We start from the raw sequence: 57671 nt of genomic DNA, 5'->3' as shown, positions 1-57671 counted from the left end.
CGCTTCGCCATATTCATAGGCGCCTACTTTATGACGCGGCGATTGCCTGGGCAAACAGGCGCGCTGGGGAAAGCTGCGGCGATTATCGCTCCATGACGTCGTTACGCACGATCGTCTGGTCGCGGCCCGGGCCGACGCCGATGTAGCTCATCGGCGCGCCGGACAGCTCCTCAAGGCGCAGCACGTAGTCCTTCGCCTTCTGCGGCAGCTCGTCAAATGTGGTGCAACCGGTGATGTCCTCGTCCCAAGCGGGCATCGTTTCAAAGATCGGCTCCGCGTGGTGGAACTGGGATTGGGTCAGCGGCATCTCGTCGAAACGCTCGCCGTCCACGTCGTAGGCCACGCAGATCGGGATCTCGCCGATGCCGGTGAGCACGTCCAGCTTGGTCAGGAAGAAGTCCGTGAAGCCGTTGACGCGGGCAGCATAGCGGGCCACCACCGAGTCGTACCAGCCGCAGCGACGCTTGCGGCCGGTGTTCACGCCGACCTCACCGCCGACTTCCTGCAGGTAGTCGCCCCACTTGTCAAACAGCTCCGTGGGGAACGGGCCCGCACCCACGCGGGTGGTGTACGCCTTCACAATGCCCAGCGACGCCGTGATCTTGGTCGGGCCAATGCCCGCACCCACACATGCGCCGCCCGCGGTGGGGTTGGACGAGGTCACGAACGGGTAGGTGCCGTGGTCCACATCCAGCATGGTGGCCTGGCCGCCCTCCATGAGCACGTGCTTGCCCTCGTCCAGTGCCTTGTTCAGGGTGTACTCGGCGTCAATCACCATCGGCTTAAGGCGCTCGGCGTAGGACATGAAGTACTCGAAGATTTCGTCCGCCTCGATGGCCTTGCGGTTGTACATCTTCACCAGCATCTGGTTCTTCACGTCCAACGCGGACTCGATCTTCTGGCGCAGGATCGACTCGTCAAAGATGTCCTGCACGCGCAATCCCACGCGCGCCACCTTGTCGGCATAGGTGGGGCCGATGCCGCGGCCGGTGGTGCCGATCGCGCGCTTGCCCAAGAAGCGCTCCTGCACGCGGTCCAGAGTCTGGTGGTACGGCGCGACCATGTGGGCGTTGCCGGAGATGCGGAGGCGCGAGGCGTTGGCTCCGCGAGCCTCCAGCCCGTCGATCTCCTCAAACAGCGCCTGGAGGTTGACCACCACGCCGTTGCCCAGGATCGGGGTGGCGTTCTCGCTCAGCACGCCGGCCGGCAGCAGCTTCAACTCGTACTTCTCGCCGCCGACGACGACGGTGTGCCCGGCGTTGTTGCCGCCGTTCGGCTTGACCACGTAGTCAACCTTGCCGCCGAGGATGTCGGTGGCCTTCCCCTTGCCCTCGTCGCCCCACTGGGCGCCCACAATGACGATGGCGGACATTTTCACTCCTTATATAGGCAGTAATCCGCGCTTATTGTAGCGTGACCCCTATGCGGCTGATCCATTGCGCGTGCGCAAACACCACTTCAATCCCCGGTGCCGAGCACCACCAGCTCCCCGAGGTGCCGACGCGCAAGGACCTGCGCTTCCTCGACGCCGCGGCCAAGGAGGTCCTGCCGGAAGACCCCACTCCGTCGCTCGCGGAGATCCAGGCCTCCCCCAACGTCGCGCACCTTGGCCAGCCGGCGCCTGCGCCGCAGCAGCCCGACGAGCGCTTGCGCATCGTCGTCTCCGGCACCGACAAGGCGCTCGCCGCCGTCCTCACCCGGATGATGCGTGGCGACTACCTATGGGCGGAGATCGCTTACCTCCCCGTCGACCCCTCCTCGCCCGCAGCGGTGGCGTGGGGATTGAGCGGGCTCGACCGCGACTCCCTCATTTCCCTTGCCACCTCTGGGCCCGTCGTGCCGTCGCCGTGCGTGCGCACCGACACCGGCGAAGTGGTCGCGGGGGCAGCCGCGATCTACCACGACGACGGCGCAAGCGAGTACGTCGGCGAGATCGTCGTCGACTCGGAGCGGCTCCTCTACCGCAGCGGCTCCGAGCCCTCCGCGCGCTTCCACGGGCAGTTCGGCGCACGCCTGGTACCTACCCCCGGCACCCCGGGAATTGCGTCCTCCGCCCTGACGACTCCGCTGGTGCCCACCGGGCCTGTCTCCAGGCGCTCACCGGCGCAACTAGAGCGGTTGCACCGCCTCCCCCTCCTCCGCGGACTCACCCGCAACGCGGGCGTTGCGCCCGGTCAGACGGATTCCTCGCGCGTCCTCACCGGCCGCGCGCTGCAGTCCGGTGGCGACGCCATCACCGTCGAGCTCGACGGGGTGGTACGCCCCCGAACGGTGGAGCGGGTGACCTTTTATCGGCACCTCCGCGACATCCAGAGCGTCAAAATGGGGGCAAATTCTGGGATGTGACACATCTCACATAGACGATTTCTTTACGCCCATACTGAGGTGGCCGTTATCACTTCGAGACGTTTACCCAGCGCGCACACAGCACCTCAAGTCATCCAAACGTCACGTTCTTGCAGGTCACCGTTAGTGGCGCGGGGATTGTACCGACGGTCCGCAAATCCGTCATTCGTTCATATGTTCCACTTGCCCCGAACGGGCCGACCTGAGACGGCCGTTCAAGCGAGAATCTCAAATCCGCTCTACATTCGTTCTTGTTCGCAACGCAGCGAAGCGCGAGCCAAGTGCTCGCAGGCTTCGTCGCTAAGCGAGACAGTCCGCACAATGGGCTGAGTTAGATAGACCCCTGAACGAACTCGAATCACGAAGGAGCTTTTCAGCACCATGGCTAACACCAACCGCATCGAAGATCTGGCAAACGCCACCGCATACGACGTTGACGGCGACAAGATCGGCGGCGTCAAGGACGTCTACGTCAACGACACCTCCGGCCAGCCGGACTTCGTGTCCGTGAACCACGGCCTGTTCGGCGCCGGTACCTCCATCGTTCCGCTGCGCGGCCACACCCTGCGTGACGGCGAGCTGCACCTCGCATTCCCGAAGGGCCGCATCGAGGACGCTCCGGATCTGGACGAGAACGGCCACCTCACCACCGAGGACCAGGATGCGTTCTACCGCCACTACGGCCTGACCGACACCAAGGACGTCACCACCTACGACACCGGCCGCCACGCTGCTGCTGGCACCGGCGCCGCTGCTGGTGCTGCAGGCGTCGCAGGTGCCGGCGCTGCCGCTGGTGAGCGCGAGGTGACCACCGACGAGACCGCTCGCGCAAACGCTGCTGCCGGCACCCGCGAGAACGTCGCTGACACCGACAAGGACGCGATCATCCGCTCCGAGGAGCAGCTGAACGTGCAGAAGGACCGCGTTGAGTCCGGCCAGGTTCGCCTGCGCAAGTACGTCGTGAACGAGACCGAGACCGTCGAGGTCCCGGTTGAGCGCGAAGAGGTTCGCGTTGTCCGCGAGCCGATCACCGACGCTGACCGCGCCAACTACGACGGCAAGATCGGCGAGCAGGAAGCTTCCGTCACCCTGCACGAGGAGCGCGTCAACGTCTCCAAGGAGTCCGTCCCGGTGGAGAAGGTTGCCCTGGAGAAGGACACCGTTCAGGACACCGAGCGCGTCTCCGAGGAGCTGCGCAAGGAGCGCTTCGACACCGATGGTGTCGAGGGCGTCGTCGACGGCAAGGACACCAAGAAGTAAGCCCCTCCGCCGGTAGGTAACCGGCACACCCTTTCACGAGAGCCCGGTGGGTACCACTCCCCACCGGGCTCTCGCACGTCTTCGGGTGGGCGCTATTCGTCGTAAAGCTCGGGCGGGTACTTCGGCGAAGACGACGTCGGCGCGAGCACCGATGCCGCGGACTCGTGGGACATGCCGCTGACTTCGAGCAGATCGACGATGAGCGAGCGCGTCTGCGCCAGGATGGCGTACGCCGAGAGCACCGCATCCTCCGGCACTGCGTCCATCGACGCGCGCTGGCCCGCCACGCGCAGCTCGTTGACGATGCGGGGGATGGCAATCGCCTGCGCGCGGCGCGAATCAACCCCGTACACCTCGGAGAACTCCAGGCAGACGTGCGACAGCGTATCGATAAGCTCCACCTGCTGCTCCGTCACCGCATCCCCGTCCTCGCACAGCACGTGCGCGCGGCGCGCCAGCACGCGGGTCGTGCGGACCGCGTTATCCACCGGCGGGATGACCAGCGAGAGCGAATTGATGTAACGGCGCACGCTCCACAGGAACGGGGAAATGCGGATCGACTCCTTGCCGGACTTCACCGCCGACGCCATCTGGTCAATATCCGTCTGCGAGCTACGGATGGCCTCGAAGGCTTCGTCGATGATCTCGGGATCGCGCTCGCGCAGCCCGTTCGCAACGTCGTTAAGCACCGAGCACAAAATGCCCATCACCTTCGAGATCTCCGACCTCGCGCTCTGCATCGGCGCCTGCGGAAGCAGCGCGAGCGTCACCATCGAGACCACGACGCCGACGATCGCGTCGAGCGTCCTATCAATGCCGGTGACCTCCGCGCCCGGCGGCATGATCGTGGCAATGAGGACCGAACCGATCGCCACCTGGTTAATCGCCAGCTGCGACTTGGTAAAAAACGACGCGATCGCGAGCGATCCGGAGACGATCAGCGCGATCTGCCAACCGCCCTCGCCCAGCCGGTAGAAAAGAAGGTCCCCCACCAGCACACCAATCGTGCCGCCGATAGCCAGGTCCCACGCCTTGGAGAGGCGCTCGCCGCCCGTCATGCCGATCATGATGATCACGGAGATCGGGGCGAAGAACGGGCGCTGGTGGCCGAGCAGATCCTTGGCAATCCAGTACGCGAGGCCCGACGCGATGCCGATCTGCAGGATGGGCAGCAAGCGCTTCCGCACGCGCAGCAGGCGCGACTGCACCGACTGGTCGACCTGTTTCAGCCGTTCTTTCGTAGTCAGCCGGTGCTTCGCGCTCCCGGCGTCCTTCTGTTCCTCCATGGTGCCTACATTAGCCACCGGGCGGGCGCGCGCACGAGAAAACGCCGCCCCACCGCGACGAATCAGCGGGGGACGGCGCTACTGGCCTGCGAAAGCCTTACTTGGACACGGTGTGGCCCACGGAGCGCAGGTCCTGGCAAGACTCGATGACGCGCTGGGTCATCGCAGCCTCTGCCTTCTTCATGTAGGAGCGCGGGTCGTAGACCTTCTTGTTACCCACCTCGCCGTCGATCTTCAGGACGCCGTCGTAGTTCTCAAACATGTGCGACGCGACCGGGCGGGTGAACGCGTACTGGGTGTCGGTGTCAACGTTCATCTTCACAACGCCGTAGCCCAGCGCCTGCTCGATCTTCTCCTTCTCGGAGCCGGAGCCACCGTGGAAGACGAAGTCGAACGGCTTGGAGCCAGCGTCCTGGCCCAGCCTCTTCGCGGCAACCTTCTGGCCCTCGTCCAGGACCTCGGGGCGCAGCTCGACGTTGCCCGGCTTGTACACGCCGTGGACGTTGCCAAAGGTAGCGGCCAGCAGGTAGCGGCCCTTCTCGCCGGTGCCCAGGGCATCGATGGTCTTCTCAAAGTCCTCCGGGGAGGTGTAGAGGTTTGCGCCGTGCTTTGCCTGCACGCCGTCCTCCTCGCCGCCGACGACGCCGATCTCCACCTCGAGGATGATGTTGGCGTTGTGTGCCTTCTCCAGCAGCTCCTGCGCGATCTCCAGGTTCTCATCGATCGGGATGGCGGAGCCGTCCCACATGTGGGACTGGAACAGCGGCAGCTCGCCGCGGTCGACGCGCTCCTGCGAGATGGCAATCAGCGGACGGACGTACTCGTCCAGCACTTCCTTCTGGCAGTGGTCAGTGTGCAGCGCGATGTTCACGTCGTAGTGCTTCGCAATCTCGTGTGCGAATGCTGCCAGCGCCTGCGCACCCGCGACCTTGTTCTTCACGCCCAGACCGGAGCCGAACTCAGCACCGCCGGTGGAGAACTGGATGATGCCGTCGGACTCAGCCTCGGCAAAACCCTTGATGGCTGCGTTGATGGTCTCGGAGGAGGTGCAGTTAATGGCCGGGAATGCGTACCCGCCCTTCTTGGCACCGTCCAGCATCTGGTTGTAGATCTCGGGGGTTGCGATTGGCATGGGGAATGTCCTCCCTTGTTGCTCTTGGTAGTACGTAGCCCAGTATGCACCTTTTACAGTCCGGTTGCACGAGAAATTCTCGCGGCCGCCTCGAGCAGCATCCATCCCGACAGTTGCACGGAGAGATCGCGCTCGTCGATACGCACTAAGCCCACGGCCTCGCTTATCGACGCCGGCCCAAACCCATAGTTATGCGGCAGCAGCGCATCCTCCGTCCACTCCGCGGCAAACACGGGCAGGCCATCGACTTCCAGCCGGTGCTGCCACAGCGATTCCGCCGAAGCGCGGACCAGCCGCGCGGCGATCTTCCTCGTCGCAATGTTCTCCCGGCTGTCCCGCGGCAGGCGCACCGCCACCTCCGCCAGGTAGCGGGCGAGGATCCCCTTGAACAGGCCGCCGTCGCCGTCGCCCGACTCGTACTTCGGGCTGATGATCACGCCCTGCGGGGTGGCCAGGTGCAGGGCGATGGCCTGCACGATCGCGCGGATGTGCGTGATGTAGAACACGGAGGCGTCGGCACGCTCCGAGTTGGCAAAGGAGTCGATCGGTTCGTCGTGGTCCAGCCCCGCATCGTCGCGAAGCGCAAGGGCGACCTCAAGGCTGGCGCCGAGCACCGTGCCCTGGTTGTAGGTGTAGATTTTCTCCACGACCTCGGGGCCGTGCATGCGCATACGGATCCCGTCCTCAAGCAGGCCGTTCTCGCGCACCAAGTTGTCAAAGATCCAGTCCAGGATCTCCCGCGACTTGTCCAGCCGGCCGGTGCGCGCGAACAGGATCGCTGCCGGGCCGTTGGACGGCACGTTGTAGAAGGTTTCGGCGCGGCGCCACGGCAGGACACCCGTGACGGGGTCGATGCCCTCGAGCAGGTCGAACTCGAGATTGTCCAGCGCCTTCGACCGGTGAATGCCGTCGAGCTGGAGCGCGCGATTCCAGGCGAGGGCCAGCCACGCCTTGTCGTCGTAGTACTTGTTGGCGGTGAGCCGCCACACCGAGCGCACGCCCATCGCGCGCAGCGTGTCCTGCAGGCGGTGGCGGCGCTCCAGCGACGGCTGGCGCAGCGCCGCATCAACCTGGCAGTCGATGTAGTGTGCCTGCCACCAGAAGTGCCAGTGCCAGTACAGGCGGTCCTTCACTCCCGGCGGCCAGGTCACGACGGCGAGGTTGGTGCCGGGCATGCCCCACAGCTTCTGCGAGTGGCGCCTGTGAATGGCCTGCTCCGCCAGGTCGGCCCGATGCGGCCACACTGACCCGGATTCTGACACCTACTGCTCCCATCACACGCGACTAGCTCGTACTCCCTATATATTGCCAGAGCACCCAGAAGCGTTTCAGAAGAATCGGAGAATACCTACCACGCCTGGCTCAGGTCCGCGTGCTGCCGCACCCACGCGTGCATCGCGATCCCCGCGGCCACGCCCGCGTTGATGGAGCGCGTCGAGCCAAACTGCGCAATCGAGCAGGTCATGCTGGCCGCGTGCGCCGTCTCCTCCGTAATGCCGGGGCCTTCCTGCCCGAAGACGAGGACGCAGCGCTCGGGCAGCTCCGCCGTCTCCAGCGGGACGCATCCGGGGGTGTTGTCGATGGCCACGACCGGGATGTCCTCCGCGCGCGCCCACGCGGCAAAGTCCTCCACCGTCGCATGGTGGTGGATGTGCTGGTAGCGGTCCGTCACCATCGCGCCGCGGCGGTTCCAGCGCTTGCGGCCAATGATGTGCACCTCCTTAGCCAGGAAGGCGTTCGCGGTGCGCACCACGGTGCCGATGTTCATGTCGTTTTCGAAGTTCTCGATCGCCACGTGGAACGGGTGCCGCTTGCGGTCGAGGTCCGCGACGATCGCCTCCATGGACCAGTAGCGGTAGGCGTCGACCACGTTGCGGCGGTCACCATTGGCCAGGAACTCTGGGTCCAGGCGGGCGTCGTCAGGCACGGGCCCCTCCCACGGCCCGACGCCGTGGCGGCCCTCACTCCACTCGGTGGGCCCCTTCGCGGGCCCCCTCGCGGGCTCCGTGTCCGCGGGCTCAGGCAAGGCCGAGGTCCTCGAGGCCGAGGAGGAAGCGGTACTCAAGGCCGGCTTCCTTGAGCACGGCGTCCGCGCCCGTCGCGCGGTCCACCACGGTGGCGACAGCGACGACCTCGGCGCCCTCCTCGCGGCAGGCCTGCACCGCGGTGAGCGGGGAATTGCCAGTGGTGGTCGTGTCCTCGACCACAAGCACCTTCTTGCCCACGATGCTCGGGCCCTCAATGCGGCGCTGCATACCGTGCTTCTTCGCCTCCTTGCGCACCACGAAGGCGTCGATGTCGCGCCCGTCCGCGTGCATGATGGCGGTGGCGACCGGGTCCGCGCCCAGGGTGAGGCCACCGACGGCGTCGAACTCCAGGTCCTTGGTCAGCTCGCGCAGCTGCGCGCCGATGAGGCGGGACGCCTCGTGGTGCAGGGTCGCGCGGCGCAGGTCCACGTAGTAGTCGGCCTCCTTGCCGGAGGACAGCGTCACCTTACCGTGGACGACGGCCAGTTCCTTGACCAGTTCTGCCAGCCTTGCTTTATCACTCATCAGTGTTCCTTTCCATGTGCTGTTCAGGGTCTGTGCCAGGGCGCGAGTCGTCGAAGATGGACGGCGGCCGCTGCTCGCGACGCACCCGAGTGAGGTCCGCCGGCGCGTCACCGTCGGCAGGGTGGCCGTCCGCGATGGGCGCAACCTCGTCGCCGCCCAGGTCGCTGTAGTCGATGTCGCCGCGGCGCGCCCCGGTGATGCGGGTGGGCATCTCCAGCGGCTCGTCCGGCCGCTGCACGGTCTCCGCGCTTGGCGAAGCCTCCTCCACCAGCGCCGGTGCGGGAGCCGGCATGTCGCGGGTGGGGTAGCCGAAGCTGAGGGGTTCTGCGGATTCGGGTGGGAGGGTGCGGGCGGCGTCGGCAAGCAGCGCGAGCGGAGCGAGCGTCTCGTCCCACTCGTCGGCCGCGGAGGCGCGATCCATCTCCGCGAGCACCCAATCCGACTCGAACCAGGCGGCGGTGACGCTCTGCGGCAGCTTGGACAGCGCCGTGCGCACGCGGACGTCCATGAATCGCTCGACCGGGCCCGCGTGGGTGCCCAGCACCGTAAAGCCCTCGGCGTGCGTCACTTCCACCAGGTCAGCGGAGGAATCCGCGTGGAAGCCTTCGCGGCGCATGTCCACTACGACGTCGCTGACGCGGCCGGTGTCCATCGCGATAACGGTCACGCCGCCCAGGTCCATGACGTGCACGGTGTGGCCGTAGATCGCGCCAGAGGCGATGTCCTTGGGCACCGCGCCTGCCGACGCCGCACCACGCTGCCACTCCCCCGCCAGCTCTTCGGAATGCTTGGCAAAGTCGAAGCCGTGCCCCTCGGCCCACGCGCGGCGCTCGCGCCTCGACGCCCCGGGGAACTGCAGGCCAGACTTCCGGTGCGCCCGGCGCGCGGGCTGCGGTGCGGGTTCTGGTTCAGGCGCTGGTTCTGGTTCTGGTTCGGGCTCGGGCTCGGGCTCGGGCTCCGATTCCGGTGCGGGTTCTGGCTCTGGCGCCGGCTTGGGCTCCGGCGCGGGCTCGGGTTCCTCGCGCGATTCTTCCTCGTGGAGCGGAACCCAGCGCTCCGAGGCGGGCTCGGCCGGCTCCGCTGGCTCGGCCGGTTCAGCGGGTTCCGCCGGTTCGGGGCGCTCGTGCGCGGGAGCGGGGGCGGGTGCTGCGGCGCTTCCGCGATCGCTGGAATCGCGGGAGTCGGCGAACATGAGGTAGCCGCCGGCTGCGAGCGCGATCAACGCGAGAACAAAAAGTAAAGGTGCCATCGCGTCACGATATTACTGCGTCGGCCCAACATCCGGGCGGTTGAGGGGACGGCGCGGCCTACAGGTCCGTGGCCACCGGATTGGTCTTGTTAGCGCTCCACTGCGACCAGCCGCCGACGTAGTGGGTGACCACCGGCAGACCCACGTGCTCCATCACGGCGAGCAGGAGGGCCGAGTGGTTGCCGGAACCGGAGTAGGCGATGACCTGCGCAGGGTCCGTGTTCTGGGTCAGGCCCACCTGCGCGAAACGATCGCGGATCTGGTCCTCCGGCAGCAGCGTCTGCGACTCCTTGTCAAAGAGTTCGTAGACGGGCAGATTGATGGCACCCGGGATGTGGCCGGCGCGGAGGTCCAGGATCTCCCTGCGGCCGTCGAAGCGGTCGGCCCCGCGGGCGTCGATAAGCATGCCCTCGAAATCGCGGACTTCCTGCATGGAGGCGGTGGGGAGGTTGCCCGGCTGGACTGCCTTACTGCGCTTGACCACGGGGCTGCCCGGGCCGGCGAGCGAGTCGAAGCCGTTGCGGTCCCAGGCAGCGAACCCACCGTCGACGATATGGACGTCCTCGACGCCCATCCAGCGCAGGATCCACCAGGCGCGGGCTGCGTAGAGGCCAATGCCCTGGTCGTAGATGAAGACGGGGCGGCCGTCCTCGATGCCCCAGCTGTGGATCGCGTGCTCCGCCACTTCCGGCTTGGGCAGTGGGTTGCGGCCGACGCGGCTGCCCGGCATGCCTGCGAGCTGCGCAGCCGGATCGCAGAACTGCGAGGTCGGGATATGCTCGGAGAAGTACTTCGACAGCGCCTTCCCCTCCTGCGGTTCCCACAAAGACGCCAAGATGGTGTACTTCCTGCCGGTCTGGATTCGTCGCCGAAGGTCGTCGGCGGAGACAAATACGCTCATGGGCGCCAGTGTAGCGCCGGGACGCGAGGCACACAGCGCGTAAGCGCGTTAGGCCATGTAGCCCGGCGCTTGTTGGATCGCACCCTCCGCCTCGAGCCCGTCGAGCCACTCGCGGATCCCCTCGCGCGGGCAGTCCGGGCCGATGCTCGCGGCGAGCATGCCGCCGGGGCCAAGCTCGACGCGGCACCCAAACGCGAGCAGCGTCTCCGCAATCTCGTGCGGCTGCTGGGTCTCGGGCAGGATGCGCATTGTCGACGCCCCACCCCTGACCACCACGGTATCCACATGCCAGTTGCCGCCAACGCGCACGCACTCGACGATGTCGCCGACCGCCAGGGACGTATCCACAAACGGCACACTCGCCACAACGAAGTGGTTCCCGCCCAAACTGTGCGCGGCCAACTGCTCGTTTTCCACACCCGGCATGGCAACGCGGGCGAGGATCTTCGTTGGATACTGCATATCTCGGAGCCTACCGCCCGCGTCAAATGCGTGAGTGCGTTTTGGGACGAGCGGGTGCCGGGGGCACCTCGTTACCCCTGGCACATATTCAGCCGTACAATGGTTCGCGTCACATCCATTCCCCGATCTTGAGGAGGCAGACCCTCATGACAACCGCTACTTCCATGCGCGCCGCCGTGGTCAAGGAATTTGGCTCCAAGTTGCACGTAGAAGACATCGACCTACCCACTCCGGGCCCCTTCCAGGCGCTGGTGAAGCTGCACGCCTCTGGCATCTGTCACACCGACCTGCACGCAGCGGAAGGCGACTGGCCGGTGAAAGCCGCGCCGCCGTTCGTCCCCGGACACGAAGGCGTCGGCGAAGTCGTCGAACTCGGCCCCGGCGAGCATCCCGTCCAGGTCGGCGACATGGTCGGCAACGCCTGGCTGTGGTCGTCCTGTGGCGAGTGCGAATTCTGCCGCACCGGGCGCGAAACCTACTGCGCCAAAGCCGAATACGGCGGCTACACCGTCGACGGCTCCTTCGGCCAGTACATGCTGGTAGACACCCGCTACGCACCACGCATCCCCGAAGGCGCAGACCCGGTCGAAGTCGCGCCAATCCTGTGCGCGGGTGTGACCGTCTACAAGGCGCTCAAGGTCACTGAGACCAAGCCCGGCCAGTTCGTGGTGATCTCCGGCATCGGCGGACTCGGCCACGTTGCAGTGCAGTACGCCGCCGCGATGGGCATGCGCGTGATCGCTGTCGACATTGCCGACGACAAGCTGGAGCTGGCAAAGGAGCTGGGCGCAGAGTTTGCGGTCAACGCGAAGGAGCAAGACCCCGCCGAAGCGGTGCAGGCATACACCGAAGGTGGCGCGCACGGGATCGTGGTCACCGCCGTCCACCCGGACGCGTTCGGCCAGGCCATCGGTATGTGCCGCTCCGACGGCACCATCGTCTTCAACGGCCTGCCGCCGGGAGATTTCCCCGCCCCCATCTTCGACATCGTGCTGCGCGGCATCACCATCCACGGCTCCCTCGTGGGCACCCGCCAGGACATGGCGGAGGCGCTGGACTTCTACGCGCGCGGCAAGGTGGCGCCGCATGTGACCGCCTGCGAGCTTGACGACGTCAACGATGTCTTCGAGCGCATGCGCCAGGGCAAGATCGACGGGCGCATGGCGATTAAGTACTAGGTGCGCCGCTGGCTAAGGCCCTTCGGGGCTTCAGCCGGAACTAAGCGTCACCCAAAATAGACTCGAGCCCGTGACTGATTATCTTGCTCCAACGAAAAAGGTCCGGGTCGCCGACCTTGCGCAGAAGAAGGCGTCCGGTGAGAAGTAGGCGATGCTCACCGCCTACGACTACTCCACCGCCCGCGCGTTCGTCGACGCAGGCGCCGACCTCGCCGTCTTCGAAATGGTTCCCGCGGCGCTCGCCGCGAACATCACGCGCGAGTGTCCGATCCCCACCGTCGGCATCGGGGCCGGCCCGGACACGGATGCGCAGGTTCTGGTCTGGCACGACATGGCTGATCTGCCCGCAGGCGATCACCGGGCGCGCTTCGTCCGCCGCTTCGGCACGATCGGCGCCGACCTCACGGCTGCTGCCGCCAACTACAAGCGCGCGGTACACACCGGCGAGTTCCCCGCCGAGGAGCACACCTTTTCGTAGCCGTTAGCTAATCTGGATCGGCGCGTTGTCGAGCAGGCGCGTCGAGCCGACCTTAGCGGCCACCAGCAGGCGGGCCTCGCCGGTAAAGCCGGCCGGGAGCTCGGCGAGGTCTGGTCTGGTGGCGACGAGGTAATCGAGGTGGAGGTCGGGCGTGGCGTCGAGAAGCGAGCGAGCGGCATCGACGCTGCCGGTAGCGATTGCCCTGGGGATGGTGAGGGCGACCTCACGCTCGGCGGCACTGAGGTAGCGGTTGCGCGACGACAGGGCGAGACCATCGGCGTCGCGCACAATCGGGCACCCGTGGACGCGGACCGGGAGATGCAGGTCCTCCACCATCTGGCGGATCAGCGCGAGCTGCTGGTAATCCTTCTCACCGAAGAACGCGTCGCGAGCTCCTGTGAGCGCGAACAGCTTCGCCACCACCGTGAGCACGCCCGCGAAATGTGTCGGGCGGGTCGCGCCCTCCAGCACCTGACCCAACGGGCCCGGCTGGATCGTCGTGCGCGGGCCGTGCGGGTACATCGTCTCCGGTCTCGGCGCGAACACAGCCTCGACGCCCTCCGCTTCCAGCTTCTCTACGTCCTCGGCGAGCGTACGCGGGTAGGCGTCCAGGTCCTCGCCCGGCGCGAACTGCAGCGGGTTGACGAAGATGCTCACCACCACCGGGTTGCCCAGAGACTTTGCCTGCTTGACCAGAGCGAGGTGGCCCTCATGCAGCGCCCCCATCGTCGGCACCAGGGAAACAGGGCCGTGGCCGATGGCGTCGGTGAGGGACTCAGGGGTGTGGACCAGATGTGTCATGTAGATGATTATGGAACGTGCCAAGCAATTACGGGGATTTCTGCAGGTGCAAGGTGACGCCCGTCTCGCGCATCATCTCAAATGTGTCTGTTGTATCCACACCCATAGCCAAACAGGCATCCGGAATAAGAATCCTTTTCCGTGAGTGCGGTTGTGAGCGCTCATGGGTTACGACCGTATGTTGATGCTCACGAGCGTAAGCAACGAGAAGATAATCGGCGTGATTTCCTACAAAAGCGTTGATGGCTTCCTCCCGGTACGCTCCTGAAACAGCCCACTGAGAAAGCGGCTGGAAGTGCTTCGTCGTTGGCTGATCAATCGCCCTGAACAAACCAGGATTTGCACGCGTCCACTCAGCGAGCCCATCATTGCCCTGTAGGAGTTCATCCCGGACGGCTTCGATACTGCACACCAAATCTTGCCGATACGCGCCTTCGAGCCAATCCCAGAATCCCGGCGCGAGGTCGAAAGCGTAATACCGGTTCTTCGCCTCAATGAGGATGTTGGCGTCGATCAGGAACATCAGGCAACCCCCAATTCTTCCGCAAGATTCTCAAACGTTGCATGTTTTTTCGCACCAAGCAACTGGTACGCGTCCCGGTACGCAGTGGAGCCTTCCAAAGCGCTCGCGATCACCGCTCGAGAGAAACTGCGACTGAGGCGCAGTGGCTGGGTGTAGTAATAGTTGCCGCCGCCATCGCTGCGTCGCGCATCAAAAAAAGACATGACACGCCGCTTCTCTACTTCATACGCCTTGGTGTATTCATTCCAAGGAAGCACCTTGGCATCATAAAGACGTTTAAGGATCACCAGCGTACTGACGCGATAGGTCCTAGCAAGGCGTTCCAACTCCTCTACGTTCACGACGCCCTGAAATTCCTCAATCAAAGCATGCATCGGCACAAGCACCTCTGCAGCGACTTGGTTGCACCAGAGCTCAGCCTTAGGACCATCCTTAGCTGTCATGGCGGCTTCCGAGAGTGCGCTGCCACCTAACCAAATGTGTGCCAGCTCGTGAATCAGCGTAAAGATTTGGGCTGCTTTGGTGTCCGCTCCGTTGACAAAGATCAGTGGGGCGAGGGAGTCCGCTAAAGCAAATCCTCGGAACTCACTAGGATCCAGTCTCCGGTGCGGATCGGAACCAACGACACCACTTACCATGACCAAGACGCCGACTCCCTCGATCCGGTCAATCAACTGACGCAAAGCCTGTTCCCAATTGGGGAAGGTGGCGCGTGCATCAAGACCAAAATCTAACGCGTTCCGAATCTGGCTCGCGACTTTTTCAACTGGCGAATTCAACGTGGCAGCACCAACAAAGGAGACTTCGTCGAAATCGTTCATCAAGGCATGTTCGCGATACCAGTCTTGACGCTGCTGACACTGGTAGATCGTGTCAAGGAGATCTGCCGAGGGTTGCTGAACCCCAAAGTTGCCCAACGTCCTCATATCCGGGATTGGAATCGCCTCTACCGGCGGTTCCGGAAGAAAAAGCAAACCCAAAGGCGTATGCGTAGCGTTTGCAAACTTCTTTAATTGTTTGAGTGTGGGGCGTTCTTCTTGAGAGAGCCATAAGTCAAGCTTCGGAGCACGACGAACAGTAGTGTCCTCATCCCAACCACTCCGCCGAACAGCCCAACGAAGAACCTCTGGGGCAACATCCACCCTCACTACCATTCCACTCACCTCCACCGACTTTGTGGATCGACTACGTAGGCATCATCATACGTTTCTTTGACGCCCGCACAGGGGCCGCAGGCTCCTAAATGGAGCTAGCTCCATTTGGCCGACCAGCCAAACCGCGACCTGCGGTTTTGCACTGGCGCAGCATGCAAATGGAGCTAGCTCCTTATAGACGACTGCGGGACTACGGCCCGGAGGCCTGCTCGGCCCCGCCGCCTACGCCGCTTACGCAGCGTCCACGGTGAGGTGCTCCCCACCCTCTGCGACGTCCACGTTGACGGTGTCGCCGTCGCGGACGTAGCCGGCGAGCAGTGCCTTCGCCAGGCGGTCGCCGATGGCCTGCTGGATCAGGCGGCGCAGCGGGCGGGCACCGTAGGCCGGGTCGTAGCCGCGCTCGGCGAGCCATGCCTTCGCGGCGTCGGAGACGTTGAGCGTGAGGCGCCTGGAAGCGAGACGCTCCGCCAGCGAGCCGAGCTGGATGTCCACGATGCCGACGAGCTGCTCGGACGACAGAGCGTCGAAGACGACAACGTCGTCGAGACGGTTGATGAACTCGGGCTTGAAGTGGTGCTTCACCGCGTCCATGATCTGATCGTGGCTGCCGCCCGCGCCCAGGTTGGAGGTGAGGATGACCACCGTGTTGCGGAAGTCCACCGTGCGCCCCTGGCCGTCGGTGAGGCGGCCCTCGTCGAGGACCTGCAGGAGGATGTCAAAGACGTCCTGGTGGGCCTTCTCCACCTCGTCGAAAAGCACGAGCGAGTACGGGCGGCGACGAACAGCCTCGGTGAGCTGGCCGCCAGCGTCGTAGCCGACATACCCCGGAGGGGCGCCGACCAGGCGGGAGACGGAGTGCTTCTCGCCGTACTCGGACATGTCGATGCGGACCATCGCGGAATCGTCGTCGAAGAGGAACTCAGCCAGCGCCTTCGCCAACTCGGTCTTGCCCACGCCGGTGGGGCCGAGGAAGAGGAAGGAACCGATCGGGCGGTTCGGGTCAGCCACGCCTGCGCGCGAGCGGCGCACAGCGTCGGACACCGCGTTGACCGCATCCTTCTGGCCGACCACGCGCCCAGCCAGCAGCTCCTCCATGTGCAGGAGCTTCTCGGTCTCGCCCTGCATCATCTTGCCCGCCGGGATGCCGGTCCAGGAGGACACGACCTCCGCGATCACGTCCGGGGTGACCTCCTCGGTGAGCATCGTCTTCTGGGTCTCGCTGGCGCTCGCCTCCGCGTCCGCGAGCTGCTTCTCCAGCTCGGGGATGCGGCCGTAGCGCAGCTCGGAGACCTTGGCGTAGTCGCCGTCGCGCTCCGCGATCTCGGACTCGTTGCGCAGCCGCTCCAGCTCCTCCTTCGCAGACTGGACCGAATCGATCTCCGCCTTCTCGTTGGACCAGCGAGTTTTCAGCTCGTTCAGCTTTTCACGCTGGTCAGCGAGCTCCTGGCGCAGGTCTGCCAGGCGCTGCTGCGAGGCTGCGTCCGACTCCTTCTGCAGCGCGATCTCCTCGATCTCCAGGCGGCGGACCACGCGCTCGAGCTCATCGATCTCCTGCGGCGAGGAGTCGATCTCCATGCGCAGGCGCGAACCGGCCTCATCCACCAGGTCGATCGCCTTGTCCGGCAGGAAACGGTTGGTGATGTAGCGGTTGGACAGCTCGGCGGCCGAGACCAGCGCGGAGTCCTGGATGCGCACGCCGTGGTGCACCTCGTAGCGCTCCTTCAGGCCGCGCAGGATGCCAATCGTGTCCTCCACGGTCGGCTCGCCCACGTACACCTGCTGGAAGCGGCGCTCCAAAGCAGCGTCCTTCTCAATGTGCTGGCGGTACTCGTTCAGCGTGGTCGCGCCGACGAGGCGCAGCTCGCCACGGGCCAGCATCGGCTTAATCATGTTGCCCGCGTCCATGGCACCCTCGCCGCTCGCGCCGGCGCCAACAATGGTGTGCAGCTCGTCGATAAAGGTGATGATCTCGCCGTCTGCCGACGTGATCTCGTCCAGCACGGCCTTCAGGCGCTCCTCGAACTCGCCGCGGTACTTCGCGCCCGCGACCATAGACCCCAGGTCCAGGGAGATCAGCGTCTTGCCCTTCAGCGACTCCGGGACGTCGCCCGCGACGATACGGCGGGCCAGGCCCTCCACGATCGCGGTCTTGCCCACGCCGGGTTCGCCAATCAGGACCGGGTTATTCTTCGTGCGGCGGCTCAGTACCTGGACCACGCGGCGGATCTCCGAATCGCGGCCGATCACCGGGTCAATCTTGCCCTCGCGGGCGCGTGCGGTCAGGTCGGAGGAGTACTTCTCCAGCGCTTGGAACTGGTCCTCCGGCGCCTCGGTGGTGACCTTCTTGTTGCCACGCACGGACTGGAAGGCTGCCTTAATCGCATCGTAGGTAGCGCCGCGCTTGGTCAGCAGCTCCGCGGCCTCATCGGTACCGCGGGCGATGCCGGCGAGGAGTACCTCGGTGGACACGTATTCGTCGCCAAGCTTCCCGGCGAGCTCTTGCGACGCATTAAGCGCGTTGAGCGCATCGCGGTTGAAGTTGGGGTTGGCCATGTTCTGGCCCTCCGCCTTGGGGTAACCGGCGACCAGCTCGCCCGCCTCGCGCGCCACCGTCGCGGGGTCAACGCCCGTCGCTTTGAGGACGGGGGCGGCGATGCCGTCCTCCTGCGTGAGGATTGCCTGCAACAGGTGCGCCGGGCGAATATCCGGGTTCCCTGCCGCGGAGGCCTTCTGCAGCGCCTGCTGGATGGCCTCCTGCGTCTTGGTTGTGGGGGTAAAGGATGCCATGGTCAACATCGTCCTTTCCGTGTGCGTCTATTTTGTAGCGTTTATCTCCCGTTTTACTCGGGTCACTCTCTATAACGCACCGGAAGTTGAGTCTGTTCCACTCAACCCTGTTTTGTTGTTTACTCCCGCTTTGCCGGCACCCACTTCGAAGCAAAGGACAGGATCACCACGCCCACGGCCACCGCGAAGGCGATCCAGCCTAAGCCCGTGACAAAGCCGGCGATCACCGCGATGGGCGCGAGGATGGTCATGCCGATCTCAAACGGGGCGAAGCCGACGTACGCCACGCCGTACTCGTTGAGCGTGCCGGACTTCAGCTTCGGGTCGACCATCTTGAGCAGTGCGATACCGGTGGCCACTGCCGCGGTCGCCCAACCCCAGCCGAACAGGCCACGCTCGAGCCAGTTGGTGCCAAAGAACAGCGGGCCCGCCCACAGCATCCACACCACACAGAACACGGTGCCCAGGACGAACAGGAGCAGGAGCGCCTGCCAGTACCCGGCGAGCGCCGCGGGCACGATCGACGCGATACCGAAGGCAATCATGTAGTCGGTGGCTGCGCCGGAGATGGAGCTAATGGTGTCGCGGTCCAGGTAGTTCGGCCGCCCGACAGCCTTCAGCAGGCCGCGGCCAATCAGGCCCACCACGCACGCCATCGCGAACAGGGGGATGGACACGTTTTCCCACTGCGACTTCACCAGCTGGTTCAGCATGTACGCGATGAGCACGGTAAACACCACGAACCCACCGTGCAGCGCCAGCGGCTCGATGGAGGACGGGTTGGTAGTCGCCTTGCCGATGGAGGGGCGCTCAGATTCGTCGTCAATATAGCCAGTGCGCAGCTCGCGGGGCAGGTCGCCGCTCAGCTCAGCCGCCTTGCCCTTGCGGATGCCCCAGTTTGCCACGATCACGCCGCCAACGATGGCCACCAGTGTGCCCACGGTCGCGGACGTAAAGCCGATGGACGAGGCGTTTTCCACCCCGACCCCCTCCAGCGCGGAACCGACCGCCGCCGCGGTGCCGAACCCGCCGACGAAGCCGACCGGCAGCATCATGCCGAACCAGGGCTCCGTGCCAAACAGCGGCGCAAACAGGTACAGGCCCAGCAGGATGAACAGACCCCACTGCCCCATGAACATCGAGGTCGTATACGCCCACATGTTGCGCGCACCCGCGGCCACGGAGCCGCCGAGCTCCATCGAGTACGCCATTGACGCGAACACCACGGCGATCAAAAGTGTCGTGTATGTGCCCACGCTGTCAGACCAGTTGATCACCCCGAGCACTTCCTGCCCGAGGACAAGACCGATCAGCCCCGCCGTGATCGGCGCAGGCAGCAGCAACGCCTGTAATACTTTCAGCCGGTTGCGGAGTACGTTGCCAATGATCAGAAGCACCGAGATCCAGCCAATATCAGTCAGCATTGTGTACGGCGTAAATTCCATTGCTGCCACCTACCTTTCCCATTGTTTTAGATGTCACATTACCCTGTAACGCATGAGCTCTTTCCGCACCGCCTCCCGCGAAGCAGCCCAAGTTTTGCTTAACGACGAATCGCTGTCCCGGTCCACACTCTGGACCTACTTCGTTGCTGAATTCCCTGAGGCAACCGGTCTTCTCCCGGCCGGCGTGACGGAAGCAACGCACTCCATGGTGTCCGTGCCGGGGAAGGCACTGCTGCGCGTCGCCGACACCGCGCCGGACGACGAGTCGGTGGACCCCACCGCGCTCAACCCAGCCGTCGAGGCGGGTCTGCGGGATTGGGCCTTGCACATGCGCAGGACCGGCTTTCCCTCCGCCGAGTACCCGCGCGCGGCAAAGCTGTACCAGGACCTGATCGCTTCCATGCTCGGCCACGAGCTCGACGAGCGAGTCGCCCGGACGCTGGAGGAGTTCGGTGAGGTCATGCGCAGCGCGGCCGAGCAGGCTGACCAAAAGGGCATTCCGGCGGCCTCCGCCGCCCAGGTCACCTCGGTCATCGAGGCCTCGTCCTTCGAGGGCGCCCCCGCCGCAGCGCGCACCCGCATCGTGCGCCTGGAAACCAGCACGCCCATTCCGTACGAGCCCGGGCAAGTGGTGCCGGTGCTGCAGACGAACCGCCAGGGCGTGTGGCACGACCTGGCGCCAGCGTTGCCGTACAACGAGCTGGGCCAGCTGGAGTTCCACGTCCGCGAGGAGTTGGACGTGGAAGTGGGCGACTACGTCACGCTGGGCGCAGCTTACGGGACTGCTCCGCTGCGTGGCGTCGATAAGCGTCCTGACCACGGGCTCCTCATTGTCGCCGACGGCACGGGTCTGGCGGCGGCGAAGGCGATGGTGTTCGACCTGATGGAGCGCGACGAGCGCCCCGAGGTTGAGCTGATGATCGGCGTGGAGCACGAGGACGAGTTCTATGACCTGCACACGTTTGCTTCGCTGACCTCGAGCTCCGAGGTGCACGATTGGCTCACCATCACCTGTGTTGCGGAGCAGGTGATAGACCCGGAGGACCCGGAGTCGCCCGCGATTGTGGAGGGGCTGCGCCGCGTGTGGATCGGCGTCGAACGGCTCGCATCGGCGACGGGCACTTGGTGGGGCCGCGACGTCGTGGTCTGCGGCAGCGTCGCCCGTTGCACGCTGATCACGGACGCCATGAAGGAAGCTGGCGCGCCAGCACCGACCGTGGTTGCCATGGACGAGGAAGCCGATTGGTTTAACGAGCACTAGCCGAGCCTCTCGTATTCCTCAATCCACAGGTCCTCGTACTCCCTCATCGTCATCGCGTTGTCGTCGCGGTACGGCCGCTGGTACGAGGGCGAGATAAACCGCGTGCCGTCCGGGAAGACGAAGTGCACGTCGTCGGCGTCTTTGATAATCCGCGTGTGCCCCTCCGTCACCAGCGAATGACACGCAGAGCACAGCGGCAACAGGTTTTCCATCGTCGTTTCGCCGCCCAGCGCCCAGTCCTCCACGTGGTGAATCTCGATGAACCTGGTATGGGTGCACCCCGGCACCGCGCATTCGCTACCCCACATTGTCATGAGCGCGTTGAGCTGGGCGTCGCTGGCAAGCCGCGCCGACTTCGACGTGTTGATGATCAGCCCCTGGTCATTCACCTCGTTCACCCGCACGATGGCGTTCGACACGGCGTGGGCAATGCTTATCGACGCCTCTCCCACCCCATTCGGCATATAGGCCCGCCCATCCGTCGTCGTCACGATATTCACGTGCGCTCCCGGCGCGCGCAGTGGGTTCTTCGGCTTGCTGCGCACCACATTCACCATGCCCATAAACGCCGCGAGCATGGCTTTCCCCACCGGCAGGCCGAAGCCGGATTGGTTGGTCATCTCCTTCAGGGCCTCGTCGACGCCGTCCTGTTCCACCACCTCCGCGAGGTCGACGTCGTAGTAGGACAGTTCGCCGATCTTGAGGGCCGCGGCGACCTTCGCGCCTTCCAGCGGGCTGAGGTCCGCCCACAACCCGAATCTGCCGTTCTTCCGCTCCGCAATGCGGACATACGAGGAGGGTTTGCTCTCTCCCTCCTCGCCCTCACGCTGGCGCCACGCGAGCTCGGCTTCAAGCTCGTGGTAGCCGAGCTTGATGGCCAACTCGACGAGCTCGGCCTCATCATTGTGCTTGAGATACGGCAGGAGTAGCCGCACTTTGGAGTAGTTCACGTCTCCCTCGTTGAACGCCTCCGCGAGGAGCGAGTAGCACATGAGATCACGCGCGATGGAGACGTATTCGTGCGCGGTGGATTTTGAAATACCTAGCCGCCGAATGAGCCACTGAGCCGTCGTTGTTGCGCCGAGGCGACGCGCGAGTCGCAGCTTGTCAAAGATGCCGATGTCGCGCAGTAGCGCCGCCTTCTGCCGAGTCATTCGCCCGAAGGTCGATGCAATCCGGTCTGCTAATTGCGTGATTGCGCAGGAGCCAGTAGGTGGATCCTGTTCGACAGCACCATCATCAGCGATAGCATTTTCGATATTTTCAGGACTGGGATGCTTTGGTGATTCGGTCATGATGCGTGGCTCCGTTCATGGGTTGTCGGGGTGTTGGCAATGAAGATAGCACCCCCACCGAACATCGACCTGACCTGCCCTTTCATCAAGTTAAGTACGTTAACAACGTTGACGTTCGCTAGCGCGTTGAGTCGCGGTAACCAACGACTGAAGGAAGTCCGCATTGCGGACTTTTCTCAGCATTCTACGTTCGAACAACATCGATTTCGCGCACACCCATTCCAACGTGACTGAACGGAGTCCGCATTGCGGACTTTTCTCAGACGGCGGGCTCTACGACATTCGCGTCGATGCCTCAATATCCACCACCGGAAGCGCGCGGCGGGTTGCGCCAACGGCATCGAGATCAATGTCCGCGACGAGAATTTCCGGTCCGTATCCCGTCTCCTCAACCACGACGCCATCCGGCGCGACGACCACCGAGTGCCCGATCCCGGTCGGCCCCGACTCCTGCCCAGCCTCTCGCTCGAAGTCGGGACGGGCCTGTCCCGCTGCTGCAAGGAATACGCCCGAATCAAGTGCGCGCGCACGGGTGAGCAAGCGCCACTGCTCGAGCTTGCCGCCCCCATCCGCCCAGCTCGTTGGTACGACGATCACCTCGGCGCCGCGGCGGGCCAGCTCGCGGAACTGCTCCGGGAAACGAATATCAAAGCAGATAGCTACCCCTACGCGTACGCCATCGCACTCGAAAGTCACGAGCCGCTCCCCCGCTTTGACGGTGTCAGATTCGCGATAGTCGAACGCGTCGTAGGTATGAATCTTGTCGTAACCCAGGTGCACGCCTGCACCCGTAATGAGCGCCGTGTTGTAAACCCGATTGATCGTCTTCCCGTTCACCTCGCGGGAATCCGCGGGCCGAAACATCCCCGCCACAATGGTTACCCCAGCGTCCGCCGCGAGCTGCCGGAGTGCGGTGGCGAACTCACCATCCAGCCCCTCAGCCTGCACATCCAAGCGCCCCTGCCCGAAGGCCTGGCTCGTCGCTTCCGGCAACACAATCAGGCTCGCCCCCTGCTCCGCCGCGTTTCGAATGAGCGGCGACACCTTGGCCAGGTTTTCGCGCACGTCAGGGCCGGTGGTGGTTTGAATGCAAGCAAGTTTCATGCACCCAATGCTAAACATTTTCAAATTTGTTTGCCGCACCCATTGATTCGTTGGTTACGGTTGTATAGGGTTACACCATGAACTTTTTACACCTTACGCAATCCACAGCTTCCACCGCCCGCGCTCACACCCCGCCGGACCTCACTCATTATGACCCACACCTTTCCCCCTCATCCACCGCAACCGCATTATCCTCAGTCTGTTCGCACCACACGTTAGCCATGCAGCACACCACCGGCGGGATCCACACACACCTCGACCAGGTTGCCCGCTTCGCCGACCGCGTCTGCAACCTCGACAGCACCATCGCAGGGAGGCTCGATGCGCACCGATAGCGCCGTCTACCAGCCCACACTCTTCCCCGACGAGTTGCGCCGGGCGGCGGATGAGGTGCGGGAGGAGCTGTGTGGCGTCGAGAGGCAACTGCTCAATGCGCGCCAGGCCAGCGAAGCTTTGGTTCGATCCGGCTTCGAAGGCCCTGCGGCGAACGCATCGAATGCGACCCTCAACGCGTACGCGGCCGAGCTGGAAACGCAACGGGCGGACCTCGAGCGGGTTCGTGCAATTCTGCAGGTTGCCGCGTTGGCACACGCCTGCTTGGACGCGGTGGCGGAGGTGGCGATTCGGGCGGGGCACCACCAACTCATCCAGTGGCTCAACCGCCGATCCCAGGCGCTCGACCGCGAAACCGCGGATGCGCTGCGCACGAACGTGCCGCTCCATACTATTGACGGACTTTTTGCCCACCCCGACGACTCACTCGAGCAGGTCCACGCGCGGCACGCCGCGACCGTCCCCGCCGCGACACTGCAGACCGTCGAAGCCAGCGGCGGCACCATCTTGGAAGCCGGTCCGGCGAGCACCACCGTGATGATTGGTAACACCGTCGCACCCGAGCGGGTGATCACCATGGTCGCCGGCACGCACACCGGCAAGCCGGAGGACTTGGGCGGCGAGCTCGACAAGGCACAACGCATCGCCGCGCGCACCGGCGCGTCCGTCGTCGTCTGGCAGGGCTACGGCCCGCCCGCCAACATCCCCGACGCGGGCGCGCAGATCAACGCCGTGCGCGGCGCGGACAACCTCGCGCAGTTCCAAGCCGCCCTCGAATCTCGCTTCCCCAGCGCCCAAAAGACGATCGTCGCGCATAGCTACGGCACGCTCGTCCCCACACTTGCCGCCGCCGAGCATGGATTGCTTGTCGACGACCTGTGGCTCCTCGGCAGCGCCGGGGTCGCTGGCAACAGCGTGGACGATTTGGCACTCGCGGGGCCGGACTCCACCGTGTTCGTCGTGGACTCGCCGGACGACATCATCCTCACCTTGCGGTCGGGGCCGGATGCTGCGCTGGGGGCCTCGCCGTCGTCGCCAAGCTATGGCGCCACCCCTATCGAGGGCGTGACCGGGAGCCATACGGACTATTTCACAGATCCGGCGTTCCTGTCCGCCCTAGCACAAGAAGGCGGACAATATGGGCGTTTTTAGGTATCATGTTTTGCGTTTAGTGATTCATCACCCAATAGGAGGGAATCCATGGCACAAAATTTTGCAGAAAACGTCGTAGCTAGGCTCGAAGAACTCGGCATCAAGCGCATCTACGGGCTGGTCGGCGACTCGCTGAATCCACTATCGGATGCAGTGCGCCAGAGCGACATCGAATGGGTTCACGTCCGCAACGAGGAGGCCGCCGCATTCGCCGCTGGCGCTGACTCGCTCGCAGCCGATGAGCTCGCCGTGTGCGGCGCATCCTGCGGTCCAGGCAACACCCACTTCGTGCAGGGCCTGTACGAGTCGCACCGCAACGGCTCCAAGGTCCTGGCAATCGCTTCCCACATCCCGACCATGGAGATCGGCTCCTCCTTCTTCCAGGAGACCCACCCCGAGCTGCTCTTCCAGGAGTGCTCCTCCTACTGCGAGGTCGTCCACAACCCGGACCAGGGCATGCGCGTGTTCCACAACGCTGTACAGAACACCCTGGCCGGCAACGGCGTGTCCGTGATGGTCGTGCCCGGCGACGTCTTCGCCGCCGACGTCACCGACGGCCCGCACACCGCGGACTCCGTCTACGCCACCGGCGCGAAGAAGCGCGTGTTCCCGGATCCGCACGAGGCCGCTCGCCTCGTCGAGGCCATCAACAACGCCGAGAAGGTCACCATCTTCGCCGGCTGGGGCGCTCGTGACGCCCGCGATGAAGTCTTCGCCCTGGCGGAGAAGATCAAGGCGCCGATCGGCCACTCCTTCCGCGGCAAGATGTACTTCGAGCACGACAACCCGTACGACGTCGGCATGTCCGGTCTGCTCGGTTACGGCGCGTGCCTGGACGCCATGGACGAGTCCGACCTGTTCATCATGGTCGGCACCGACTTCCCGTACTCCGACTGGCTGCCGGACGAGAACGTCGCGCAGATTGACATCGACGGCAGCCACATCGGCCGCCGCACCAAGGTCGACTACCCGGTCGTCGGTGACGTGAAGAGCGTCATTGAAAACATTCTCCCGCACATCGAGGAGAACAAGGACCGCAAGTTCCTGGACAAGATGCTCAAGCGCCACTACCAGCTGCTCGAGCACGTGGTGAACAACTACACCAAGAAGGCAGCCGAGTCCACGAAGCCGATCCACCCGGAGCTGGCGGCCTCCGTGCTGGACGAGCTGGCTGACGACGACGCCTACTTCACCGTCGACACCGGCATGTGCAACGTCTGGTCCTCGCGCTACCTCACCCCGAATGGCAAGCGCGACGAGGCCGCGTCCTTCCTCCACGGCACCATGGCCAACGCACTGCCGATGGCCATCGGCGTGCAGGCAGCCTTCCCGGACCGCCAGGTCATCTCCTGGTCCGGCGACGGCGGCCTGGGCATGCTCATGGGCGAGCTGCTCACCATCAAGCTGCACCAGCTGCCGGTGAAGGTCATGTGCTTCAACAACTCCTCCCTCGGCATGGTCAAGCTCGAGATGATGGTTCAGGGCATGCCGTACTTCGGCACCGACCACGAGGAAGCCAACTACGCCGAGATTGCCAAGGGCGTTGGCATCAAGTCCTTCCGTGTGGAGGACCCGGACGACCTCAAGCCGGTGATCAAGGAGGCCCTGGAGTACGACGGCCCGGCCCTCGTTGACATTGTCACGGACCCGAACGCGCTCTCCCTGCCGCCGGGGATCACCTGGGACATGATGAAGGGCTTCACCAAGTCCGGCGCCCGCACCGCCTTCCTCGAGGGCGGCGTCGGCCGACTGTTTGACCTGGCCAAGTCCAACCTGCGCCACATCGGCGGCGCAGCGGCCATCGAGTTCGGCGGCTAGTCCGGCGCTTCCAGCTTCGAGTTTCAGCAGCACATAACGCGCCCGCGCTCATCGTGTTCTACGCGCGCGGAAGCACTGCTCTCGAGCGACTCGCGCGAACGCAAAACACCCCGCCCTCTCCTTTCACTGGAGGTGGCGGGGTTTTCTCAATCCTGGGGAACGTGTCGACGATGGCTAGGGGCAGAACGCGCCTTTAGAACGTGGGCATCCCGTTGGCGTTCACCCAGCCCCAGGCCGCGATACCGATGCCGCCCAAGGCCATCAGCAGGCCGGTAATAATCGCCGCAATGTTGGACGGACTAGGGGAATCACTCACGGGCGCAGCATCCGGAGCCGCCGTGGCGGTGGCGGTGGAGGTCACCGTTACCGCGGTTTCGCCTAGCACGGGTACAGGTTGGTTTGGCCGAGTCTTCACCGGGGTAGGCACCACAGGCGCGGGTGCCGAAGTTGACGTAGGAGCCGCGGACGAAGGGGTAGGCGACGGAGAGGGGGTCGCCGTTGCGGTGATCGCAGGCTTCAGCTTCTCGTCGACGGCCTTCTTCAGCTTCTCGTTCGTCTCGGTGGGAAGTTGTTCGACGACCTCGCGCAGCTCTTCCTTCGTCAGATCCAGCACCGGTACGTTGAGGTCCTGGCTGTACTGCACCTCGTTCTGTTCGTTGTACAGGCTGAAGCGAATGGGGAGGACTTCACTCTTGTAGCCGGTGAGGTTGGGCACTGGGACGTCGATAAGCAATGTGCCCCCGGAAGGATCGTTGACACCGGGGACGGTGTACTTCTCGGTGTAGGTGTCTCCGTTGTAGGTGTATTCGAGCAGGTAGGTGTGCTCGTCGACGCCGTGGTTGCTCACTTCGGCGTGGATGACGTTGTCCGGATTCGCGGTGACGATGCCGTTCGGCCGCTCCTCGGTGTCCACCAGTCGGAAGCCACCCTTGCCGTTGTTCTTGGCTGCGGCGATGACAACGAGATCACGCGTGGTTACGTCCTCGTTCTTCGACACCTCTGGGACCTCAATATGGCCGATCGCGCGTCCAACCTTGCCGCCGGTGAAGGTGAGATTGTCCCAGTCGGCACCGATCTCGTAGGTGCCCGTGAAGCACGGGTCCTTCGCGCTGAGGGAAGCGCATTTGGCCTCGAGCTGAGCAGGGTTGCGCGATGGGCCTTTCGTGAAACCGAAGTGCTCAAACTGGTACAGGTAATTCATTGTGGACTTGTACCCGGGCACGTAGTTGTACCCCTCCGCCCGATTCGGCTGGTTTATCGCGCCGGAGTGACTAAGGCCGAGGTTGTGCCCGAACTCGTGAAGAATGGTGTTGCGCACCTGCTCGTCGCGGTTCATCTGCGCGTACCAGGCAACGTAGAACGAACCTCCCGGCATTGACCCCAATCCGGAAGCGTTATTTCCGGGTGCCATTTGGTCGCCGATCACACCGAGGTGGAAGACTGCGTCCCTGTTTTTCAGGAGCCTGGTGCTGTAGCCATCCAGAACCTCGCGTCTGCTCTTGCCGTTAAACGGGTGCTTCTCAAACTTGATGGGACCGCCTTTGAGCTGCTCCGGTTCAGCAGAGACAAAATTCGAGTACCAGTTGCCTGCGTCGATGTGCAGCTTCACGCCGTTCTCATCAAATTCTTTGACCAATTCGTCCAAAATCTGTTTTGACGGCCTGTAGGCGTTCTTGTTCACCTCGGCGCATTCGACCCAGTTCATCGTTTTGTCAATGTTTTTGGCAAACCTGCCGGTCACGTTGCACGCGTTCTCGTTGAACTCCGGTTCCATCCAGTTGAGCTGGAGGAACACGTCCTTCTGATCGGGGCGCGCACCCCACTTCGCCAGGTCGAGCCTTTGCCCGCCTTCCGGTGTGAACGAGCCCCGCTCCCACTCGTCGGGAATGCCGTCTTCATCGACGTCTTGCGTACGCAGCTGCGGAGTGAGCTCGACGCTTATCGACGCCGTCACGGTCTCCCCCGACTTCCAGCCACGCCACCAACCCGCTCCCTGCGAGGAAGCACCACCATCTGGAGCCTGCGCTCCCTTCGGGCCATCCTGCCCCCAACTGGCGTTCGGAATGGCTTTACCGGGTTCCCCAGCGAACCCAGACGTCTGGAAGTCGCCACCGAATTCCACATGCATGTCGTAGCCCGGAGTGACAGAACGGGCGATAATCTTTCCGTCTTCGACCTCACCCAAGAACTGCGTTGGATCGTCCATGGATGCGCGGACAAAGTGGCGAAGATCAAGTTGCAGGTTCTGCTGTCTAGGCGTGGTGTTCGTCGCCTCAATGGTGACGTCGACACGCGAGTCACGCATTCGAATCGTGCGGACGACTTCAATTCCCGTACCCGGATCAACGCTCACCAGCTCGACTGTGTCACCGGTTCGGTTCACCTGTGCAGGTGCGGTGAACTGCGGCGTACCGCCGATGTACATCGACGTTTGGATGTCCGTGCGCAGCCTTCCCGCTGCGGACAGAGGCGCGTTCCAGGTGAACTCCAGCTGCGAATACTGATGCGTTGCGTCGAGGGTTGCGGCTGCAAGCGAACCAGCGCCATCGCGGGTGTATTTGGCAACCTGCCCGTCTATTTCGGTGGATGCATTTGCGGGACTACCCGGAGCGACCGCGAGCCCACCCAGCGCAAGCGCAGTGGTAGCGGCGAGAGCAACAATTGTCTTTGGTTTACGCATGATGCCTTCCTAGAAGTTGATCCCGTTTTGGCGCAGTACTTCGCGGATGAGGTCCTGGTTTTGTACGGCGGCGAAACCCGCACCGCCGATGAGAGCCAACGCACCAAGCACGACGGCAAGAATGCTTCCGACACTCGATCCACTGTTTTGAGCTGGCGGAGCCGGAGCGGTGACAGTTGTTGTCACCACCTTGCTGGTTGGTGGAGTAGGTGTCTGCGCAGTAGGTTTGATCCGCTTGGCTGCCTTCGCACGGACCTTCACCTCCTTCTGGGAGTTATCTTCAAACGTGGCCACGACCGGGATAACTACCTCTTCGTTCTCCCGCACGTTCTCATCTGCACGAACGGTCAGCTCACCGGTGGCCGGATCGATGCTGACATCCCAGTTCGGTGCCTCGAAGGTGTCCTTCAACGCGAAGGTGGTGTTGTCCGGCGCGTCGCGCTTCGTGTCCTCCGAAGTCGTGTCTCCCACCGGGACCGACAGTTCGGCCCACTCCGGCCTTGCGGTGCGCGCGATGGAATCCGCGACTACCTCCGCAGTGATGAACTCGCTGGATCCGTCTGCATATCGAACCGCCAAGACGGGGAAGTACCTCGTCCCAGGTACTGCGTTCGCGGGCACCGTCGCCTTGAAGGTGCCATTTCGCTTATCGACGACTACGTCGGCCAACCCTGCGGCGTCGGCAAGCGCGAAGCTCGTGTTCGCTCCAACATTGCCGTGGCGAGCCGACGTAGCCTGCTCCCCTGCCTTGGCTATAGCCTCGCGGTAGACGGGCTGGTACTGGTCAGTGTCGGCGCGCGCCTCGGCGACGCCAATGGTCGTGGTGATCTCCTTGGTGGAGCCGTCCGCGAACAACGCGACCGTGGTGAAGGACAACGGCGTGGCGTTCTCAGGTGCAGTAGCACGCAGATCACCGGTGTGCGGGTCGACGGAAACACGCCAACCGCGCAAGTCGTTCTTGTGCCCAGCGATAAACTCCACGTCCGCCGGCAGGTCACGGGTACCTGTTTGCACAATTTTCACCGCGCGGTTGGGCGCCGCTGCCTTACCCGATTCGTAGCCCAGCGGTGTCTCATCGGCCTGAGTCTTTTCCACGATTTCGAACGGCACCAGCACTTCATCGACGGATCCGTCCGGGTAGACCACCTCAACGGTGACCTCATGCACCTCGCCCGGGGCTGCGTCAGTTGGCGGAGTGTACTCAACCAGTTGGCGAATGGTACCGTCTTCCCCAGGAACCCGAACAATCTGCGTACCCGGAGTCTTCGCCTTCAACGTTGTTCCCACCGGCAGCGGCTGGTTGTCAAACATCTCGCCCTGGTCATGCAGCGTTGCCAGCGGATCGACCGAAAGGCTTGTCTTGTCAGCTCGGGCATACGCAGTTGGGAACGTCGGCGTGTACCGGTCGTTGTACCTCTCGGCTGGATCCGGCGCGACGCTCACCGTCGGACGAGCAAGCGACGGGGATGGCGTGGTCGGCTTCGGTGTCGGCGCGAATGACGTTGATGACGTCGTGGCCACAGGCTTAGGCATCGTAGTTGCGACAGTCGGTCGCGGACGCGTCACAGTTGGGGACGGCGTCGGATTCGTTGTCGTCGGGGAGACTGGGACCGCTCTGACGGCAACCCTTGCTATCGCCTCGTTTGTTGATCCGTCTCGGTGAGTTAGCGTTACCGGCAACGACATCGAACTCCCTGGTGTCGCGTTTTCCGGGATTCGAGCAGTTATTACACCAGCGTCGTTAATCTCCGCCCAAGTCGCATCAACGGCCAATTGAGCGCCGGAAGGGAGACCTACAACAGATCCATTGTGTCGCAATTCAACGGGAAAGTGAATTTGTTGACCGGGATAACCGACACCTTGCTGTGGAGAAACTAGGCTAAATCCAAGCGAATCGTTCCCGATCTGTGGGTCTTTTGGATCCATGTCCCGCTCATCCGAAATACCATCGCCATCATCGTCGAGGTCCTCGTAGTCCGGAGTACCGTCGCCGTCGCTATCGACGTAAAACACTGCCTTCGCTGAAATCGGTTCTCCACCGTTTTCAAACCTCACGTCAATGGGGATCTCGATCTTTTCCTGAGAGACTCGTTTATACAGCGAAACGTCTACCGCCCCAACAAATGGGTCTACGTAAACGTTTACCCCTTCAGGGGGTTGATACCCCTCAGGTAGCTCGAATCGAGCCACTCGTTCTGGTGGCTCCATACCAACAAAGTTTGCTTCGGCAATCGCGGGGCTGTTTTCGGATAGCAACACCTCCGTGTACTCCAACGCATACTCCGGAAGTTTTACGACAGCCGAGGCAGCCCCATACGGCGAAGTGGGTGAGCCGTAAAAAGCCGTGACGGTGATGGTGTCACCGTCGCGGGCGTCAAGGGGCACTGTTAGCTCGTAGTCGCCTAAATTAGAGCCACTACTTATATACGGACCAAATCGTATTTGTTGGCCATTTCTTAGCATCTCGAATGACCCTGGTTCATTGTGGAGCTGGGTTCCTTGCGTTTGAAGCCTCACTTTCTGGCCGGGCTGTACTGTAGCCACAGATGGGTCGGGGTTATCAAAGCTAAAAGCCACGTAATGCTGAGACGGGACCGAGAAATCGATCCCCGAATATCCCCCCGCGTGTGTCAGAGGTGCAGGACCTGGATTAACTTCAAGACTCCCACCGGCAGGAGATCCGAAAACAGGCCTAGTCCACGGGCTCAGGGCTGTAACGACGTTTCCATTTTCATCTCGTACATATCCATAGACAAAGTCGCGATTCTGTTCCGTAACAACGCCCGTTGGGAACCTCACGGTGAAGTACGTTGAATCCAATTTCGTTGCTACAGTAGCTCCGATCGCCTCGGGGTGGCTCCGGAGGAAATCTTCGACTTTGGCGGTTGCTCCGTTGCTTGGGTTAGTGGCGGACTTATATTTGTCTACGTAGCCCTTGTCGAGAACCGAGAAAACTACCTCGTAGCCGTCGGATGGCCAGGTGCTGCCCACTTTAAAACCGAGCTGCTCCGTGTACCTCGAGACGCTTCCCGAGTACCAGCCAATTGGTTCCTCTACCCCGCCCTCAAGCCACCAGAGGTTAGAGCCTCCTTCGTCCCAGATCCACTCCCTTTCCGGCAGCGTCATGAGGGCCAAGTCCGGCATCTCGTACATCCGAATCCCAACGTCGCTAATCCCCACTCCGACCTGTAGCTCAGTCTCGCGCGGTTCGGCGGCTTTCACCGTTACAAATTCACCTGGGTTAATTGACGCATAGGCGAACATGGGCCACATCATGTTTCCAGACTGGGGATGCTTCAAGGGATCCATCCATAGCTTGTAGAGCTGTCCTTCCAGAGCGCTAAAAGTGTGCGACTTCCCGTTCGCGTCGTGGAATCCATCTCGCAGGTCAAAAGAGAATCTTCCATCATGCACTCGCGTGCGGTAAGTCGGCGATACCGCCCCATCAGTATCAATCCACTGCAAAAATACCTCAGCGCCGTCAGGAACGTTTTCCGCGGTGTCGCCGACCTTCGCTCCGCCTGACACCGCGTTTTGCATATCGGTGTAACCATTCGCTAAGGCATCAGCGTCGATCACAGGAGCAAGATTCGGAACCTTTTCGATGCTCGTCTGTGCCACTGCTAACTGAGCTGATTCCGCAGGCAACACCGCCTGCGTTACTGGCACTACCAGCGCCAACGACACCGCAGCTGCCGCAAGTGTTGTACCCCGCCTGCGCGAGCCGAGGGAACGTGGAACAGAAACAGAGCGGGATGTGTCCATGGGATCTCCTTCATCAGGGCCAAAACTTGGCAGAAACTGGAGCAAATCTGCCCAAATCCTGGAAGTGGTGCCAAAAGGAGAATATGGCGAAAGCCCGAACCATTCAACGGCACGGGCCTATTTTATGCAGATTAAAGGCGCTGCTTAGACACCTTTTAGCTACACCACCCCCAATCAGCGGTGTGTACCTACCGCGCTGATCGCCGGCGCCGTCGAGAAGCTGCGGGCTCCCACGTCACCACCGCTGTCGAGCGCGGCACGTGCACGAGCTCGCCGCCGCGGGCGGGGCGGGACTCGAGGCGCTTGCGCAGCTGGGTGTTCTCCTCGTGCTTCGCGGCCAGCTCTTCCTGCAACTCATCGATCTGCTCGGTGAGCTGGATAATCGTCTTGATGCCGGCCAGGTTCACGCCGTCCTCCTGGGACAGCTGCTGGATCCGGCGCAGCAACGAGATGTCGCGGCGCGAGTAGCGGCGCCCGCCGCCGCGCGTGCGCATCGGGGTGACCAGGCCCATCCTGTCGTAGGTGCGCAGCGTCTGGGCGTGCATGCCGGTGAGCTCCGCGGCAACGGAGATCACGAAGTACTGCTCTGTTTCCTTCGACACGTGGCTCACCTCCTACTACGCGCCGGCCCACCCGGCGCGCGGGTCAAAGCCGGAGTCCCGCTCCGCCTGGTGGTAGGTGCGCAGCGCGCTGGTTGCGGCCGCATCCAGGTTGTCGGGCACCTTCACCTCGACGGTGACCAGCAGGTCGCCGGCCTTGCCGGACTTCTTCGGCACGCCGCGGCCCTTCACACGCAGGGTGCGCCCATTCGGGGTACCTGCGGGGATCTTCACGCGGACGCGCTTCTCCAGCGTCGGCACCGTCACGGTGCCGCCGAGGGCGAGCTCACCGAAGGACACGGGAACCGTGACTTCCAGGTCGTCGCCGGAGCGGGTGAACACCTTGTCGTCACGCACGTGCACGCTGACAAACAGGTCGCCCGCGGGCGTCCCGTTCGGCCCCGCCTCGCCCTGCCCGGCCAGGCGCACCTTCTGCCCGTCGACCACGCCGGCGGGGATCCGCACCGTGATCGTGCGGGCGCGACGCACGGTGCCAGTGCCGCGGCAGGTGGGGCAGGGATCCTCGATGATCTCGCCCGTGCCCTGGCACTCCGGGCACGGCCGGGCCATGCCGAACGCGCCGTTGTTCTCCCGGATGTAGCCCGAGCCGGAGCAGTGGCTGCACCGGTGGGTCTTGCCGTCCTTGGAGCCGGAGCCGTGGCAGGTGGTGCACGGCGCGTCGCCAGTCAGCTCGACGGGGAAGGTGGTGCCCTTCGCCGCCTCGCGGAAGTCGAGCGTTACTTCCGTTTCGACGTCGGCCCCCCGCGACGGCCGAGCGTTCCTGCCAGCACCGCCGCCGCGGTTAAAGAGGCCACCGAAGAGATCACCAATGCCGCCGTCTCCAGCTTGTCCAGCACCGGCGTTTCCGAAGATGTCTGAGAATCCGGAGTAGTCCGAGAAGTCCGTCTGCGTCGTGCGAAACCCGCCGGGAAACCCGGTACCACCTCCCCCGAAGCGCCCAGCACCCATCATGGACTTGAACTGATCGTATTCCTTGCGTCGGTGCTCGTCACCGAGGACGTCGTACGCCTCCGCCACGCGCTTGAACTTCTCCTCCGCAGCTTTGTCGCCGGGGTGGGAATCTGGGTGGTTTTCGCGTGCGAGTTTGCGGTACGCCTTCTTAATGTCTGCAGCCGAGGCGCTTGAGGAGACCCCGAGGTCACCGTAGTAGTCCTTGCCTGCCCATTCCTGTTGCATTGCCATCTCGCACCCTCCTTTCACGCAATGTTAATGCGTTGCTCTCGAGTCATTCTGTTGTTCTACGAAAAGGGCCGGGGAAGAGTCCGCTTCGTTGTCGCTTCCTCGTTCCCCGGCCTCGAGCCGTTGGGCCGATCGTGGCCCTAGGCGTTATCTGCTGCGTTATCTGCTGCGTCGCCCTCAGCGTTTTCCGCAGGGTCCGCGATGATCACCATCGCGTTGCGGATCAGGCGCTCGCCGACGCGGTAGCCCTTGCGCAGCACGGTGCCGATGACTTGCTCGCCGCCGGACGACAAGTCCTGCACCGCCTCGTGGATCTCCGGGTTGAAGGGCTCGCCCTCCGCACCGAAGGCCTCGACTTTTTGGTTGGCCAGCACGCCGCGGAACTTGTCGGCAAAGGACTTCAGCGGCCCTTCGTTCAGGTCGCCGTGCTGGTCGGCCAGGTCAAGGTCGTCCAGCAGCGGCAGCAGCTCGCTGGCAAACTTCGCCTTCGCGTGGTCCGCGATCTGGCCGCGCTCGCGATCGGTCCGGCGGCGGTAGTTCGCGTACTCGGCGCTCACTCGCTGCAGGTCCTCGGTGCGCTCGGCCAGTTGCTTTTCGACGGAGTCGCCCTCCTCGACAACCTCCTCGGCGGCTTCGCCGTCGAGGCTGGCCTCAATGTCGGCGAGTTCCTCGTCGACGCTCTGGGCGCCCGCGGCTTCTTCCGCGGCCGCTTCAGCCTCGTCGGGGGTGACGAACTGCTCGTCGGTGTTCTCCGGTGCGCCCGGATCTTCCGGCATCTGCGGGTTCGGGTTCGTCATAACCTGACCACTCCTGACTTACTTGTTGTCGGAGTCGTTGGACTCCTCAGCGTCGTCCTCGACAACCTCGGCGTCAACAACGTTGTCGTCGCCTGCGGCGGCGTCGGCCTGGGTTGCACCCTCGTTGGCCTGTGCCTCGTAGAGGACCTTGCCCAGCTCCTGGGACTCGGTGTTCAGCTTCTCCACGGCGGACTTCACGGCCTCGAGGTCGTCGCCCTTGAGAGCCTCGTCCACGGCATCCGCAGCCTCGGTGACGCGGGTCTTCAGGTCCTCCGGCAGCTTGTCGGAGTTCTCATCCATGAACTTGCGCGTCTGGTAAGCGGCGGTCTCCGCGTTGTTGCGGGTCTCCTGCTCCTCGCGGCGCTTCTTGTCCTCCTCCGCGTGCTGCTCGGCGTCCTTGACCATGCGGTCGATCTCCTCCTGGGACAGGCCGGAGCCGTCCTGGATCTTGATCGTGTTCTCCTTGCCGGTGGCCTTGTCCTTCGCGGACACGGAGACGATGCCGTTTGCGTCGATGTCGAAGGTGACCTCGATCTGCGGAACACCGCGCGGCGCCGGAGCGATGCCTGCCAGCTCGAAGGAGCCGAGCAGCTTGTTCGCAGACGCCATCTCGCGCTCGCCCTGGAAGACCTGGATCTGCACGCTGGGCTGGTTGTCCTCAGCGGTGGTGAAGGTCTCGGAACGCTTCGTCGGGATGGTGGTGTTGCGCTCGATCAGCTTGGTCATCACGCCGCCCTTGGTCTCGATACCGAGCGAGAGCGGGGTGACGTCGAGAAGCAGCACGTCCTTGACGTCGCCACGGAGCACGCCAGCCTGCAGGGCTGCGCCGAGGGCCACAACCTCGTCCGGGTTCACGGACTTGTTCGGGTCCTTGCCGGTCAGCTCCTTGACCAGGTCAGTCACGGCCGGCATACGGGTGGAGCCACCGACCAGGACGACGTGGTTGATGTCGCCGACCGAGAGGCCAGCGTCCTTGATCACCTGGTTGAACGGGGACTTGGTGCGGTCCAGCAGGTCAGAGGTGATCTTCTGGAACTCGGTGCGGGTCAGGGTCTCGTCCAGGAAGAGCGGGTTCTTCTCGGAGTCAACGGTGATGTACGGCAGGTTGATGGAAGCCTGCTGGGAGGAAGACAGCTCAATCTTTGCCTTCTCCGCAGCCTCGCGCAGACGCTGCATTGCCATCTTGTCCTTGGACAGGTCCACGCCCTGTGCGGACTTGAACTTGTCTACCAACCACTCAACGATGCGGTTGTCCCAGTCATCGCCACCCAGCTCGTTGTCACCAGCGGTAGCGAGGACCTCAACGACGCCGTCGCCGATCTCCAGCAGGGAGACGTCGAAGGTGCCGCCGCCCAAGTCGAAGACCAGGATGGTCTGCTCGGAGTCGTTCTTCTCCAGGCCGTACGCCAGCGCAGCCGCGGTCGGCTCGTTGACAATACGCAGGACGTTCAGGCCCGCAATCTGGCCGGCCTCCTTGGTGGCCTGGCGCTGTGCGTCCTCGAAGTACGCCGGGACAGTAATAACCGCGTCAGTCACCTCGTCGCCCAGGTACGCCTCCGCGTCGCGCTTCAGCTTCATCAGCGTACGAGCGGAGATCTCCTGCGGGGTGTAGTCCTTATCATCAATGTTGATGGTCCAGTCATCGCCCATGTGGCGCTTGACGGAGCGGATCGTACGGTCAACATTGGTCACCGCCTGGTTCTTTGCGGACTGACCAACCAGCACCTCGCCGTTCTTCGCAAACGCGACAACGGACGGGGTGGTGCGGGAACCCTCGGCGTTCGCGATAACGACCGGCTCGCCGCCCTCCAGGACGGAGACGACCGAGTTCGTGGTGCCAAGGTCAATACCTACTGCGCGTGCCATGTTGCATTCCTCCTGTAAACGTGGGGTTTATCAATAAGTTGATGTGCTGTGACTCAACTTCACGGCAACCACTGTAACAGATGATCTGCCGCTCTTGAGTCCGTCGCACTCAATCCTTACAACGGCACGCGGTATAAAGTTGTTCCCACCCGACTCAACTTTTTGTATTGTAGCAGCTCAGGGGACGTTTCTCACGGCCGGAATTGCGCCAAGGCGTCGTCAACAAACGGTCGCGCCGCGTAGCCCAGGCCGACGAGCGCGAACAGACCGAGCACGACGCCCGCGATGCCGAGCCCGGTGGTCTGGCTCGACGTCATGGAGCTTGCTGGCAGGACCGAGCTGCCGCGCGTCTTGCCGTCGGCGCAGTCCGAAAACGCCTGACTGTAGGACAGGATCGGCGCGGCGAACTCGGGCGCGTGGGTCTTGGCGGCGTCGATGATTCCGTCGCGGATGTCCACAAGACTCGTGCCAAACAGGAGGCCGCCGACGGTCCCGCCGACCACGGGACCGAAGTCCACGCCGTGGAGCGGCCCCTCCTCGCGCGCCTTGGCCGGAGTGATCGTGATCGTTTGGTCCGTAATCACGTCCTTCTTGGCGGCGTTAAGGAATCCGACCATGCGCCAGTACTTATCCTTTTGCTTGCCCAGCGCGAGCGCCGCCTGCGCGTCGGAGACCTTCTTGTCCGCGGGGACGGGCAGGTCGCTGGCGCTTGCCACGCCCTTCCGCGAGCCGTACTCCCAGACGATTTCGGCTTGCGCCTGGGCGTCGTCACCCTCAACACTGTCGCGGACCTGCTCGCCCAGCCGGGTGAACAGCGCGGAGTAGGCGCCGTTGACGCGCTCGGTGTCCGTGTCCGTAAAAGTGATGGTGCACTGGTCTTTGTCGGAGTCGTAAGTGGTTTCGTAGGCGTTCGCGTGCGGGGCGACGAGCGCCGAGGCAGAAAGCGCAGCGGCGAGGGCGGCGCCGGCGCAGCGCCTGGTGGTGTAGTTCACGTAGAGTGCTCTTTTCTTGAATGCAGGTTGGCCCCGCGGTCCGCGCATGGGGAGCGGGACGGCGGGGCGTCGATAAGCGAGGGGCTCTTAGAACAGCCCGGTCTCATTCTCGTCGTAGGAGACGAGCAAATTCTTGGTCTGCTGGTAGTGGCCCAGCATCATGAGGTGGTTCTCGCGGCCGATGCCGGACTGCTTGTAGCCGCCGAACGCCGCGTGGGCCGGGTAGGAGTGGTACTGGTTCACCCACACGCGACCAGCCTGGATAGCGCGGCCGGCACGGTAGATCGTGTTCTGGCTGCGGGACCACACGCCGGCGCCAAGACCGTAGATCGTGTCGTTGGCAATGCGGATCGCCTCGTCGTAGTCCTTGAAGGTGGTCACGGACATCACCGGGCCGAAGATCTCGTCCTGGAAGATCTTCATGTCGTTGGTGCCCTTGAACACGGTCGGCTCAATGTAGAAGCCGTTCTCCAGCCCCTCGAGCTTGTTCACGTGGCCGCCGGTGAGCGTCTCCGCGCCCTCCTTCGGGCCGAGCTCAAGGTAGCTGGTGATCTTGTCCATCTGCTCCTGCGAGGCCTGGGCACCCATCTGCACGTCCGTATCCAGCGGGTTGCCCACCTTGATCTGCTTCACGCGCTGCACACCAAGCTCGAGGAACTCGTCCGCGATGGACTCGTGGATCAGGGCGCGCGACGGGCAGGTGCAGACCTCGCCCTGGTTCAGGGCGAACATGGCGAAGCCCTCGATGGCCTTCTGCTTGAAGCTGTCGTCGCGCGCGAGCACGTCCTCAAAGAACAGGGACGGGGACTTGCCGCCCAGCTCCAGGGTGACCGGGATGATCTTGTCCGCGGCCGCCTTGTTGATGATCTTGCCCACCTGGGTCGAGCCGGTGAACGCGATCTTGGCAATGCGGTCGGAGCCGCTCAGCGCCGCACCCGCCTCGTCGCCGTAGCCGTTGACCACGTTGACCACGCCAGCCGGGATGAGGTCACCGATCAGGTCCATCAGGTAAAGGATGGAGGCCGGGGTCTGCTCCGCCGGCTTCATCACCACTGCGTTGCCCGCGGCCAGCGCCGGGGCGAGCTTCCACACCGCCATGAGCAGCGGGAAGTTCCACGGGATGATCTGGCCGACCACGCCGAGAGGCTCGTTGAAGTGGTAGGCGACCGTGTTGTCATCGATCTGGCTGAGGCGGCCCTCCTGGGCGCGGATCGCGCCCGCAAAGTAGCGGAAGTGGTCAATCGCCAGCGGGATGTCGGCGGCGAGCGTCTCGCGCACGGCCTTGCCGTTCTCCCAGGTCTCGGCCACCGCGATGTCCTCGAGGTGCTCCTCCATGCGGTCCGCGATGCGGTGCAGCATGAGCGCACGCTCCGCCACCGAGGTCTTCCCGAACGCGGGCGCCGCCTTGTGCGCGGCGTCCAGCGCCAGGTTGATGTCCGCCTCCTTGCCGCGCGCGACGCGGCAGAAGGTCTCACCGGTGACCGGGGTGATGTTGTCAAAGTACTCGCCGTCCACCGGCGCGACCCAGTCGCCGCCAATGTAGTTGTCGTACTGCTCGCGGAACTTCACGCTGGAGCCGGCGGTGCCGGGGTTGGGGTAGACAGTCACGGTCTGTTTCCTTTCGCGGTTTGCGGATCGCATGTGACCCACCCTACACTACGCCACGCACGAGAGCTAGGGCATAGCGCTTGTCGACGCCCCCGCCTACCCCACCGACCCATGCGTTTCCGCGTATATCTGGCAGAATTAACCGGGTGAACAAGAAGAATTCCCGCGACTTCGTCGGCGCACTCGATACAGAGGCCCACGACGTCGACATGAAGCCCACCCCTGCCGACGCCGCCCAGGAGCTCTCCCAGGAGCCCACCGACCGCGGCGAGGTCATCGCCGCCGATGGTCGCACCGCCGCCGCGTGGGCGCTGCGCTTCATCATCATCGTTGCCGCCACCGCGATCGTGCTCTACCTGCTCAAGTTCGTGTGGATGGGCCTGCTCCCGATCTTCCTCGCCCTCATCGTGTCCACGGTCCTCTGGCCACCGGTGCGCTGGCTGCGCTCCAAGAAGTTCCCCGCAGCGCTGGCCACGTTTACCGTGATCATCGGCTTCTTCGGCATCATCGCCGGCATCTTCGCCGCGATGGGCCCGACCGTAAAAAAGCAGGGCACCCAGCTCTACGACCAGGCCGGACAGGGCATCGACCAGATCATCGCCTGGGTCAACGAGCGAGTCGACCCCTCCATCATCGACCCGAACGAAATCCGCGAGCAGCTCTCGCAGGTCACCGACGCGTTGCGCGGGCAGGCGTCGAATATCGCGTCCGGTGTCTTCTCCGGCATTGGCGCGATCGCCTCCGTGGGCACCACGCTCGTGCTCACCCTGATCCTCACCTTCTTCTTCCTCAAAGACGGCGACGGCTTCCTCCCCTGGCTGCGCAAGTACGTCGGCGTGAAGGCCGGCTGGCACCTCACCGAGGTCTGCATGCGCTCGTGGAACACGCTCTCCGGATTCATCCGCACGCAGGCGATCGTGTCGGGCGTCGATGCCATCTTTATCGGTATCGGCTTGCTTGTGCTCGGCGTGCCGCTGTGGCCGGTCCTGGCTGTGGTGACGTTCTTCGGTGGCTTCATCCCGATCGTCGGTGCGTTTACCGCTGGCGCCTTGGCCGTGATCATCGCGCTTGTGTCCAACGGGTTCATGAACGCCGTGTTCGTGCTCATCCTCATCATCGCCGTGCAGCAGATCGAGGGCAACGTCCTCCAGCCGATCCTGCAATCTCAGGCAATGGGCCTGCACGCCGCGATCGTACTGCTCGCTGTCGCACTCGGCGGCACCATCTTCGGCATCGTCGGCGCGTTCCTCGCCGTCCCCGTCGCGGCGGTCGTCGCCGTGTGGTTCCGCTACTGGGCCGAGATGGTCTCGCTGAGGACCGGCGAGATCACGGCGGACGACATTCAAATATCCACCGCGCAAAGCGAGAGCCTGGATTCCAGGGAGGCGTTCCTGGCCGTCCGCAAGCGCATGGCAAGCATGGCCAAGCTGCAAAAACCAGGCCAGAAGGCAACCTTGGGCTCGACGAAGGTGCCGCTTGACGACGCCGCGCCCAAGGATTCCGACTAAAAGGTGGACAGATCACGCATCGGTGCTTACCGTAGGCGCCGTACTGATACCGACGAACTAAGGAGCATCATGGCTGACCTGAACGGTAAGAAGATCGCAATCATCTCCACCAACGGTTTCGAGGATTCCGAGCTGACCTCCCCGAAGGAGGCCGTTGAGGCCGCGGGCGCTACCACCGCCGTCATCGCTCCGGAGACCGGCGAGATCACCGGCAAGAACGGAACGGCCGTGAAGGTGGACCTCACCACCGCGGATGCCAACGCCGCTGATTACGACGCGCTCATCCTTCCCGGCGGCACCGGCAACGCCGACGCCATCCGCGTCGACGCACCGGCCGTCGCACTGGTCAAGGAGTTCAAGGCTGCGGACAAGGCCATCGGCGTCATCTGCCACGGTGGCTGGATCCTCACCGACGCCGACCTGCTCAAGGGCGTCAAGCTCACCTCGGTGGCGAACGTGAAGACCGACCTGGTCAACGCCGGCGCCAACTGGGTCGACGAGGAGGTCGTGGTCGACTCCGGCTTCATCTCGTCGCGCACCCCGGCCGACCTCGAGGCCTTCAACGCCGCGCTGGTTGAGGAGTTTGCCAAGTAAACCTTAGGCCGCGTGCACGGTAGCGGGCGCTGCCGGTTTCTCAACGGGAACCGGCGCGCCCGCTTCCGCTTTTTTCGCTTCTCGCGCCTTGCGCACGCCGCGCCAGGACAACGCCGCCCCCACCACAAGCACGGCGGCGCGTGCGGCCCACAGCCCCCAGTCGGGCGTGTCGAATGCGGCGAGCACCTTCGGCAGGTTCAACGCCACGATGAGCGTGCCCACGACGCCGCCGAGCAGGATGGGGTTCAGCCGCGAGACAAGCCACGCCCCGATCGGGGCGGCGATCACGCCGCCGATCAGCAGCGCAACCACGGCAGCCAGGTTGGCCACCAGGTCGTGCCACATCCCGATGGCAAAGCCGGCGGTCGCGGCGGCGGTGACCAAAAACTCCGCGGTGTTTACGGTGCCCACGATGCGGCGCGGCTCGCTCCGCCCCGCGGCCAGCAGCGTGGAGGTGGTCACCGGGCCCCAGCCGCCGCCACCGGTCGCGTCCACGAACCCGCCGAACACGCCCAGCCCGCCGAGGAACGGCACCGAGTGCGGTTTCGCGGAAAGCTTTCGCTGCGTGATCCCGCGGGAGAAGCGGATCATCAGGTTCAGGCCGATGAGCGCCAGGATGAGCGACATCACCGGCTGCGCGGCATTGGCGGACAGGTTGGAGAGCACGGTCGCGCCGATGAACGCGCCGACCGCGCCCGGCACGCCGATCGACGCCACGACCTTCCAGTCCACGTTGCCAAAGCGCCAGTGCGCCACGCCCGACGCCAGGGTGGTCCCCAGCTCTGCGGTGTGCACCACCGCGGACGCGCCGGCGGGCCCGAGCCCGGCCAACATGACCAGCATGGTGGTGGAGGTCGCACCGAAGCCCATGCCCAGGCCGCCGTCTACAAGCTGCGCCGCCAGGCCGGCGACCGCGATGAGCAGCAGCGTGCTGAATTTATACATGGGGTTCTCCTTCCAGCGCCGCGCGGTAGCGGTCGGCCACAATGTCCGCGAGCGCCGTGGTTAGGGGCTGCGAGGCCGTGGCCTCGGGGAACGGGTGCAGGGCGGCCCGCGCCTGGTCCAGGAGCAGGCCGTCCGAAACGAAGAGCGGGAGTAGGTGGATGGGGGTCTGCGCCGCGCGCTCGGCCAGGATGTCCGGCCCGCCGCGCGTCGCGGCGATGAGGGACGTTGGGCGCCCAGTTCGCTTTTCGACGCCACCGCGCACCCCCTCGTACCGCGCCGCCTGCTCCGCGTCGGACGTGCCAACTGGGTAGATGACGAGGTGGGCGTGGGGAGGGGCGTCGGCAAGCGCTTGCTCGGCGAGCACCCCGACGAGGTCCTCCCCCAACCCGATGCTGGAGGCGCGGGTGAGCGGGAGGGTCTCGGCGGCGGCCCGCATGTGCGCGGGGACGTCGTTGCGGGCGTGGAAGGCGTCGGTGAACAGGAGCGGGACCACGATGGCACGGTCCTGGCCAAGCGACGCAAGGTGCCGCGCGGCGCCCTCCAGGTCGGGCTCGTCGAACTCGAGGTGGGCGTCCGCGCTGGTGACGCCGAGCCGGTCGGCCGCCGCCATGGTCAGCGCGCGCACCCCGTCGCGGGCCCGCGGGTGGCGAGAACCGTGCGAGAGCGTGAGCAGGGCGACCATGGCGACACCGATCTAGCGCAGGCGCGCGCCCACCAGGCCGGCGGCGAGCGTGTTGCCGGAGGACTGGTCGATGAGCAGGAAGTTGCCCACCGCGCCGCGGGCGGCGTAGTCCTCCACCGGGAGCTCGGCGGCGGTCTGGATGGTCACGTGCGCGATGTCGTTGAGGCGCACCGCGTCCGGGTCGAGGACATCCTTGTCCGCGGAGTCCAGGTCCAGCACGCGGTCCACGCTGACCACGCGGGCGCGCTCGAGCGCCGTGCCGTAGCGCAGCTTCACGGCCTTGCCCGGGGTGACGTCCTTCTCCGAGAGGCCGACCACGGTGGCGGTGAACTCGCGCACGGGCTCCGGGCGCGTCCCGGCTGCGAGGAGGTCGCCGCGGACCAGGTCGATCTCGTCGGTAAGCCGCAGCGCGACGGACTCGCCCGCGCGGGCGGACTCCACCTCGCCGTCGGCGGTGTCGATGCCCGCGACGGTGGTGGTGCGGCCCTGCGGCGCGGTCACCGTGTCGCCGACGTGGATGGTGCCGGCGTTAATGCGGCCCGCGTACGCGCGGTAGTCGCTGGCGTGCTCGCGCAGCACGTACTGGATGTTGAAGCGGAAGTCCAGGTCAAGGGCGCGGCCGGAGTTCACCGGCACGTCCTCGAGCACCTCGAGTACCGTCGGGCCGGTGTACCAGTCCATGTTGGTGGAGCGCTCGGCCACGTTGTCGCCCTTGAGCGCGGAGATCGGCACCACGATGGGCTGCTCGATGCCCAGCTCGTGCACCTTCGCCTCAAAGGTGTCCTTGATCTGGGTAAACGTGTCCTCGGAGTAGTCGACCAGGTCGATTTTGTTCACCGCGAGGATCACGGTGCGCACGCCCAGGAGCTTCGCCACGGTGAGGTGGCGGATCGTTTGCTCGACGACGCCGTTGCGGGCGTCGACAAGCAGCACGACCACCTGGGAGGTGGACATGCCGGTCACCGTGTTGCGGGTGTACTGCACATGCCCCGGGGTGTCGGCGAGGATGAAGGTGCGCTTGTCGGTAGCGAAGTAACGGTAGGCCACGTCGATGGTGATGCCCTGCTCGCGCTCGGCGCGGAGGCCGTCCACGAGCAGGCTCAGGTCCAGGCCCTCGAAGCCGCGGTCCGCCGAGCTCTGCTCAACGGAGGCGAGCTGGTCGGCGAGCACGGACTTCGTGTCGTGCAGGAGGCGGCCGACGAAGGTGGACTTGCCGTCGTCGACGGAGCCGGCCGTGCACAGGCGCAGCGTCTGGCGCGAAGCCAACAGGTCGGTGGCGGTGGTCGGGGTTGCGGCAGTCATCAGAAGTAACCTTCCTTCTTACGGTCCTCCATGGCGGACTCGGACAGACGGTCGTCGGCACGCGTTGCGCCGCGCTCGGTGAGGGTGGAGTTGGCGATCTCGGCGAGGACCTCGTCGATCGTGGTTGCGTCGGAGTCAACGGCGCCGGTGCAGCTCATGTCGCCGACGGTGCGGTAGCGCACGCGGCGCGTCTCAAGCGTCTCGCCCTCGCGGGGCCCGCCCCACTCGCCGGCGGTGAGCCACATGCCGTCGCGGTTGAACACCTCACGGTCGTGGGCGAAGTAGATCGGCGGCAGCTCGATGCCGCGAGCGCCGATGTACTCCCACACGTCCGCCTCGGTCCAGTTGGAGATGGGGAACACGCGCACGTTCTCGCCGGGCAGGGTCGCGCCGTTGTACAGATCCCACAGCTCGGGACGCTGGCGGCGCGGGTCCCACCCGCCGAAGGAGTCGCGCACGGAGAACACACGCTCCTTCGCGCGGGCGCGTTCCTCGTCGCGGCGCGCGCCGCCGAGCACGGCGTTGTAGCTCACCTCGGCGATCGTCTCTACCAGCGGCACGGTCTGCAGCGGGTTGCGTGTCCCGTCGGGGCGCTCCTGCAGGTCACCGCGGTCGATCCAGTCCTGCACCTTGGCCACGCGCAGGCGGAGCCCATGCTTTTCGACGACCCTGTCACGGAACTCCAGCACCTCCGGGAAGTTGTGTCCCGTGTCCACGTGCAGCAGCTCGATCGGCGCCGTCGCCGGCGCGAAGGCGCGCAGCGCCAGCTCCAGGACGACGCAGGAGTCCTTGCCGCCGGAGAACAGCAGGCCAACCTTGTCGAATTGGCCAGCGACCTCCCGCAGGATGTGGATCGACTCGTCTTCCAGCTCTTTCAGGTGCGGTGAGAGCGCACCGCTGCCGGCGCGCTCCCCGTTCGTTGCAACAGTCATGTGGTCCTTCTACTCCTTGTCCCAGGTTCCAGCGATCTAGTCAGTGTGCAGGCCGCACTCGGTCTTCTGCGCAAACGCCCAGCGTCCCGAGCGGGGGTCCTCGCCCTCGGCCACCGGGAGCGTACAGGTCTCGCAGCCGATCGAGGGGTAGCCCTGAGTGGTCAGCGGGTGGACAATCAGGTCATTGTCGGCGATGTAGGCGTCGGTGTCCTCCAGCGTCCAGGTCACCAGCGGCGAAATCTTCAGCCGGCCCGTCTTGTCCAGGCTCAGCGCGGGCGCCTCGGCGCGGGTCGGGCCGTCGTCGCGGCGCACGCCGGTGATCCAGCCGACGTAGGGGCTCATGTGCACCGCCAGCGGCTCCACCTTGCGCATCCGGCAGCAGGCGGTGGGGTTCCGGCGGTACAGGTTCGGCCCGTACACCTCGTCCTGCTCGGCGCGGCTGAGCTGCGCGGTCGCGCGGACCAGGCGGTTGTCCGGGTAGCGCTGCTCCACCTTGTCCGCCACTTCGAGGGTCTCCGCGAAGTGGTACTCGGTGTCCAGGAAGAGGAAGTCGGCACCCGGCAGGAACTGCTTGGACAGCTCTGCTAGGACCGTGTTTTCCATGGACAGCGTGACCACGAGCGGGCCCGGCGCGTGTTCGTGGGCCCAGGTAAGGATGTCGGCCGCGGTGGCGTCGTAAAGCGATGCCGCGTACTTGTCCACGAGCTCGGCGTTGCGCGCGGCGGTGGACTCATCCAGCGGTGCGGTCGTAGTCGGGCCGTCGGGGCTGACCTCGGGGTTTTTGTACTGCGAGCTGTCGCCCTGCAAAAGGTTGATCATTTCGTGCCTCCAGTGTTGCGCGCCACCGCGGTGTGCCCGTGGCGAGCGAGTGAATCTTGCAGTGCCTGCGGGGTGGACGCTGCGGGCGCGGGGGCGTGGTCCGGGTCGTCCTGCCCGTAGAACTTCACCTCGAAGATACGCAGGCAGGCATCGCACTTCCATGCGAACTCGGTCTCCTCATCCGGCCACAGCCCCTCGCCCGAGCAATATGGGCAGAAGGTCGGGTGGTTGCGGTTCGGGTTCGGCTGGCGGCGAAAGCTCATCGCAGCTGCTCCTCGTCGGCCCGCAGCAGGTACTCGCGGAAGAGTTCGCCCTCTTCGCGGTTGTCCACGTAGTTCTGCACGACGCGGGTGACGTACTCGGTGAGCTCGGTCGACGCCACCTTGTGGCCGCGCAGCTTGCGGCCAAAGTTCGCGCCCTCGCCGACGGTGCCGCCCAGGTGCACCTGGAAGCCCTCGACGCGCTCGCCGTCCGCGTTGGTCACCGTCTGGCCCTTCAGGCCGATGTCGGAGACGTGGTGGCGAGCGCAGGCGTTGGGGCAGCCGTTGAGCGAGATGGTGATCGGGCTGTCCAGGTCGCCGAAGCGCTCCTCCAGCTCGTCTGCAAGCTCGATGGCGCGAGACTTGGTGGTCACGTGCGCAAGCTTGCAGTACTCCAGCCCGGTGCAGGAGAGCAGGCCGCGGCGGAACTCGCTGGGCTTGGAGTACAGGCCCAGGTTTTCCAGGTCCGCCTGCAGCGTCTCGACGCGCGCCGGGTCGATGTTGAGCACGAGCAGCTCCTTGAACGGGGTGAAGCGCATGGAGGTGGAGCCGTAGCGCTCGACCAGCTCGGCGACCTCGATGAGCTGCTCGCCGGACATGTGGCCCAGGGTGGGCTTGACGCCGACGTAGACGTTGCCGTCGCGCTGCTCGTGCACGCCGATGTGGTCGCGGTCGATGAGGTTGGTGGGCGCCTTCGGCCCGTCGGGAAGCGCGTAGCCCAGGTACTCGTTCTCCAGGACCTCGCGGAACTTGGACACGCCCCACTTGGCCACCAGGAACTTCAGGCGGGCGCGGTTGCGGAGGCGTCGGTAGCCGTAATCACGGAAGATTCGAACCACGCCGGCCCACACCTCGGGGACCTGCTCGAGGGCGACAAAGGCGCCGAGGGACTGCGCGAGCATCGGGTTGGTGGACAGGCCGCCGCCGACGTAGCACTCGAAGCCGGGGCCGAGCTCCGGGTGCTCGACGCCGATGAAGGCGAGGTCGTTGATCTCGTGGACGACGTCCTGGCGCGCGTTGCCGGAGATGGCGGTCTTGAACTTGCGCGGGAGGTTCTGGAACTCCTCGTTGGTGACGATCTCTTGGATCTTGCGGATCGCCGGGGTGGCGTCGATGATCTCGTCCTTGGCAATGCCCGCGACCGGCGAGCCCAGGACCACGCGCGGCACGTCGCCGCAGGCGTCCCACGTGTTCAGTCCAACGGACTCGAGCTTCTCCCAGATGGTGGGCACGTCCTCGATGCGCACCCAGTGCAGCTGGATGTTCTGCCGATCGGTGAGGTCCACGGTGGAGCGCGCGTAGTCGCGCGAGATCTCGCCGACCACGCGGGCTTGCTCGGTGGAGCAGATGCCGCCGTCGAAGCGGATGCGCATCATGAAGTACTTGTCTTCCAGCACCGAGTTGTCCTCGCCGGTGTGCTCGCCGCCAAGGTTCTGCTTGCGCTGCGTGTACAGGCCGAGCCACTTGAAGCGCGGGTACAGGTCCTCGCGGTCGATCGAGTCAAACCCGCCCTTGGCGTAGGTGTCAATGACGCGCTGCTTGACCTCCAGGACGGGTTCGCGCTGCTTGAGCTCCTCGTCGTGGTTGAGGGGCTCGGTGCCGTCGATAAGCCACTGCCCCTCTGGCTTCTTCGTGCGCTCCTTCTCGGCGCGGGTCGCCGTCGATGCTGGCATGCCTTCCTCCTTACTGCACAGACCGAACGGTCTATGGTGTGCGGCACTAAATTTCCGTGCGGTCGAGTTTGCCGTACTGAGCGGTCTACGGCAAGTACTATTTCCTTTTGCCATCTCATCCAGAGGTTTTTGCCTGAATGTTTTCCAAATCGCACCGAGCGGTTCGCTTATCGACGCCACGCCGCCCCCGCACCCCTTGACACCAACCCATTTTTAGACCAAGCTGTCTATACGCTATATTGGTCCAATATTAACGGTTCCCTACCTTGAAAGGACACCCTCAATGAGTTTGCGCGTCGCCGTCGTCGGCGCCGGCCCCGCCGGCATTTACGCCTCCGACCTCCTCCTCCGCAACGATGAGCACGACATCCACGTCGACCTCTTCGAGCAGATGCCCGCCCCCTTCGGGCTGATCCGTTACGGCGTCGCGCCCGACCACCCGCGTATCAAGGGCATTGTGAAGTCCCTGCACAAGGTGCTGGACAAGCCGCACCTGCGCCTGCTGGGTAACATCACCATCGGCCGCGACATCACCATTGATGAGCTGCGCGACTACTACGACGCCGTCGTGATCTCCACCGGCGCCGTGCGCGATCGCGAGCTGCGCATCCCGGGCGGCGAGAAGTCCATCGGCGCCGGCGAGTTCGTCGGCTTCTACGACGGCAACCCCCGCTTCGAGCGCGACTGGAACCTGGACGCCCGCGAGGTCGCCGTCATCGGCGTGGGCAACGTCGCACTCGACATCTCCCGCATCCTGGCCAAGACCGGCGACGAGCTCCTGGTCACCGAGATCCCGGACAACGTGTACGAGTCCCTGAAGAACAACAAGGCGGAGACGGTCCACATGTTCGGCCGCCGTGGCCCCGCGCAGGCCAAGTTCACCCCGAAGGAGCTGCGCGAGATGGACCTCTCCGACACCATCCAGGTGCTCGTCGACCCGGAGGACATTGATTATGACGCCACCAGCGAAGAAGTCCGCCGCGCCGACAAGTCCGTCGACCTGAACTGCCAGGTCCTGGAGCAGTACGCCATGCGCGAGCCGGACGACGCGCCGCACAAGATCTACATCCACTTCTTCGAGGAGCCGGTCGAGGTGCTTACCGACGACTCCGGCGCCATCACCGGCCTCCGCACCGAGCGCCAGGAGCTGGACGGCAATGGCGGCATCACGGGCACCGGCAAGTTCACCGACTGGCCAGTCCAGCAGGTCTACCACGCGGTGGGCTACCGCTCCGAGCCCGTCGACGGCGTGCCCTTCGACGTGGAGCGCAACGTCATCCCGAACGACGGCGGCCACGTCCTGGAGACCATCGAGGACGGCGCCGGCTTTGAGGACAAGCTCTACGTCACCGGCTGGATCAAGCGCGGCCCGATCGGCCTGATCGGCAACACCAAGTCCGACGCGAAGGAAACCACCGACATGCTCATCGCCGACGCGGACGCCGGCAAGCTGGCCACCCCGTCGCACACCGGCCCGGACGAGATCCTCGAGCTGCTCGACGAGCGCAACATCCCCTACACCACCTGGGACGGCTGGTACCGACTGGACGAGGCCGAGCGCAAACTGGGCGAGCAGTCTGCCCTGCCGCGCGAGCGCAAGAAGATCGTCGAGTGGGAGGAAATGGTCGAGCACGCCCGCAACGTGCCGCAGGTGCCCTAGGTATCTCTGGGAGGGCCGGCGAGTGCCGGCCCCTTGAGGTACAAGGCCCCGCCTGATCCGGTGCTAGCATTGCACCGTTTCTATTCGCCGTTGTCGTTTCCGCGCGCAAGGGGCCCAAATGCTTCTCATCCGTCTGCTCGGCAGGTATTCCAAGCAGTACTGGCCGGCCGCGCCCTTCTCAGGATCGGTTTCGGATCTCAAACCCGAGGTCAGCTGCGAATACCCAACCTGGGGGATCTGCACAAAGTAGCAGAAGTCCAGAGGCCGAGGAATGTGGATAGGGCCGCACTTCAGATAAGCTCAGCTTCCCTCACCAAGAGTGCCAGTTGAACGCGGTTATTGATTCCGAGTTCATCAAAAATCTTCGTCAAGTGGGTTTTGACCGTAGCGGTTGATAACAACATCGCTCTCGCTATCTCCTGATTAGTTAAGCTCTGTGCAACTAAGATCGCTATTTCCGTTTCCCTTTCGCTAAGGCCCGCTAGGGCCTGTTGAGCTTGAACCCGCCGATTAACCTGGCCGTCCCGGGTGTACGCGTCAAGCAGGATGCGAGTATGACGAGGGGAAAGAGTGACCTTGCCAGCGGAGGTGTCCCTAATTGCTTGGATTACGGATTCAGGAGGCGCGTCTTTCAATAGGAACCCGATAGCACCGGCCTCAAGGACCTCCATGACGGTCGATTCGTTATCGAATGCAGTCATCATCAATATTGCTTGGCTATGCCCAGTCTTGAGAATCGATTCGGCAACTTGAAGGCCTGCAACGTTTGGCATCCGGACGTCCAGAACAACCACGTCGGGACGCAGACTCGGAAGCTGATCAATAGCCTCAGCACCGCTTCCTGCTTCGCCGACAACTTCGATATCGTCGGTCGCTTGGAGTATGAACTTCAAGCCCCGGCGAACCATCGGATCATCATCCACTAGGTACACACGTATCATCCGATGGTTTCCCTACGCGATCACCGATTTGGGCCAAGGGACTATAACGTGTAGTTCAAAGCGACCGGACCGTTCTCCAAACCGCACAACGCCACCGAACTTGCTTACTCGCCGTTCTACCCGTTTCAAACCCGTCCCACGGCGCTTCTTAACTAGATCTCCCGATTCAACCTCACGCACGGAGTTCTGGATATAGATTTGTAATTCGCCTCCTTCACTGCCACTCAGTTCAACAGAAATCGGGCTTTGTGGAGCATGAACACTAGCATTGGCTAGAGCCTCTCGAACTACTTGCGAGACGAGCTGGCGCATTTCCCGTGGCATTTCATCCACCTGGCGAAGCGATCTAGTGTTCAGCGTAATGTCGGCCCCGCTTCTCCGATTTTCAGCCACGATCGCAGCTAAATCTTCGGGGGCCTGGAAAGCCGACGCATCGTCCAAGCGGTCAATAAGAACTCTGAGGTCCGCTAACGTCTCTACCGCGGTCTCTCGTATCAATTGAGCGTTCTCCTTGATCACGTCGGGGCCAGCTTCGGAGTTGACCTCGAGGCCACCCGCTTGCAGTGACAACAACGCTAGCTTATGGCCAACATGATCGTGCGCTTCATTGGCGATCCGGGCTCGCTCCCTGAGGACGGCCTCTGTAGCCACCCTTTGCCGCTCTAGCTCTTTATGCTGCGCAATCACCCGGTACGACTCAACCAGATTTCTATTGTAGGAAATAACCAGCCCAGCCAGGAACGGCACAATGACGAGAACCGTGCCTTCAACCAGCCAGGCAATAGTTGGATCATTGGTTTCCTTCTCACCCGCCTGAACAGTGACGATCGTTTCCTTCTCCGACCACCCGACTCGGCAGAGGACGAAGGCAGCGACCACAGCCGCGAAACTGCCCCATCCTCGCTTACGCAGTGCCAAGTTGAACACGGTCGGAAGAAAGAAGACGTTAGTTGCAAAAAGAGCACAAACTGCTGGCGGAAAAAGAACCAGAAAGGGATGTCGTTTGCGTTGAAATTGCAGCGCGATCATCAATGCGATTAGCGCTATTAACGCCACCCGACTTTGCTCGCTAGCTCCGCTCAGTGAGACGAAACCGATCAAGCAGATTGACGCAAGGTAGATGAGGTCGCTCCACGTCTGACCCCCAAAAGGGACCGTCACCCGAATCTGAGACTACGCGCTCCAAAGTGACGCCCCCTTTTAGTCGCAAAGATCCTTGACCAGCAAGAAACAGGCGGAACATTGCGCAATTCTAGCTCGTCAACACACACTCGGGCAACTGAGGATTCATAGCTACTTGGCCAAATTTTTAAATGTCCAGTTGGCCGATACCCGGATCGGACCCGGTAATTTAAACTGAGGATGGCGGTCAAACGGTCGCCCTCCCCACTGAAGTCATCGGAAATAGAAAGGAGTACACGTTGGACAAGGAAAACGTTGCCCCGTTCGAAATGGAGCGGATCGACTACCCGGTAATCGAGGAAGACGCTCCAATGCCCCCATTGAGCCAGGAGATGGTCCGACAGGAAGCAAAGCAGGGGCTTCTCGAGATCAGAGATTTTGTGACCGGGGACGAGTTTGTCGCGATGCTGCAAGAACTGTATGCGCTACCGGTTCAGGAACGCGACGAGTTCGTTCGAGGCACGATCCTCGACGAAGATGAGTTAGAAGATCGAGGTATCCATGTGCCTGAGGGCCTGAAGATCCAACGTTCGCGGTTTGGCGACGGCCGACCCACTCTGTTTTGCGTGGCGAAACTCTTGTCAGACGGGGTCAGGAAAGTGACCTACACGTTCGACAGCGACGCGGCACTAGCTTAAGAGGTGCACCTGTGGAAGTGACTAAGAAATTCACGGATAGAGCCAGTTTTCACGGCGCAACTAAAACTGAGCTCGAGTCGAATGATGCTGGTCGACGACTGTTCGGGCTTGCGAATCAGGCGGCTCTTTTTCCGCACCAAGGCGAAATCTTTCTCAACGAGAAGAAATTGGTCCTTGGTGACTGGCTGACTCTGTGGCCCACTGATATCCAGGATGTTGACGTCGAGTTCACACCCGAGTATGGGCGCTTCACAGCGGGCGGTAGCCGAGGCGGATTTCCCTCTCTCGGATTCGTTAGGGATCTTGGTAAGCCCCTGAACCTCTATCTCACTAACGGAGACAGAATCTCACTTCTAGTGAACTTCAGACTCGTCAGTGGAACTAACGACAATAAGTCCTGGCTCGAGAAAATTCGCTCGTTCGCCAACATCGGATGACTCCCTTTGTTCACCCCAAGCAAATCATTGCAATACCAGAAAGGATTCACCATGTCCGTAAATACTTCACCATGTCCGTAAATACCACGTTCAACAAGATCGACAGCGAGATCGCCGAGGTAGAGCTTCGCATCAACAAGGAAACGATCACGAAGCAAATCGATGACTTCATCGAAGTTATCGCTTCTGATGGGTTCATCGGCTACATCAACGATGTCGCTCAGCTCCCCACCCATGCGAAAAGGAAGGAGCTTACTGCAAAGACCGCCAATCTCGAGACTTTGCGAGAGCGCGGAGTGCCAGTTCCTGACGGACTGCGATTCACAACGCGCGAATTCGAGCTACCCGAAGATGGTCGTGAGGCTGAGGGTCCCCTGCTCAAGGTTCGACCGGAACTTGATCCGCGAATGGGAGGCTGCATCAGCATCGGTTTCTACGTCTGCGCCAGCTACGGCAACTAGCTAAAGTTGCGCCCTAACCACCTACGAAGTAGCCCCGATTACAAGCGGGGCTACTTGCCTACGAATGGTACTTAGATGAAAACACCTCAAGTCGCTGTAAAACTTTCTAATCTTAGCAAGAGGTATGGTTCGACTCTCGCACTCGATGACATCAATGTAGAGGTCCCCGCAGGGACAGTAGTGGGTCTTGTGGGGTCGAACGGTAGCGGAAAGTCCACACTTCTACGCCTTATTGCCGGAGTCGAACGCCCTTCCCACGGGGAAATCGAGTTCTTCGGGAAAAACCTCGCCTCCAGCGAAACTATAGGGAGCGGGACTGGAGCTGCAATCGACGCAATGGCGCTTTGGCCGCGCTGGTCAGTCAAACGAACTTTGACATACCTTGGTCAACTGACTGGGCGAACGGACGAGGAAGTCAAGGACGTGATTAAATCCCTGTCGTTGGGTGAGTATTCGTCGAGAAAAGTTCGGACGCTATCGTTTGGAAACCGTCAACGGGTGCAAATTGGTGCTGCTTTGATTAATGGTTCACTCCTGACCATTCTTGACGAACCAATGAACGGTTTAGATCCCCAGGGGCGCCTGCTTATGCGAAACCTCATAGAGCAGTTACCAACTGACGAACGCACTGTCTTAATCTCAAGCCACGACCTCAATGAAATTCAAACCCTTTGCTCCCACATCATCCACCTAGAACGCGGAAGAATGATTTTTGCTGGTGAGCTCGCTAGCTACGTGGGGGAAGCGAAAACTTTCTTAGTACATTATCCGCCGGAACTGAGTGAGGCGATCAGTTCCATCATTGATCATCGGCGTGTCCGAACTGGCTCGCACAGCCCTGGCGTGCTGGAGGTGGACGATCAGAATGTCGAAACCCTACGGACCCTAATGGAGGAGCACTCCATTCCGGTCTTGAATCTGGAGACGAAGAAGCACACTTTGGAGGATCAGTTTCATGCACACGGCAGACCGTAAGACGGTGGTCAAAGTCGAAACCAGAAGGTGGATACTTCATCCGGGAGTCTTTGCTCTACTCGTAGTTGTGCCGTTACTAACCGCACTGTTGTCATACGCCGCAGTCATGGCATCAAGCGGGGCCTCCTCAGATGCCGGTGCGGTCTCGATCGACACCACGGCAGCACTCGGGCCCGACTCAGAAGATCCGGAGAAGCTGGATCTCGCCGCAACCTCGATCTATCTACTAGCGCCACTTGCCGCTTCACTCCACGGCGTTCTTTTCGCTGGAAGCGAGCTCTCATCGGGCGCTCTGCTCAATATTGCGGTCGCGGCGCGGCGTTTGAGAACGATCTTCGCCGTTCGGGCGCTATCTCTGGTACTTTTGTCGTTAATAACCGGAGCAATCCTAACCGCATTATCGATCGCCGGGTTGACGACAGGTTTGAGGCAAGCCGAAGTACCAAGCCTCACCCCCGAAGCGCCCCTTGGTACCGTCATCCTGGGCGGATCCATTCTCTACGCCACCGTTGCCGTGATCGCATTTGCGGCAGCAACACTGCTAAGACGGTGGGTCGTCGTTTTGGTTGCACTCGTAGCTTACTTCGTTGTTGCAGAACCCCTGCTAGCCTCAATGCTGTCCGAACGTGCTTCGAACTGGTTGCCTCACGTTTCGCTTGGAAAGTGGGTGGACCTTGAGCCCGAGAGACGATTCGCTTTCCCAACTATGGTTCTGGCGCTTTTGGCTCTGGTCACTGCCGTGGTTGGCACGCAGCGTGATCGAGCTGCGAGGTAAGACCGTTTCTGTGAATTCAGGAGACTAGATGGATCTGTTCCGCCGACTCGCTCGCTATCGTCGTGAGATTTTCGCGGTGCTCATACTCCAGCTGGTTACCACCCTCGCCACGCTGTACCTACCGGACCTCAACGCAGACATTATTGATAACGGTGTCGCGCGCGCAGACGTGCCCTACATCTGGAACGTGGGCCTGCGCATGCTCATCGTCGCACTCATCCAGATCGTGGCGGCCATCGGCGCGGTGTGGTTCGCCTCCCAGGTGGCCATGAAGACCGGCCGGGACATCAGGGCCGCCGTCTACGACCGAGTATCGGGCTTCACCAGCGAGGACATGGCCCGCTTCGGCACCGCCACCCTAGTCACCCGCGGCACCAACGACGTCCAGCAGGTGCAAATGACATTCCTGCTGTTCATGAACTTCATGGTCGCCGCACCCATCATGGCCATCGGCGGCATCATCATGGCCCTGCGCCAGGATGCGGGGATGTCCTGGCTCGTTGTCACGGCGGTGGTCGTGCTCGCCGTCGTGGTGGGCGTCATCGTGGCGATTCTTATGCCGCTGTTCAAGCAGATGCAGAAGCGGCTGGACGCAATCAACGTCCTGCTGCGCGAGCAGATCGCCGGCATCCGCGTGGTCCGCGCGTTCGCCCGCGAGGACTACGAGACCGAGCGGTTCACAGACGCGAATCAGCAGATCACTAAACTCAGCCTGAATATCGGCCGGGTATTCGTGACCATGTTCCCGGTCATCATGCTCATCCTGAACCTGGCGACAGCAGCGGTGCTCTGGTTCGGCGGCCACCGCGTGGACGAGGGCCTGGTAGAGGTGGGCGCGCTCACCGCGTTTATGCAGTACCTCATGCAGATCCTCATGGCGGTGATGATGGGCGTGTTCATGCTGATGATGCTGCCGCGCGCGATCGTGTGCGCCCGCCGCGTGGCGGAGGTGTTGGGCCACGCCCCGCAGATCGTCGAGCCGGCGCGCCCTACTTCCCCCACCGCCCGCACCGGTGAGGTGGAGTTCCGCGACGTCACCTTCACCTACCCCGGCGCCGACGCACCCGTTCTCAAGCGCGTGAGCTTCACCGCCCGCCCGGGCACGACCACGGCGATCATCGGCGCCACCGGCTCGGGCAAGACGACGCTGCTCAGCCTCATCCCGCGCCTGCATGTGGCCACCGAGGGGCAAGTGCTTCTCGACGCCACCCCCATCGACAACCTGGCCCGCCCCGACATCGTCGAGCGTGTCTCCATGGTCCCGCAGAAGCCCTGGCTGTTCAGCGGCAACGTCGCCTCGAACTTGCGGATGGGCAACCCGGACGCGACGGACGAGGAGCTGTGGAACGCGCTGCGCGCGGCGCAGGCCGACTTCGTCGACGACCTGGACATGGAGATCTCGCAGGGCGGCACGAACGTCTCCGGCGGGCAGCGCCAGCGCCTCTCCATCGCGCGCATGCTGGTGGCGCAGCCGGACGTGTTCCTGTTTGATGATTCCTTCTCCGCGCTCGACGCGTCCACGGACGCGCGCGTGCGCGCCGCGATGACCGAGTACACCGCGGGCAAGGTTGTGATTGTGGTGGGGCAACGGGTGGCGTCGATTAGCGGTGCCGACCAGATCCTCGTGATGGAAGCCGGCGAGATCGTGGCACGCGGCACCCACGAAGAGCTGCTGGAAAGCAGCCAGACGTATCGGGAAATTGAGCAGAGCCAGAAGGCGGTGCAGGCATGAGTGAGCAAGAGCCTCGGAAGGCGAAACAGTTTTGGCCCTCGGCGAAGCGGCTGATCGGGTTGCTGGCGCCGTTCAAGATCGCGCTGATCGCGGTCTTTGTGATGAACGCCGCATCGGTCGTGCTGTCGGTG

50 protein-coding genes and 1 pseudogene (2 of these 51 cut by a window edge) are annotated in these 57671 nt (G+C 63.5%); 17 read left to right on the top strand and 34 right to left on the bottom strand.

What is annotated here, in order from left to right:
• Positions 1-17, bottom strand: partial view of an ATP-grasp domain-containing protein gene (locus CKJ82_RS06725; protein ID WP_095537528.1) — the start only. Its footprint begins 1066 nt before the window's first position; the window shows 17 of its 1083 coding nt (coding positions 1-17); it begins with the start codon at positions 15-17; the stop codon falls past the left edge of the window.
• Positions 18-82: 65 nt separating this feature from the next.
• Positions 83-1372, bottom strand: coding sequence for an adenylosuccinate synthase (locus CKJ82_RS06720; protein ID WP_095537527.1), 1290 nt, complete (start codon positions 1370-1372; stop codon positions 83-85).
• 50 nt (positions 1373-1422) lie between these two features.
• Here CKJ82_RS06720 and CKJ82_RS06715 point away from each other — a divergent pair, with 50 nt between their 5' ends.
• Both CKJ82_RS06715 and CKJ82_RS06710 read left to right on the top strand, forming a co-directional pair.
• Positions 1423-2346 (top strand): hypothetical protein, encoded by a 924-nt coding sequence (locus tag CKJ82_RS06715; RefSeq protein ID WP_095537526.1) that lies wholly within the window; start codon positions 1423-1425, stop codon positions 2344-2346.
• A 381-nt stretch (positions 2347-2727) separates the two neighbouring features.
• Positions 2728-3606, top strand: coding sequence for a PRC and DUF2382 domain-containing protein (locus CKJ82_RS06710; RefSeq protein ID WP_095537525.1), 879 nt, complete (start codon positions 2728-2730; stop codon positions 3604-3606).
• Positions 3607-3698: 92 nt separating this feature from the next.
• On the opposite strand, the gene CKJ82_RS06705 is transcribed toward CKJ82_RS06710, so the two are convergent.
• The 8 genes from CKJ82_RS06705 to CKJ82_RS06665 all read right to left on the bottom strand — a co-directional run bounded on the left by CKJ82_RS06705 (position 3699) and on the right by CKJ82_RS06665 (position 11188).
• Entirely contained in the window at positions 3699-4892 is a 1194-nt protein-coding gene (locus CKJ82_RS06705; protein WP_095537524.1) for an FUSC family protein, read from the bottom strand.
• 97 nt (positions 4893-4989) lie between these two features.
• On the bottom strand, positions 4990-6024 hold the full coding sequence (fbaA, locus tag CKJ82_RS06700) for a class II fructose-bisphosphate aldolase (RefSeq protein ID WP_095537523.1): 1035 nt from the start codon (positions 6022-6024) through the stop codon (positions 4990-4992).
• A 53-nt stretch (positions 6025-6077) separates the two neighbouring features.
• Positions 6078-7268, bottom strand: coding sequence for a glycoside hydrolase family 76 protein (locus tag CKJ82_RS06695; protein ID WP_240510716.1), 1191 nt, complete (start codon positions 7266-7268; stop codon positions 6078-6080).
• A 104-nt stretch (positions 7269-7372) separates the two neighbouring features.
• On the bottom strand, positions 7373-8050 hold the full coding sequence (locus CKJ82_RS06690) for a TrmH family RNA methyltransferase (protein ID WP_095537522.1): 678 nt from the start codon (positions 8048-8050) through the stop codon (positions 7373-7375).
• Complete coding sequence (gene pyrE, locus CKJ82_RS06685) at positions 8043-8576, bottom strand: orotate phosphoribosyltransferase (protein ID WP_095536078.1); 534 nt, start codon at positions 8574-8576, stop codon at positions 8043-8045. Before pyrE ends, CKJ82_RS06690 begins: the two co-directional genes overlap by 8 nt.
• Complete coding sequence (locus CKJ82_RS11805) at positions 8569-9825, bottom strand: TtfA family protein (RefSeq protein ID WP_165765399.1); 1257 nt, start codon at positions 9823-9825, stop codon at positions 8569-8571. The genes pyrE and CKJ82_RS11805 overlap by 8 nt, the downstream gene beginning before the upstream one ends.
• A 58-nt stretch (positions 9826-9883) precedes the next feature.
• The gene (locus CKJ82_RS06670; RefSeq protein ID WP_095537520.1) at positions 9884-10726 is read right to left on the bottom strand and encodes a sulfurtransferase; all 843 of its coding nucleotides are present in this window, start codon (positions 10724-10726) and stop codon (positions 9884-9886) included.
• A 48-nt stretch (positions 10727-10774) separates the two neighbouring features.
• A complete protein-coding gene (locus CKJ82_RS06665; protein ID WP_095536075.1) occupies positions 10775-11188 on the bottom strand; it encodes a DUF4265 domain-containing protein in 414 nt (137 codons plus the stop codon).
• 146 nt (positions 11189-11334) lie between these two features.
• On the opposite strand from CKJ82_RS06665, the gene adhP reads away from it, so the two are divergent.
• Both adhP and CKJ82_RS06655 read left to right on the top strand, forming a co-directional pair.
• Complete coding sequence (gene adhP, locus CKJ82_RS06660; protein ID WP_095537519.1) at positions 11335-12366, top strand: alcohol dehydrogenase AdhP; 1032 nt, start codon at positions 11335-11337, stop codon at positions 12364-12366.
• Between the two features lie 184 nt (positions 12367-12550).
• Positions 12551-12844: pseudogene (locus CKJ82_RS06655) on the top strand (3-methyl-2-oxobutanoate hydroxymethyltransferase); the annotation flags it as partial.
• A gap of 3 nt (positions 12845-12847) precedes the next feature.
• Here the strand turns inward: CKJ82_RS06655 and panC are convergent.
• The 5 genes from panC to CKJ82_RS06630 form a co-directional block, all read right to left on the bottom strand.
• Positions 12848-13645 (bottom strand): pantoate--beta-alanine ligase, encoded by a 798-nt coding sequence (gene panC, locus CKJ82_RS06650; protein WP_095537517.1) that lies wholly within the window; start codon positions 13643-13645, stop codon positions 12848-12850.
• Positions 13646-13673: 28 nt separating this feature from the next.
• Positions 13674-14168, bottom strand: coding sequence for a DUF4411 family protein (locus CKJ82_RS06645; protein WP_095537516.1), 495 nt, complete (start codon positions 14166-14168; stop codon positions 13674-13676).
• Entirely contained in the window at positions 14168-15310 is a 1143-nt protein-coding gene (locus CKJ82_RS06640) for an ImmA/IrrE family metallo-endopeptidase (RefSeq protein ID WP_240510715.1), read from the bottom strand. The genes CKJ82_RS06645 and CKJ82_RS06640 overlap by 1 nt, the downstream gene beginning before the upstream one ends.
• A gap of 243 nt (positions 15311-15553) precedes the next feature.
• Positions 15554-18109: an ATP-dependent chaperone ClpB gene (gene clpB / locus CKJ82_RS06635; protein ID WP_095537546.1), complete on the bottom strand. Its 2556-nt coding sequence runs from the start codon at positions 18107-18109 to the stop codon at positions 15554-15556.
• Between the two features lie 119 nt (positions 18110-18228).
• Positions 18229-19554, bottom strand: coding sequence for a sodium/glutamate symporter (locus tag CKJ82_RS06630; protein ID WP_095537514.1), 1326 nt, complete (start codon positions 19552-19554; stop codon positions 18229-18231).
• 52 nt (positions 19555-19606) lie between these two features.
• Between CKJ82_RS06630 and CKJ82_RS06625 the strand changes: the two genes are divergently transcribed.
• Positions 19607-20815, top strand: coding sequence for a ferredoxin reductase domain-containing protein (locus tag CKJ82_RS06625; protein WP_133064035.1), 1209 nt, complete (start codon positions 19607-19609; stop codon positions 20813-20815).
• On the opposite strand, the gene CKJ82_RS06620 is transcribed toward CKJ82_RS06625, so the two are convergent.
• Together CKJ82_RS06620 and CKJ82_RS06615 are read right to left on the bottom strand one after the other, a co-directional pair.
• Positions 20812-21969 (bottom strand): HNH endonuclease signature motif containing protein, encoded by a 1158-nt coding sequence (locus CKJ82_RS06620; RefSeq protein ID WP_165765398.1) that lies wholly within the window; start codon positions 21967-21969, stop codon positions 20812-20814. The genes CKJ82_RS06625 and CKJ82_RS06620 overlap by 4 nt on opposite strands.
• Positions 21970-22383: 414 nt before the next feature.
• Positions 22384-23214 carry a carbon-nitrogen hydrolase family protein gene (locus CKJ82_RS06615; protein WP_095537545.1) on the bottom strand — a complete coding sequence of 277 codons (831 nt, stop codon included), beginning with the start codon at positions 23212-23214 and terminating at the stop codon, positions 22384-22386.
• Positions 23215-23535: 321 nt separating this feature from the next.
• Between CKJ82_RS06615 and CKJ82_RS06610 the strand changes: the two genes are divergently transcribed.
• Positions 23536-24699, top strand: a complete 1164-nt coding sequence (locus tag CKJ82_RS06610; RefSeq protein ID WP_095537511.1) for an alpha/beta hydrolase — start codon at positions 23536-23538, stop codon at positions 24697-24699.
• 48 nt (positions 24700-24747) lie between these two features.
• Entirely contained in the window at positions 24748-26517 is a 1770-nt protein-coding gene (locus CKJ82_RS06605; RefSeq protein ID WP_095536064.1) for a pyruvate dehydrogenase, read from the top strand.
• A gap of 193 nt (positions 26518-26710) precedes the next feature.
• Here CKJ82_RS06605 and CKJ82_RS06600 read toward each other — a convergent pair whose 3' ends face one another.
• From CKJ82_RS06600 to exaC, 8 genes are all read right to left on the bottom strand, one after another.
• Complete coding sequence (locus tag CKJ82_RS06600; protein ID WP_133064034.1) at positions 26711-29197, bottom strand: zinc metalloprotease; 2487 nt, start codon at positions 29195-29197, stop codon at positions 26711-26713.
• A 9-nt stretch (positions 29198-29206) separates the two neighbouring features.
• Entirely contained in the window at positions 29207-32818 is a 3612-nt protein-coding gene (locus CKJ82_RS11640; RefSeq protein ID WP_133064033.1) for a Rib/alpha-like domain-containing protein, read from the bottom strand.
• Positions 32819-33150: 332 nt separating this feature from the next.
• Positions 33151-33564 (bottom strand): heat shock protein transcriptional repressor HspR, encoded by a 414-nt coding sequence (locus CKJ82_RS06590; RefSeq protein ID WP_095537508.1) that lies wholly within the window; start codon positions 33562-33564, stop codon positions 33151-33153.
• A gap of 15 nt (positions 33565-33579) precedes the next feature.
• Positions 33580-34764: a molecular chaperone DnaJ gene (dnaJ, locus tag CKJ82_RS06585; RefSeq protein ID WP_095537507.1), complete on the bottom strand. Its 1185-nt coding sequence runs from the start codon at positions 34762-34764 to the stop codon at positions 33580-33582.
• 137 nt (positions 34765-34901) lie between these two features.
• The gene (grpE, locus tag CKJ82_RS06580; protein ID WP_095537506.1) at positions 34902-35558 is read right to left on the bottom strand and encodes a nucleotide exchange factor GrpE; all 657 of its coding nucleotides are present in this window, start codon (positions 35556-35558) and stop codon (positions 34902-34904) included.
• An 18-nt stretch (positions 35559-35576) separates the two neighbouring features.
• Positions 35577-37424: a molecular chaperone DnaK gene (gene dnaK, locus CKJ82_RS06575; RefSeq protein ID WP_095536061.1), complete on the bottom strand. Its 1848-nt coding sequence runs from the start codon at positions 37422-37424 to the stop codon at positions 35577-35579.
• A 191-nt stretch (positions 37425-37615) separates the two neighbouring features.
• A complete protein-coding gene (locus tag CKJ82_RS06570; RefSeq protein ID WP_095537505.1) occupies positions 37616-38416 on the bottom strand; it encodes a hypothetical protein in 801 nt (266 codons plus the stop codon).
• A gap of 87 nt (positions 38417-38503) precedes the next feature.
• Positions 38504-40024 (bottom strand): acetaldehyde dehydrogenase ExaC, encoded by a 1521-nt coding sequence (gene exaC / locus CKJ82_RS06565; RefSeq protein ID WP_095537504.1) that lies wholly within the window; start codon positions 40022-40024, stop codon positions 38504-38506.
• Positions 40025-40170: 146 nt separating this feature from the next.
• Here exaC and CKJ82_RS06560 point away from each other — a divergent pair, with 146 nt between their 5' ends.
• A complete protein-coding gene (locus tag CKJ82_RS06560; RefSeq protein ID WP_338063599.1) occupies positions 40171-41532 on the top strand; it encodes an AI-2E family transporter in 1362 nt (453 codons plus the stop codon).
• Positions 41533-41601: 69 nt separating this feature from the next.
• The gene (locus tag CKJ82_RS06555; protein WP_095537503.1) at positions 41602-42126 is read left to right on the top strand and encodes a type 1 glutamine amidotransferase domain-containing protein; all 525 of its coding nucleotides are present in this window, start codon (positions 41602-41604) and stop codon (positions 42124-42126) included.
• A gap of 3 nt (positions 42127-42129) precedes the next feature.
• On the opposite strand, the gene CKJ82_RS06550 is transcribed toward CKJ82_RS06555, so the two are convergent.
• The 7 genes from CKJ82_RS06550 to CKJ82_RS06520 are packed head-to-tail and all read right to left on the bottom strand — an operon-like array spanning position 42130 to position 48739.
• Entirely contained in the window at positions 42130-43071 is a 942-nt protein-coding gene (locus CKJ82_RS06550; protein ID WP_095537502.1) for a sulfite exporter TauE/SafE family protein, read from the bottom strand.
• Complete coding sequence (locus CKJ82_RS06545) at positions 43064-43753, bottom strand: sirohydrochlorin chelatase (protein ID WP_095537501.1); 690 nt, start codon at positions 43751-43753, stop codon at positions 43064-43066. Before CKJ82_RS06545 ends, CKJ82_RS06550 begins: the two co-directional genes overlap by 8 nt.
• Before the next feature lie 12 nt (positions 43754-43765).
• The gene (locus tag CKJ82_RS06540) at positions 43766-45055 is read right to left on the bottom strand and encodes a sulfate adenylyltransferase subunit CysN (protein WP_095537500.1); all 1290 of its coding nucleotides are present in this window, start codon (positions 45053-45055) and stop codon (positions 43766-43768) included.
• The gene (gene cysD / locus CKJ82_RS06535; RefSeq protein WP_095537499.1) at positions 45055-45987 is read right to left on the bottom strand and encodes a sulfate adenylyltransferase subunit CysD; all 933 of its coding nucleotides are present in this window, start codon (positions 45985-45987) and stop codon (positions 45055-45057) included. Before cysD ends, CKJ82_RS06540 begins: the two co-directional genes overlap by 1 nt.
• A 36-nt stretch (positions 45988-46023) precedes the next feature.
• Complete coding sequence (locus CKJ82_RS06530) at positions 46024-46806, bottom strand: phosphoadenylyl-sulfate reductase (RefSeq protein WP_095537498.1); 783 nt, start codon at positions 46804-46806, stop codon at positions 46024-46026.
• On the bottom strand, positions 46803-47069 hold the full coding sequence (locus CKJ82_RS06525; RefSeq protein WP_095537497.1) for a hypothetical protein: 267 nt from the start codon (positions 47067-47069) through the stop codon (positions 46803-46805). Before CKJ82_RS06525 ends, CKJ82_RS06530 begins: the two co-directional genes overlap by 4 nt.
• Positions 47066-48739: a nitrite/sulfite reductase gene (locus tag CKJ82_RS06520; protein ID WP_095537496.1), complete on the bottom strand. Its 1674-nt coding sequence runs from the start codon at positions 48737-48739 to the stop codon at positions 47066-47068. Before CKJ82_RS06520 ends, CKJ82_RS06525 begins: the two co-directional genes overlap by 4 nt.
• 283 nt (positions 48740-49022) lie before the next feature.
• Here CKJ82_RS06520 and CKJ82_RS06515 point away from each other — a divergent pair, with 283 nt between their 5' ends.
• Positions 49023-50399 carry an FAD-dependent oxidoreductase gene (locus CKJ82_RS06515; RefSeq protein ID WP_095537495.1) on the top strand — a complete coding sequence of 459 codons (1377 nt, stop codon included), beginning with the start codon at positions 49023-49025 and terminating at the stop codon, positions 50397-50399.
• 290 nt (positions 50400-50689) lie between these two features.
• On the opposite strand, the gene CKJ82_RS06510 is transcribed toward CKJ82_RS06515, so the two are convergent.
• Together CKJ82_RS06510 and CKJ82_RS06505 are read right to left on the bottom strand one after the other, a co-directional pair.
• Entirely contained in the window at positions 50690-51322 is a 633-nt protein-coding gene (locus CKJ82_RS06510; protein ID WP_233127002.1) for a response regulator, read from the bottom strand.
• Between the two features lie 30 nt (positions 51323-51352).
• Complete coding sequence (locus CKJ82_RS06505) at positions 51353-52369, bottom strand: sensor histidine kinase (protein ID WP_133064823.1); 1017 nt, start codon at positions 52367-52369, stop codon at positions 51353-51355.
• A gap of 392 nt (positions 52370-52761) precedes the next feature.
• Here CKJ82_RS06505 and CKJ82_RS06500 point away from each other — a divergent pair, with 392 nt between their 5' ends.
• From CKJ82_RS06500 to CKJ82_RS06475, 7 genes are all read left to right on the top strand, one after another.
• On the top strand, positions 52762-53160 hold the full coding sequence (locus tag CKJ82_RS06500; RefSeq protein WP_095537492.1) for a hypothetical protein: 399 nt from the start codon (positions 52762-52764) through the stop codon (positions 53158-53160).
• Positions 53161-53177: 17 nt separating this feature from the next.
• Positions 53178-53597: a hypothetical protein gene (locus CKJ82_RS06495; RefSeq protein ID WP_133064031.1), complete on the top strand. Its 420-nt coding sequence runs from the start codon at positions 53178-53180 to the stop codon at positions 53595-53597.
• Positions 53594-54058: a hypothetical protein gene (locus tag CKJ82_RS06490; RefSeq protein WP_133064030.1), complete on the top strand. Its 465-nt coding sequence runs from the start codon at positions 53594-53596 to the stop codon at positions 54056-54058. Before CKJ82_RS06495 ends, CKJ82_RS06490 begins: the two co-directional genes overlap by 4 nt.
• 75 nt (positions 54059-54133) lie before the next feature.
• The gene (locus tag CKJ82_RS06485; protein WP_095537489.1) at positions 54134-55033 is read left to right on the top strand and encodes an ABC transporter ATP-binding protein; all 900 of its coding nucleotides are present in this window, start codon (positions 54134-54136) and stop codon (positions 55031-55033) included.
• Positions 55014-55808 carry an ABC transporter permease gene (locus CKJ82_RS11635; RefSeq protein ID WP_038592731.1) on the top strand — a complete coding sequence of 265 codons (795 nt, stop codon included), beginning with the start codon at positions 55014-55016 and terminating at the stop codon, positions 55806-55808. The genes CKJ82_RS06485 and CKJ82_RS11635 overlap by 20 nt, the downstream gene beginning before the upstream one ends.
• 28 nt (positions 55809-55836) lie before the next feature.
• Positions 55837-57540 (top strand): ABC transporter ATP-binding protein, encoded by a 1704-nt coding sequence (locus tag CKJ82_RS06480; RefSeq protein ID WP_095537488.1) that lies wholly within the window; start codon positions 55837-55839, stop codon positions 57538-57540.
• On the top strand, positions 57537-57671 hold the 5' end (the start) of the coding sequence (locus CKJ82_RS06475; protein WP_095537487.1) for an ABC transporter ATP-binding protein. It continues 1746 nt past the right edge of the window; only the first 135 of its 1881 coding nucleotides appear in the window; the start codon lies at positions 57537-57539; the stop codon falls past the right edge of the window. Before CKJ82_RS06480 ends, CKJ82_RS06475 begins: the two co-directional genes overlap by 4 nt.

The organism is Corynebacterium gottingense, assembly GCF_002285125.1.
GTDB lineage: Bacteria > Actinomycetota > Actinomycetes > Mycobacteriales > Mycobacteriaceae > Corynebacterium > Corynebacterium gottingense.
Note: the sequence above shows the minus strand (reverse complement) of the source record. Positions and strands in the feature narration are given on the sequence as shown.

Coding starts and splice junctions, on each gene's coding strand:
- CKJ82_RS06720 (WP_095537527.1), bottom strand. CDS start 1,372: ATGTCCGCCATCGTCATTGTGGGCGCCCAGTGGGGCGACGAGGGCAAG.
- CKJ82_RS06715 (WP_095537526.1), top strand. CDS start 1,423: ATGCGGCTGATCCATTGCGCGTGCGCAAACACCACTTCAATCCCCGGT.
- CKJ82_RS06710 (WP_095537525.1), top strand. CDS start 2,728: ATGGCTAACACCAACCGCATCGAAGATCTGGCAAACGCCACCGCATAC.
- CKJ82_RS06705 (WP_095537524.1), bottom strand. CDS start 4,892: ATGGAGGAACAGAAGGACGCCGGGAGCGCGAAGCACCGGCTGACTACG.
- fbaA (WP_095537523.1), bottom strand. CDS start 6,024: ATGCCAATCGCAACCCCCGAGATCTACAACCAGATGCTGGACGGTGCC.
- pyrE (WP_095536078.1), bottom strand. CDS start 8,576: ATGAGTGATAAAGCAAGGCTGGCAGAACTGGTCAAGGAACTGGCCGTC.
- CKJ82_RS11805 (WP_165765399.1), bottom strand. CDS start 9,825: ATGGCACCTTTACTTTTTGTTCTCGCGTTGATCGCGCTCGCAGCCGGC.
- CKJ82_RS06670 (WP_095537520.1), bottom strand. CDS start 10,726: ATGAGCGTATTTGTCTCCGCCGACGACCTTCGGCGACGAATCCAGACC.
- CKJ82_RS06665 (WP_095536075.1), bottom strand. CDS start 11,188: ATGCAGTATCCAACGAAGATCCTCGCCCGCGTTGCCATGCCGGGTGTG.
- adhP (WP_095537519.1), top strand. CDS start 11,335: ATGACAACCGCTACTTCCATGCGCGCCGCCGTGGTCAAGGAATTTGGC.
- panC (WP_095537517.1), bottom strand. CDS start 13,645: ATGACACATCTGGTCCACACCCCTGAGTCCCTCACCGACGCCATCGGC.
- CKJ82_RS06645 (WP_095537516.1), bottom strand. CDS start 14,168: ATGTTCCTGATCGACGCCAACATCCTCATTGAGGCGAAGAACCGGTAT.
- clpB (WP_095537546.1), bottom strand. CDS start 18,109: ATGGCATCCTTTACCCCCACAACCAAGACGCAGGAGGCCATCCAGCAG.
- CKJ82_RS06630 (WP_095537514.1), bottom strand. CDS start 19,554: ATGGAATTTACGCCGTACACAATGCTGACTGATATTGGCTGGATCTCG.
- CKJ82_RS06625 (WP_133064035.1), top strand. CDS start 19,607: ATGAGCTCTTTCCGCACCGCCTCCCGCGAAGCAGCCCAAGTTTTGCTT.
- CKJ82_RS06620 (WP_165765398.1), bottom strand. CDS start 21,969: ATGACTCGGCAGAAGGCGGCGCTACTGCGCGACATCGGCATCTTTGAC.
- CKJ82_RS06615 (WP_095537545.1), bottom strand. CDS start 23,214: ATGAAACTTGCTTGCATTCAAACCACCACCGGCCCTGACGTGCGCGAA.
- CKJ82_RS06610 (WP_095537511.1), top strand. CDS start 23,536: ATGCGCACCGATAGCGCCGTCTACCAGCCCACACTCTTCCCCGACGAG.
- CKJ82_RS06605 (WP_095536064.1), top strand. CDS start 24,748: ATGGCACAAAATTTTGCAGAAAACGTCGTAGCTAGGCTCGAAGAACTC.
- CKJ82_RS06600 (WP_133064034.1), bottom strand. CDS start 29,197: ATGCGTAAACCAAAGACAATTGTTGCTCTCGCCGCTACCACTGCGCTT.
- dnaJ (WP_095537507.1), bottom strand. CDS start 34,764: ATGGCAATGCAACAGGAATGGGCAGGCAAGGACTACTACGGTGACCTC.
- grpE (WP_095537506.1), bottom strand. CDS start 35,558: ATGACGAACCCGAACCCGCAGATGCCGGAAGATCCGGGCGCACCGGAG.
- dnaK (WP_095536061.1), bottom strand. CDS start 37,424: ATGGCACGCGCAGTAGGTATTGACCTTGGCACCACGAACTCGGTCGTC.
- CKJ82_RS06555 (WP_095537503.1), top strand. CDS start 41,602: ATGGCTGACCTGAACGGTAAGAAGATCGCAATCATCTCCACCAACGGT.
- CKJ82_RS06550 (WP_095537502.1), bottom strand. CDS start 43,071: ATGTATAAATTCAGCACGCTGCTGCTCATCGCGGTCGCCGGCCTGGCG.
- CKJ82_RS06545 (WP_095537501.1), bottom strand. CDS start 43,753: ATGGTCGCCCTGCTCACGCTCTCGCACGGTTCTCGCCACCCGCGGGCC.
- CKJ82_RS06540 (WP_095537500.1), bottom strand. CDS start 45,055: ATGACTGCCGCAACCCCGACCACCGCCACCGACCTGTTGGCTTCGCGC.
- cysD (WP_095537499.1), bottom strand. CDS start 45,987: ATGACTGTTGCAACGAACGGGGAGCGCGCCGGCAGCGGTGCGCTCTCA.
- CKJ82_RS06530 (WP_095537498.1), bottom strand. CDS start 46,806: ATGATCAACCTTTTGCAGGGCGACAGCTCGCAGTACAAAAACCCCGAG.
- CKJ82_RS06525 (WP_095537497.1), bottom strand. CDS start 47,069: ATGAGCTTTCGCCGCCAGCCGAACCCGAACCGCAACCACCCGACCTTC.
- CKJ82_RS06520 (WP_095537496.1), bottom strand. CDS start 48,739: ATGCCAGCATCGACGGCGACCCGCGCCGAGAAGGAGCGCACGAAGAAG.
- CKJ82_RS06515 (WP_095537495.1), top strand. CDS start 49,023: ATGAGTTTGCGCGTCGCCGTCGTCGGCGCCGGCCCCGCCGGCATTTAC.
- CKJ82_RS06505 (WP_133064823.1), bottom strand. CDS start 52,369: ATGATCGCGCTGCAATTTCAACGCAAACGACATCCCTTTCTGGTTCTT.
- CKJ82_RS06490 (WP_133064030.1), top strand. CDS start 53,594: ATGACTCCCTTTGTTCACCCCAAGCAAATCATTGCAATACCAGAAAGG.
- CKJ82_RS06485 (WP_095537489.1), top strand. CDS start 54,134: ATGAAAACACCTCAAGTCGCTGTAAAACTTTCTAATCTTAGCAAGAGG.
- CKJ82_RS11635 (WP_038592731.1), top strand. CDS start 55,014: ATGCACACGGCAGACCGTAAGACGGTGGTCAAAGTCGAAACCAGAAGG.
- CKJ82_RS06480 (WP_095537488.1), top strand. CDS start 55,837: ATGGATCTGTTCCGCCGACTCGCTCGCTATCGTCGTGAGATTTTCGCG.